The following is a 51,256-nucleotide window of genomic DNA, read 5'->3' as shown; positions in this document are numbered from 1 at the left end:
ACCTGACCCGCCATCCCAGCGGGTCAAAGTCTGTTTCATTTTCGTTGGAAACAAAGACCTGATGAATAAGGGATTGCGACATTTTATGTTAGAAGCGGGGCTATACAACTTAGTCCGTGCGTTGGAAACAAAGACCTGATGAATAAGGGATTGCGACTCAAGCTTCTGTTGGAGGTGGGTAGCAGCTTCCAGGAGTTGGAAACAGAGACCTGATGAATAAGGGATTGCGACCTTGAAACATCCGAGTTGTCGTGTAACCTTGTTGAACCCAGTGTTGGAAACAGAGACCTGATGAATAAGGGATTGCGACAATCAATCCGACAATCTCTTCCTTCTTCATGTTGCTTCTCCTGTTGGAAACAGAGACCTGATGAATAAGGGATTGCGACGTGACTTGGTAAAGCCACCGACAGTAATGCCATCCCTGATGGGTTGGAAACAGAGACCTGATGAATAAGGGATTGCGACACCAACCCTTCATGTTGGGTTACCACTATCTTTTCCATCGGTTGGAAACAGAGACCTGACGAATAAGGGATTGCGACTAAAAGAGCCGTGCTCGTTAGTCGTGCTCGTGATCGTTGAAAAAACAAACCTGGTCAAAACACAGGGGAACACAGGGGTCAAATCTCGACTTGAGTCTTAGTCGCGCCTGACTTGATGGCTCGGATTGCCGACGTCCCTTTGAGAAGAGACCTGTCGATGGGATGGTGGCTCAAAGGAAGGGAGCCTGACAAGGGGAGAGTTCCGGAAAAAGGCGGTTCTCCAGCCAGCCGGGGCCAAGGAGCCTATCAGCCCTTTCCGCCGCTGAAGTCGGCCGCCTGCGCTTTTTCGTTTGCGGATGGCCAGGCTGACTGCCACCTGTCATGGTGGCAGGTTCAGGCCCTCAGGAAAAGACGGGAGATGAGTCAAGAAGGTGTTTGATACCGGGAGGGAGGGAAAGATACACCATGGAGAGCGGATTTAAGTATTAGAAGATACTAGAAATTTCATACAAAGACTCAAATCGAGATTTGACCCCTTGTTTCACCTCCTATTTCCAGGCCTCTGTAATGGGAATCTGTTCAAAGGCCCGAAAACCTAGCGGCAGCTCGCTGGGTAGGATCGGGGCAGCCCTTCGGGTCGTCTCAATCTCTCCCGCACCCGCGGGTCTTCCGTATATGTACTCTCCTCCCATGGGGATGCGATACTGTTTGCCTGTATCCGGATCTCGCACAAGATCTTCTCCGCTTAACGCCAGGCCCCATCCGACTCCCTCTTGCCTGCGGTCTTGCATCACCTGCATGGTCGTCCGGGCTGTCTCCCGCATCATTCTCTGGTTGCTTCGTAGGGTGTTCGTTATTGCGTTTTGCATTGCCTGTTGAGTCTCTTGCCGCATTTGCATCAATATTTGAACAACCGCTGACCCGAAGTAGGGCGAGGGTTCGAACGTATGAAGGATCTGCCAGAGTCGGTTCTTCGCCTCTGGGAATCTCTTTTCGGGAGCCGCCACCCAGTACCGGGTATATACATTGAAATCTCCGCCGTACAGATCAGACAGGGAGTTATTGATTACGATTCCCTCTTGAACAACCGTGCCCCCTCCCTGCGGGTCGGTATAGGTAACGCAATATCGCGCCCTGCTCTGGTCTAGGGGCTTTAGATCTTTGAGCTACATATCCGGGAATTCGGTTTGATGGTACGGTAGTAAAACACGCTCAAAAAGATCTGCCGCCGTTAGATAAGGAATGGACATGAGGGGGACATTGCCGCCGGCCATCCTCATTCTCAATATGTGGGAACGGACCAGACCGCATAAGAAAACAACCCCAACCGCTTCCCCATTGGGGCCCACACACCGTGCCTCTATCGATTCGTCCTCTCCCACATCAATGCTTCTCCATCCCCGCGGTGCCCTCATCTGCCAGTAGCCGCTGGGGGACCCAAGCACCTGGATGAGCTTCGTCGCTCCTCGGGCCGCCCTTCCCTTTGCAGGCTCTGCCTGCTCGAATTTGAGGCTGAGCAGAATTGGAATGAGGACCAGCTTCATCCTGTCATAATCCTGAATCGGAGCCGCATAGCTTCGAACAGAGAAATTCTTACAATTCCCGGTAGTGACAAGAACCAACGAGCCCATGGTGATGCCGTCACCGTCATACGTGAATCTGACGCCATAGGTATCCGGCTTTTCCGAGATACGTTTTTTCTCGAGCACCCGGAGGTCCTGGAGCTTGTTTCGGTAGTCATCCAACAGGGCAGTGATAAACTGTTGAGCAGTACCCTGCCATCGGAGCGTCGCAAATGCGCACCAGATCATCGGATTGTCCGGGTGGGATACTTCGACCCCGGCTTCCTCCCACACGGTGTCCCATCCTTGAGGATGCTGGATGCTGATTCCCCCGTGGCTCGACTCAACCCAGGAAGCAGAATAACCCGTTTGTGATGACAGGATACAGAGTGTGACAACAGCGATAGCATTAGCAAGACGTTTTCCCATAATATGCCCCCCCTGGCTACACTGATGATTCAAGGCCTTACCATGCACCTCTTCCTCCCTCTTCCTGACAACTCTCTTCTTCCAACAGGCTGTACAACCTGGAAACGTACCGCCCGTATTCACTTGTCGCACGGACATCCAGCGCCCTGGGCCTCGACAGCTTTACGTTGATCGTCTCTCTTACCCTGCAGGGTCTCTCCTTCAAAGCAATGATCTTGTCCGCCAGAAAAGCAGCTTCGTAAATGCTATGGGTTACGAACAGGATCGTCTTTTTTTGTTCACTCCATATCCGCAAGACTTCGAGATTCATCTTATCTCGCGTCATGGCGTCAAGAGCCCCAAACGGCTCATCCATCAGTATCACCTTGGGATCATAGATCAGTGCGCGGCAAATCGCCACTCGCTGCTGCATCCCTCCTGAAAGCTCCATAGGATATTTATTCTCGAAACCGGAGAGTTTGGCCAGCTCTATTAATTCATGGGCTCTGCGAACATAGTCCTTCCTTTCAAATCCCATGAGTTCGATAGGGGCGAGCACGTTGCCTATTACGGTCTTCCACCGGAACAGAACCGGGTTCTGAAATACCAAACCCACGTTCCTGGAGGGACCTCTGACATCATTTCCCCCGATCTTCACCTGCCCCTTGTCAAAGGGAAGCAGTCCGGCGATGATTTTGAGTAGAGTCGACTTCCCGCATCCGCTAGGGCCCACAATTACTACAAACTCACCCTCTGAAACCGAAAACGTCACATCCTCGACCGCCAGCACACTTCCCCGAGTACTCCTGTACTCCTTACGTAGGTCGTTTATTTCTATGAAATCGCTTCCCATCGTCGAAGGGGCGGGGCCTGTGAAGACCCAATCGCTTGGGTTGACTTCATGCGCCCCGCCTTTTCTCCCCTTTGCGCATTACTCACGACCCGAACCGGTACGGCCAAGGCCATGTCGAAGGATCTGTGAATTCTTCTGGATACGGCCATGTATGATGAGGCACGAAGTCATTCGTATAGAGCTCTTCGGCATTGAGAGGACGGGGTAGGCCGAAATAGGTGTTCATGATGTTTACACTCTGGTCCATCCGCTGCCGGTCTATCCATCCCAGCCCGTGCCTAAGAATAGTCGATCCGAAGAACATATACTTGATCGATACTTCCAACATGCCCAATACCGGCTCCACAACTACTTCAGGCACGTACTTCTTCTGGATCTGAATTGCCTTTCTCGGATTAAGAATCGTCCAGCGTTGAGCTCTCAACGTGGCATCGACAAACCGCTTCACTACATCAGGCTTTTCTTTCAACATCCTCTCGCTCGTGAAGATGGCCATGCCATAGGGGTTCACCCCGTAGTCAGCCCACCGAAAATAGACCAGGTTCTCCTTTCCGATGATCTTCCTGTAGGTGTGTAATTGGTCGAACCAGTGAACGGTCACGTCGATCGTCTTGCTGGCAAGCGATTGAATCTTGGCAGCAGGATGGATGTTCACCCATTTGACACTATCGGGGTCCAGACCGACCTTCTTGGCAAAAGCCGGGAAGGCAATCCTTTGAGCATCGCCGGCCGGCGATCCGATCGTATGTCCTGCCAAATCCTTGGGTGTCGTGATTCCCGTATCCTTTCGGGTCCAGGTAGTATTTGGGCTGTTCACGTGATAGGCAGCCACAATTCTGACATCCGCCCCTCGCGCACGAGCGACTGCGATGGCGGGAAAATCCGCTATGGCCAAGTCCACTTTACCTACTTCCACAAACTTGACAGCATCTCCTGATCCTGATCCCTTTTCGATAGTTACATCGAGACCCAATGCTTCATAATAGCCAAGATCCTTGGCCACATAGAATGGAGCGTGATCCCCCTCCCCGGCCGAAATCCAGTTCAGGCGAAATCTTACACGCTCCACACCCCGTGCCGTCGTGAATGTAGCCGCCATTACCAACAACGCACATACCAATGTCCCCGTTGCCTTTACATAGCTTTTCATTGTTCAATCCCTCCTCCCTAATCCTTCCAATTAAGGCCCCGAGTCTTTCAACCAGCCCTCACCTCCTCTCCTTGATTCTTGCCCCCTCCAGCATCTCGATCGATGAGAAGTTTCAGGGACGTACGCCCGGTCCCTCCAAAACCTCGCTTCCTGGCAGGATAGGAACCTTTACCTTCTTACTGTTTGATGTCAGCCCAAGGCATAACCAGCCTCTGGACGAGCGCCACAAGTCCGTATAAGCCCAATCCCAGGATCGATATCCAGACCAACGAGGCGAAGATAGCCTCGGTAACCAGAACCGCCTGGGCATTCATAATGACTGCAGCCAATCCTTCGGTCGAGGCGACAAATTCCCCCACAATCGCACCTATGACCGCCATGGTGGCGGCGATCTTGATCCCGCTGAAGATATATGGCAACGCATTGGGTATTTCAATCTTAAGAAAGACCTTCCAACGAGGTACCTCCCAGACCTTCGCCAAATTGATCATGTCAGGTTCTGTTTCTCCAATTCCTGTGGCGGTGTTGATTGCCACAGGGAAAAAAGCGCTGATGAATGCGATAAAAATATTGGGGAGCACTCCGTATCCCAGCCAGATAATAAACAGTGGAGCCAGGGCGATCTTGGGCAGCGAGTTCAGGAACACCAGAAACGGCACAACAGACCTGTGCATCAGGGGAGACCACATGATCAACACCCCCACAAGAATCCCCACAAAATCGGCGAGAAGGAATCCGCCCAGAACTTCGACGAGAGTTGTCAAGATCTGTCTGCCCCACTGCCATTTCATGTCGGCCAGGGTGGTGGCGACCAAAGACGGACTGGGAAGCAGAAACGATTTGATGCCCGTAACCGTGACGATCAATTGCCAGACCCCGATCAATAGAACAAGGAGCAAGAAAGACGGCAGTATGTTGTAGATCCATCGCGCCCGCTTGTCCCCTAAACCCGGCTCCATCCCTGCTCTCCTTTCCCCATATAGATTCCTCAGAATTCGATCTCTTGAAGCCTACGGCCCCTCGAGCCCTTGAGAATTCTGCATGCACCCTCCCTCTCAAAACAGGCATATTGCTCCGGCGGGTGCAGACCTCCGGTCGAAAATCCACCAAAATGCTTCACTTGAAAGGAAACCCTGAGGATCACCAGATTCATAAAAGCCCTGGCCGAGAGACTCGCTTCCACGAGTGCCAGGTCACCACGTGCGCTGCTGCCAACCGAAAGGACCGCCATCGGTTCCGTAAGGTCCGGTTCCGAGCCGCACATGCCAAGCTCGCAGCGGGTTCACTTGGCCGAGAACCTCGTGAGTAGGAAAGAAAAACCTCTTGCAGCAGGAAATGATGAGAACCCGTATTTTCACTGGGGGAGTATAGAAGAAGTGGGGTTGTGTGTCAAGGAACAATGCATCACGGCGTGGTCGAGTCTTCCGGGGAACCCCTGCTCCTTGGAGCCTTTGACAAGCTCACGCATGGCTTTCCAGTTGACACAGAGGCGCCCTCATTATTATACTTTTGTTGGGAAAAAGGGAATTCTTATCCCTATTTCCAAGGGAATTTGTAACATTCATACAATGCAGGAGACGACAAGATGACTATCAATTATCGATACGCCAATATGTTGCGAGCCGGCAGCTTCGGGTTGAACGTGTTCAGCGACGATGACCTGGAGCAGATCCACTTGGCCACACTCGACGTACTCTGGAATATCGGACTCCAGGTGGGGAGCCCAAAGGCGAGAGAAATCTTCGGTGATAACGGGTGTGTGGTCGATGAGAAGACCCAGATCGTCAAGATTCCAGCCAATCTGGTGGAAGACGCGATCCAATCTGCTCCGGCGACCTATCGCGCCCACGCCATCGATCCTGCAAACGATTACGTTGCCGGGGGGAAAAAAACAGGCTTTGTCAACTTTGGTGAAGCCCCGGCACTAATGGACCCGGTCACCAGAGAGGTAAGAGCCGCAACGAGAAAGGATGTGGATGACACCGTCCGATTCATAGATACGCTGGACAATATTATCGGCTGGGAAAGGCCGCTGACTCCGCGTGATCTGGACGAGGATATGGCGAGCATCTACAATAGCTACTCCTTTTTCAGCCATTCTTCAAAACACGGCTTCCTGGGCATCTACACCGTGGAGCACCTCCATGCGGCTGTTAAGATGGGAGCTGTCGTCGCCGGCGGCGAAGACAGACTCAGGCACAGCCCCTTGTTCACCTGTTCGGCCGACCCTGTCAGCCCCCTGGTCCTGAGTGAAGAGGCCACAGACGTTTTGATCGAAGCCTGTAGGTTGGGCGTGCCCATAAAGCTCAACGGCCTGGGATTGGCCGGGGGTACGACCTGCGTTGACCTGGCAAGCACACTTGTCACGCATAACGCGGAAGTGTTGGGTTCGGTCACTCTCGGCCAATTGGTCCGGAGAGGCGCCCCGATGGTGTACGCCGGCTCGACCAGCATCATGGACCTGAGCACCACGCTGGCAGCCATGGGTGCTCCCGAGATGGCAATGATCAGCGCGGCCCTTGCAAAACTGGCCCAGTTCTACAAGATGCCTTCCTGGGTAGGCGGTGGGTAGACGGATAGCAAGAAGGTCGATGCCCAGTCGGCCCACGAGTTCACCCTGACCGCCATTATACCGGCGTTGGCAGGTGCCAACATGATTTACGGGGTCGGGATGCTCGACAGCGCGCTGACATGGGACTATGCTTCGGCATTGCTGCAAAACGAGTTTCTCGATATGGTCCTCAAGGTCGTGGAGGGCATCCAGGTTTCAGAAGCAAACATCGCCTATGACGTGATCAAGGATGTCGGACCGGGCGGTGAATTCCTCACCCATGACCATACCTATCAGAATTTCAAGCGGCTCTCCCGGACTAAACTGATGAACCGGAATACCAGGGAGAGTTGGCAAGAGGCCGGATCACCGGATATTGTCGAATTGGCATACGAGAGATCCATCGACATTCTGAACAACTACAAACCGGCACCGCGTCCAGAACACGTACAGAAAGAGCTGGACAGGATCTATGCCGAATTCGAGGAGGCCGTAAGAGAACGCAAAGCCAAGACGGCGGCTTGACAAAAGGCTTGACAAGAACAGCAACACCTTACCCTGTCAGCCCGAAGGGGCCTAGTATCGTTCAGGGCTTACTCAATGTGGTTTTCCAACCACTTTTCAAGGTCGTTGAGCGCTTTCTCTTTTTGATTTTCCGATTCGTTGTATATCTCGTGATACGACCCCTCATAAACGTAGAGGGTTTTGTCGTTAACTTTCAGCTTTTGAAAAAAGAGTTCACTGGCCTGAGCACTTACCAGGTGGTCGTTGCCGGCCACTTGCATCAGGATCGGAACGGATACCTCTGATGCCCGCTGATTGAGTGTCTTCATGGCCGACGAGAATTCGGTAAACCAGCGGACGCTGACCCTGTCGTGTACCAATGGATCGTTTTCATAGGCCCTGACAACCTCTTTATCGTGACTGATTTTGGTGGCGTCTAACGCGCTGCTCATGGTCAAGCCGGGCCAGAGAAAAGACATAGCCTTTCCCAAGAGGATTTTCACTCCCGGCACCTCAATTGCCATCCCCAGGCCCGGTGAAGAGACGATCACGCCGTCGATAAGTTCAGGGCTTTGCAAAGTGAGATAAAGCGCGATAAGACCGCCCATACTGTGTCCCAGGAGAAAAACCTTTCCGCCCTCAGCGAGGCCCTCCCTGGCAGACTCGATCATCAGTCGCAAATCCAGGTGGTATTGCTCGAAGGTCAAAATATGTCCCCGTTTGCCCTCGCTTCTGCCATGTCCGCGATGATCCGGGATCCAGATCGATATGCCTCTAGGAAGCAGCCGATTTACGACATTCCCATAGCGACCGGAGTGCTCTCCCAAACCGTGGGCAATCACCAGGCGCGCCCGCTCACCAACGGCCTGGAATTGGCGATAAAAGATCTTCAGTCCGTCGTGACCAACGAAGTTTCCAGTCCTTTCAGGGGATTCTGCCATGATTTCTCCCTCCGATTATTCTTGTTTCCGCCAAATTAGGACGGCCTCATCCCCCTTGTTCCTCCGCTTGAATGTCAAGTGTGCGGAGTCGACCCGATCAGCTCAAATGTTTTGCCCCTGGTCACCTGTTTCTCTTGAGCCTTTCCTGAACTGCTTCGCTTGTCAGCTCGCGGAGGGTACTGGAGGCGATCCAGCGGGAAGATTTGGAATCAACCCCCTGGATTTCTCCGGCTGTCTTTATCGCGGCTCTGTTGAGACTTGGATTCCTTTTCCCGATACTCCTCAGTGCCCAGTCCACGGCCTTCTTGACGAAGTTCCGGCCATCCGTAGCCCCGCGCTTTATGAGAGGGAGGAGTTCAATGAATACCTCGTCTTTTGCTTCCTTGTCGTGCCAGGCGAGGCAGGCTATCAGTGCATAGGCGGCCCGCTTGACAAACTCCTCCTCCCGCTCGCTCCAATCATGGATTTTCTTCATCACCAGGGGAGATTTCTCAAAAAGATTCATGCAGACCTGATCGCACACATCCCATGAATCAAATCCCTTTACCCAGCTCTCCATCTGCCGCTCGGTAAGCCTCTCCGGGTCGCCGACCATCCCGGCCACTATCTTCGCTTCAGGAATTCCGGTCTTCCACAGCTCAAGGGCCAGCATGTGATCTCTGCCGATCTCCCTGGCAAGTTTGCGCAACTCAGGGACGGATACTCCCAGCCTCTTATCACCGGTCATGCCGAATTTTACCATTCCTTCCACATTTTCGGGCTTGGCCCTGGCCTTCAGTTTCTCAATGACCTCTTGCACATTGGACATGTCCGTACCCCTTTTCTTCGCCCCTTCTCTTTTCCTCTTCCTCCCCTCGGACTCCCCTTTTTGGATCGATAGGCAGGACAAAGGGGGTCAACTTGCTCTAAAGATCGTAACACCTCTTAACTCATCCTAACCTCCGCATGATAGATTAACAATCCCAGGTTGAGAGCCAAGGCCGAAAAGAAAACACCCGGGAAGGGATACCGAGGATCATTATCATAGACCACGCCGGGCTCAGGAGCCAGGCAACAGGAGGTTTCCACTTGAGAATCAAGAAATGAAGAAAGGGCCCATCTGAACCCGTTTTGGTTTTCTTGGCCCGTTCGCCTGGTCGACCATTCGGACCGGCCCTTGTGGCTTGTTGTGGTCAAGGGGGTTGGCCGGGAGCCCATGATGCTTTTGACCACACGGCCCATGCACTGCAGTCGCAGGGTTTTGTAGCAGATTGTGGAGGCCCATATGACCCGGTGGCGTATCGAGGACACGATCCGCTTTATCAAGGGCAGCTGCGCCTCTGAGGACGTTCGGCTCTTGACTCTATGGCCGGCTGCAAAATACTGCCTCACTTCTTGTCCTGGCAGCAGCCTACTTCACCGCCCTGAGGCTGGGCACACAGGCCAAGCTCAAGATCCTGGCTCTTCATGTGCTCGAGGCGGCAAAGCGGGTTTTCGGTATCCCGGACCTTCACTACTATGCTCTTGCCTACGGCATCCAGGCAATACTCAGAAGAATCGGGAAGGGCCCTGTGCGTCAGCACGATGAGACCGGAAGATACCCACCTCAACCCACTCTGTTTGAAGCCTGAATTTCTTGGGTGAACTCCAGATAGCTGTTGCCCTTCGACAGGGTGCCCTTCAATGGGTGACACCTTGTTTGACCCCTTGCTCTCTCTGCGAGCAAAGCTTGGCGGTATATCTGAGAGCATCGCTCAGGCTGCCCGGATCGGCGATCCCTTTTCCTGCAATGTCGAATGCCGTCCCATGGGCGGTCGTCCCCACCGGAACGGGCAGGCCCATGAGCAGCGTGGCGCCTTTTCTTCTGGCGAGAAGTTTCCGTGCTATGTTTGCCTGGTCGTGGTACATGCAGACCACCCCAGCAAACCCCCCATCCATAACCCTGAGGAAAAGGGTATCGCCAGGGAAGGGTCCCTCTACCCGCAAACCCAGCTTCCTTGCCTCCTCGATGGCCGGAATTATCTCGTCCACCTCCTCGCGCCCGCAGAGCCCCCCTTCCCCCCCGTGAACGTTCAGAGCGGCCACCGCGATCATTGGTTCCTGCACTCCGATTTTTCGCAATGTATCGTTCATGAGGCAGAGATACCTGACCACCCTGTCCTTCTTTATCATGGCGGCAATGTCGCGAAAGGGCACGTGAGATGTGACGGCGACTGTCCAGACAGAATCGATGACTCCCATTGTGAAGGGCTCGGCGCTCTCTGTCAACTCTGCCAGGTATTCCAGTTCGTCTAAATAGTTGTATCCTGCCCGATGAAACGCCTCCTTGTTTAGCGGTGCCGATACAACACCGTCAACCTCCTTGTCCAGAGCCATTTTGAAAGCCGCTTCCAAGCACAGTGCTGCAGCTCTGCCCATGGCAGGATCAAGTCTTCCCCATCTTATCTCGTGAACTTGTACACCCTCTGGGCACAGAACATCCATCTCAGAGAACGAAAACCTCGCTTCCGACAGATCCCCGATTTGGCGGACCCGCAACTCTGTCCCAGCCACTCTAGACGCCTGCCTCATGACCTCGGGATCACCCACAACAAAAGGACGACAACAGCCGTAGGCCTTCTCCATCGAAAGTACCTTTGCGATAATCTCCGGCCCGATTCCAGAGGCATCACCCATGGTTATTGCGATGACCGGCTTTTCTATCGGCATTGTCTCCTCCCTTTGCAGGCACGGAAGCTCTCCACTGGCCCTGTGAGAGAAAAAGCAAGACGATTCCCCGCTGACTCTTAGTCGCTGCCTCTTGATGCCAGCAGGTCTTTCATGTATCTGATACCATGGCGTGTCCAGACGTCCTCTTGGGACAATGTGGACGCATCGTTCTCCAACCGGTCCATCCAGGCCTCAACCAAGAAGTTGGGTGAACGACCCGCCCGGTGCAAAGCTGCCACCAACTCAGGCAAATCAACCATTCCCTCGCCCAATGGACAGCCCGTAATGTAGAAGCCGGTATTCCGGCGAACGGCCTTTACATCCTTGGCGTGCACCGAAACCGCCAGAGGCGCAAGCGTGGCTACCGTCTCGCCCGGACCGACCAACCTGCTTACCGAGTTCACCGGATCAAGACACACCCCGACCAGGGGATCGCCCACGGCCGTCACGATGCCGGCAAGCTCCGAGGGAAGCATGCCGAAATGGTTTTCAACGGCCAGGGTGATCTTCCATTCTCGGAGCTCCGGCAACAGGGATCCCAGCATGGCCACAAGCCCGTCGCGGGAAGGCTTGCCCCGGGCTTCGGGCAGGACAACCCTGAGCAGAGAAGCGCCGAGGCGTCTTGTCACCTCGAGGTTCCGGTGAAGGCTTTCGGGCTCACACCCCTTCATGCCGACTTCCAGGACCAGGCGGAGTTCCCCGGCCTTTCCGGCAAGGGCATCTAGCATTTTGCCCGGCAAACCGTCGAGGGGAAGATTGTCGCAGATCTGTACGACCTCGGCCCCTGCCTCTTGCGAGCGCTCGAGCAGCCCAAAAGCATCGAGACCGGCAAGCTCGACCGCCCACCTGTACGCATAGCTCGATATTCCGACGGCCAAGATCTGTCCTCCCTTCCCGGGGGTTGCCCCGCCTGCCCTGCCCCGCCCCTCCCACTCTCCACGGCGGCCCGTCTGCCTTTCCCCCCTCCCCGGCAGGCTCACCGCCGTCTCTCATGATAACATGTCTGGCCCTGGAAAGGAAAAAACGGAAAGGGAATCAAAAAGGTATCGAAAATCAAAAGAGGAAAGAAAGATACGCCGTACAGAACGAACCTAAGTACTTGTAGTTATTAAATAGTTCATACTAAGACTCAAATCGAGACTTGACCCCTTGTTTTTTTATTTGTCGAGGAGTCTTCCTGCTCTTTCGAGCTTTTGGGCCACATCCTCCATGCCGAGTTTTGACAGAGAGGACCGGGTCTGCAAGCCGGTCTCGATATCCCAGCCTTGCAGGCCGTAAAACTCATCCAGCAACCTGTCCCAGTTCTCCTTTTCACACCGAAACCCGGCGTACGGTCCCCTCTTGACCGGCTCTTTCATGAACCTTGCAGGAGGGTAGTCGTCCTTTCGGTCGAAATCCGTGTGAAGGGTATTGAATGCCTTTTCCAGGTTGTATGACCGGCGGGCGACGGCAAAAAACTCTTCCTCTGTCAGATCGATTCCCATGGCCGAGTCGGCCAGAGCCACGTAGTCCGAGGGCTCGAGGGCGTATGCCCCCGACCAGGTGCCCACGTAGACACAGATACCCACCATGTCTTCCATTTCCTTTGTCAGTGACTGCCAAACCACGTACTTGGGCTGATCAGCGTAGGTGTGGGCGGGGAACGACGCGTCCTTGGGGCCGAATCTCTCCCCTCCGATGGAGGTGCCCCGCAGATGTCGCCCGGCAACAGGGGAGGTCGCCACCCCGAGGGCCCAACCCTTGGGGACCCTGAATGGCTCTATCGAATCCTGCCCTTTCATGTGAATCGCAAAGGCCTCGGACCCCCTGCCGAGCTTCCGGGATGCCTCCTTCACCCCATGGGCCAGGAAATCCCCGATCCCCTGCCGGTGGGCCAGCCTTTTCAGGAGCTCGATGAAAGCCTCGACGTTTCCCCATTCGAGCCTTAGGCCGCCGGTGTCTTCCCTGGTGAGGAGCCCCCTTTCATAACACTCAAAAGCCCATGAGGCCACGTTGGTCGCAAAATCGGTATCCAGGCCCAATTCGTTTGCCAGGATCCACGCCTTTGTCATCCCATCCGGATCGGTTATGTCGAGCCTCACCGCGTCCATGACGGTGTTGCTCCAAAACCCCTCCCCTCTGGTTCCCCTGTATCTTCCCTCGTCTATCTCGGAGAAAGGCATGCACCCGACCGGACACATGAAGCAGGCCGTAACCCTCTTTCTGTTCTTGGGAAACCCCGTTTCCCGATCCGCGAACCTGATCCTTTTCTCCCTCTCCCAGAAATCGTCTTGGCCGTTGCGGGCGCTCACGAGAAAATCCCAGTTGCCCGAATCCGGGTCGCTCCACCGGCCCGCAAGTGTCTCGGTCTTCATCATCTGGGACAGGGGGGATCGCTTGACCTTGTCGATGGCCAGATCCACGGCCCTGAAAAACCCCTCCGGATCAGCCAACTTGATTGATCCACCCTGGCCGCACGCGACCACCGCCTTCAACCTCTTGTCTCCCATCACGCAGCCGACACCCGACCCCCCGGCCGCCTTGGCCCGGTCGCAGACAACCCCTGAACCCCTGACCCTGTTCTCGCCGGCCGGTCCGATCGAGGCCACCCTGATGCGGAGAGGCGCGTGTTGCCTTTCCAGGATCTCTTCTGTTTCAAAGGTCGTCTTTCCCCAGATCGATGCGGCATCCCTGAGTTCTGCCTTGCCGTTGTGAATCCACAGGTAGACCGGCCTGTCCGACTTCCCCGTTATCACCACATGATCAAAGCCGGCGTATTTGAGCTCCGCGCCGAAATGCCCCCCCACGTTGGCCGACCCCTTGCCGTTGTTGAAGACGTTCTTGGTCTCGATCGACATACGGCACGCCCCCGGCGCGAGCGTGCCGACCAGGGCCCCCACACCGAAGATCAACAGGTTTTCGGGATCGGACCACTTGGTCGCCCGGTCGAGCTCGTTGAGCAGGATGAGCGAGTTGATCGCCCTGCCCCCCACGAATTTCCGGGCATAGGCCTCCGTTTCCTCGGTCCATACCTTCCCTCGGCCGAGATCCACCCTCAAGATGCTTCCTGCCAAACCCCCTTTAATGTCTCCTATCGGCAATCTGCTCCTCCCCTGTTGGAACCATCCGCAGTGCTTGGTAAGCACAGAAGCGCACACAGAGAGGTTGATCCTCTCCCTCACAGTGATCACAGGTCGAGTCCAAACGCCAGTGGATGAGTCCGACTCGACCGTCTTTGGAAACAGTGATTGAACCTCCTCCCGGAGAAAACACGCCCCGATGATGAAAAGAACATGCGATCTCGCAGGCCCGGCACCCGTAGCACGCTTTGGGATCTCTGACCACCCGCATCATGGACACCTCGAATATCCCTGGAGCAATATGGAGAATCCGCGCCAGTCAATACGCTGCAATGCTATCCCATGGTCTTCGGCATGTCAACACGACACCGGGCAGAGCTACCCGGGTCTTCGGTCAGGGATCCTCATAAGGTCTTGAAATTCCCGTCGTTTGCCCTTCTGACGGTATGACGGTCTTCTCGAAAAGTCGGTATATTCCCGCGGCTTTTTCCTTGACACATAAGCGGCTCCTCTGCTAGACTCCCTCCGTCACAAAGCGAGTTACAGCCCTCTACCAGGATCGGCCGGACCGCCACCAAAGGCTGGGACTCAACGGATAGAGGCCACGCACCAGGGCGTGGCACCGGATTTCATTTACCCCTCATCGTCATCGTATCCCTTTCCGCTACAAATTTTGGAGAGCGAACAGAAAATGTATCGGATGGAACTGGCAAAAGGCGCCAAGAAGATCGTTGAGACCTGTGCAGGTGTCAAACAAGGGGAGAATGTTCTCATCATTACGGACAACGGCAGGCCCTCTTCCGTGGCCGAGGCACTGGCCGCCGCGGCCGGTGCAGTCGACGGTAACGTGACGGTGATGGTGACATCCCCCCTGAAACTGCCCGGACAGGAACCGGGCAGGATCGTGGCCGCTGCCATGAAAGAAGCCGATGTTATCCTGGCCGCGACCACGCGAACACTGGGCCACTCCTCGGCACTGGCAGAGGCTCTGAAAGCCGGGGCAAGATGCCTGGCTTTGACGGAGTGTACGGAGCAGACCCTGACATCCGGAGCAATCGAAGCGGACTTCACGGCACTCAAACCACTCGTCGATCTCGTTGCGCGGAGGTTCGATGCCGCCGGCCGCGCACACGTCAGGGCACCGGCAGGTACCGACGTCCGGTTGGATATTGCCGAACGCAAGGCGGCGACGTGCTCGGGAATATGCCATGAGCCCGGACAGATGATCGGCATTCCAGACCTCGAGGTCTATATTGCACCGATCGAGGAGAAGACAGAGGGAAGGCTGGTGATAGACGCCAGTTTTTCCGGCTTCGGCCTGGTGGAAGACCCCGTATTGATCGAAGTCGAAAACGGTAAGGTCCAATCCATCAAGGGAGGAAAAGAGGCGGTACGGCTGCAATCCCTCCTCGACTCCATGGATGATCCCGCGTGCCGGGTGATCGCGGAGCTGGCCGTCGGGCTCAATCCAAAAGGGGCTGTCAGGGGCAACATCATCGAAGACGAAGGCGTATACGGCACCGGTCATTTCGCACTGGGGAACAACATCGGCTTCGGAGGGACGAACCGGGCTCCCATACACTTTGATATGGTCTACTGGAAGCCCACGATCGAACTGGACGGAGAAATCTTCATGGAAGAGGGCAGGCTGGTCGATCTGGACAGCCGATTCTATCGGCTGTTGGAGAATTGATGAGCAAAATCCCTAAGTAGAGGAGGTGATGCTAGTATCGAGATTTGAATGGAGAACCGGGTCTTTATCTTCCGGCATGGCTTATGATCGAAAGGGGGTATTGCTATGAAGAAAAGGATAGTTGCTTTTGTGCTGATGCTACCGGTGGCCGTATTCATGCTTGCAGCGGCCTCACGGGCCAAACCCATCGTCTTGAAGTTCAGTGACATCAATGCGAAGAAGTCGGCCGCAGGCGTATTCTGCGAAAAATTCGCCGAGCTCACCGAGAAGAAGACAGAGGGGAGGGTCAAGATACAGACCTACTACGGCGGTACCTTGACGGGCAACGATATCGAAGGCACCCAGACCGGCATCGCCGATTTCAGCCAGCACGACGTGAGCGAGGTCACGGATCTCTGCCCCTTCCTGTCGATTTTGGAAGCACCGTTCATGTACAAGAACGACGAGCAGCTCTACAAGATCACCGCCCCTGATTCTCCGATATTCAAAAGGATCAATGAATGTCTGAAAGGCAGTGGTGTCCTCTTGGCCACGACCTATTCTTGGGGACCCCAGAACATTCTGACCACCAAGACGCCCGTCTACAGGCAGGAGGACTTGAAGGGACTCAAGATCAGGGTGCTTCCGAGCAAGATATTCATGGAAACCATGAAGGCGATGGGGGCCACACCGACCCCGATGAGCTGGGGCGAGGTGATCACTTCTCTGGTCACCGGGGTCATAGACGGAACCGGCATGCCCTTTTGCTACGTGGTCCCCGCCGGGCTGCACGAGATTCAGAAGTACTACATCCTCACCAGGCACAACCCCACCCTTTCGGGGGTCTTCATGAACGAGGCGGCATGGCACCGGCTTTCTCCGGAAGATCAGAGACACGTCTTGGAAGCCGGAGCCGAGGCCAGGTATTCCGTGACCCGATACATCAGGGACAACAACGAGGGATTTCGGAAACAGATGCTGGAAAAAGGCATGACCATCATCGGCCCGGATCAGTTGTCCTTTGACGCGGTCAAGATCAGAGAGACCGTGTTTCAGAAATACAAGGACGACTGGGGCGATCTGTACGGCGAAATCCTGAAGATCCTCGAGGAATAGGCATCGAGCCGGAGAGGCGGGCCAAGGGGGCGTGCCTCTCCTCTCCTCATAAGGGGCCGTGACATGGGAAAGCTGATAAACGTTATCGAGAACGTCATCGATCACGTTCAGATCGTCCTTTTGTGCTCCATCGTCGGAGCGATCGGGGCACAGATCTTCTCCCGGACACTCTTCAACAGACCCCTCGAGTTTCCAGAAGAACTCAGCATGTTCACATTGATCGCGATCGTCATACTCGGCATCGTAGTCGTCGAGAAGGAAGATGCTCACATAAAGGTGGAGTTCTTCTATGAAAGGATGCCCCGAACAGCGAAGAAATCGGTCAGGGTACTGGGCAAGATACTCACCTTCATCCTCGTCTTGGCGATACTGGACGGCGAAAAGCAGTTGTTCCCGAGAATCATCCATTTGAAGACAAAGGCCGCGAGAATCCCCTACTTGTGGATTCATGCCATCATCGTCGTCGCGTGCATTTTGTGGCTCGTAATGATCGCATATACGTTGTTCCAAATCCTCAAGGGACAAGAGTCATAGAAATGCTACTGATAGTGATGATCATATTCGTCGGTTTCCTGCTGTTCGGGTTCCCCGTGCTCATGGCCATGGGAATCGGCGCCCTGTTGTACGCAACCGTCGAGGGACTGCCTGCCTCACTGATCTCTTACTCCATCTTTCAAGCCCTCAATTCTTTTCCTCTGATTGCCGGTCCGCTGTTTATTCTTATGGGAACCCTGGTCAATGAATTCGGAGAGACGGAACGCATCTATGACTTCGCACGCCTGCTTCTGCGGCGGGGGAGGGGGTACACGGCAAAGGTCAATGTCATTGTGAGTCTGATTTTTTCAGGTATCTCGGGCTCTGCTGTTGCAGACATCGGAGGGCTCGGACAGGTGGAGATAAGAGCGATGGAGGGCGAGGGCTATACCACGGCTTATGCCGCGGCCCTGACATCGGCGAGCTCGACGATCGGGCCCCATGTTCCCTCCGAGTATTCCCCTGATCATCTATGCGGTAACCGCCCAGATTTCAACCCTCCGCGCGCTCCTGGCCGGGGCGCTCCCCGCGCTGGTCATAACGCTGGTTTTGTATATCTTTGTCGTCCTTCAGACGCCCGGCAAGCTTCCCGGAGTTCCCGCCGCCAGGCTCCAGGGTCGGCCCGATTCCGACAGGGATGGAGAGAATGTGAGTTTTTCCAAAGCCTTTGGCTGATGCTCGTCGGCGTGTTCAGTCCCAGTGAAGCAGGCGCCTTCGCTGTCATCTACATCATAATTCTGCAGGTAGTGCGCCGAACGTTCAGCTTGAAGAGATTGAAGCGTTGCCTGGTGGAGACGTACAAATCAATTGCGTGTATCTTCATGATCATAGCCATAGCCGAATTCCTGACAAAGGTGCTGACACTCGAGCATTTTCCGGAATTGGTGACCCGCTGGTTCACGAGCATCACCGCCAGTCCCATAACGATCCTGTTGCTCATCAACGCAATGGTGCTCATTATCGGGATGTTCATGGAGATGGTTTCAACGCTGATAATCCTGACACCGATCCTCCTCGTCATAACGAATGCTATCGGTGTTGATCCTTTTCATCTGGGAGTGATACTGGTCTTCAATCTGGAGATCGGCATGTTCACACCGCCCCTCGGCGTGGGGGTCTACACGGTGGCGAAGGTCGGGAATGTGCCTCCGGACAAGGTCTTCAGGGAACTACTCACCTTGTACTGGCCGCTGCTCATAGCACTCCTCATCATAACGTTTTTCCCGGCCCTGTCCCTTTGGCTGCCGGGCCTGATGGACTAAGAAGCGGTCTGGCAGGAGTCAAGAACAGACGTGAGTTCGATTCCGATCCCTAGGAGCGCTTGCGGTACTTGTCCACTATTATGGCAACGCAGATGATCGCACCTGTCACCACCATCTTGACAAAGGAGGAAACCCCGACCAGATCGAATCCATTCGACAGGATGGCTATCAAGACGACCCCCAGGATGACCCCGAACAGGTGCCCCTCGCCGCCCGAGAACGTAACTCCCCCGATGACGACGACCGCGATCGAGTCGAGCATCAACCCCGCCTGCCCCAGGTTGGGCGTTCCCGAGTAGACTCTCGACGAGAGCAGGATTCCGCATATGCCCGAGAAAAGACCGCAGTAGACATAGGCATACATCAGGTACTTGCGTACGTCTATCCCGGAAAGCCGTGAGGATTCAGGATCTCCACCGACCGCGTAGAGGTGCCTGCCGAATCGGGTCGTGTAGAGGAGCACCCATGTGACCGCAGTCAGGCAAATCGAGATGATGACCGGGATCGGTATCTTCCAGATATATCCGGCCCCGAGAATCATGTACTCCAGCGGCATCCCGTGGACGGTCTGGCCCGAGGTTATTATCAAGGCGATTCCGTGGACCATGGAAAGCATTCCAAGAGTGACGGCAAAAGGGGCGACCCCTATGTAACCTATGGCTATTCCGTTTGCAAAACCGATTATGAGGCTGGCGACAATTGCAAGTGCGAATCCGGCCACGACCCCGTATTTCAGGCTGAAAATCGCGGAGAGGACACTCACGATTCCGATTATCGACCCCACCGATAGATCGACTCCCGTGGTAAGCACCGGGAGCATCTGGGCACAACCCAGTATCAGCAAGAAGGACATCTGGCGGAGGACTATCAGGAGGTTCGAAATCGTTGCAAACCTCGGCTGACTGATGGAATAGTAAACACTGAGGGCAACCACCAAGACCGGGAGCAATCCGATCCTGGACGCGAGGATTCTCAACCTGCCGGCACGTCCCCTGCTGTATTCCATAGACCCTTCATTCCTCCATCATAATGCTTTACACGAGCCGCGGCCTCACCGCCCGGCAGTTGCGCCCGCGCACTCCTGTGAGGATCCGGCCCCCCGGGGCCCTCACGCCCCGTTGGCCGATCTCTTCCCGATGAACATCAGCCTCACCAGTTCCTCCTGGTCGAGCTCCGCGGTGGGCCTGCAATCCACCGGCATTCCGCCCTTGAGGACGAGCACCCGGTCGGCCACCTCGAAGATGTCCTGGAGGCGGTGCGTGACGAAGATGATCGATATCCCCCTCCCTCTCAGGTCGCGCATGAGCTCGACCACCTTTGAGGCTTCACGCACGGCAAGGTTGGCCGTAGGTTCATCCATCAAGACCAGCTTGGGACCGAACCTGATAGCCTTCCCGATGGCAACGGCCTGCTGCTGTCCTCCGGAGAGGTTGTTGACGATCTCCCTGGGATCCTTGACGTCGATCTTGAGGCTCCGGAGAGTCTCGATGGCCATCTGTTCCATCTTTCTCTTGCAGAGAAAATGGATGAGCCCGAATAGAGACACCGTAAGCTCCCGCGCCAGGAACAGGTTGGATGCAATATCGAGGTGTCTGCAGAGGGCGAGATGCTGGTAGACCATCTCGATTCCCAACTCACGGGAGTGACGTGGGGAACGAATCTTGACTTCCCTGCCTTCGAAGTAGATACGCCCGCTGTCAGGCCTGTAGGCGCCGGTGAGTATCTTCAGCAGAGTCGATTTTCCCGCTCCGTTGTCACCGACCAGGCCGAGGATCTCGCCCTTGAACAGCTCAAGATCCACGTTGGCCAGGGCGCTGACCCCGCCGAAGTGCTTGCTGATATTGGAGATTACGAGCAAGGGTTCCATCGTCGACTCTTAAAGAGGCCTGTCGTCCATCCATGCGAGCCTTGGAGATCTCCGTGCGGGCTCCACGCGAAGAGGATCCCATCCCTCTTGCTTCTCCGGTGCGCACCGGACAGGTTCGCTCCCGCGCGCTTAGAAGCCCGCCCCTTCCTGCACCACACACAGATCGACTCTCTCCCGCCCTTGGCAGGGAGAAAAGCTGCTCCGGAACTCGCGGTCTGATTCGTGAGAACCACGCTGCCAGAGACGGGTCAGCCGGAAAAGGGTCCGATCCGTGGCCCTATTTGCCCGTGGTGATGGGGACACGCCACCCGCTGGGCGCATAGAAATTGGTCTTGTCGAGCTTGTCGATATTTGCCTTCGTGATGCCCACCGAGGCCGGGTGTATGATGTACGGCACATTCTGTTCGCCGTTCAGGTGTTTGACGGCGAGATCCACCACGATCCTGGCAAGGATGACTGTGGGTTCCGAGAATCCGATGTCGACGGAACCGTTCCTGATATAAGGGAGGCTCTCCTCAGAGGCATAGACCATGCCCAACTTGACCGTGTCGGTCTTCCTTGCGGCGATCAGGGCGTTTGCGGCCCCATGCCCGAGAACGTCAACCGCCGTGATGTAGTTGAGATCAGGGTAGGCCTGCAAGAGGTTCTCCGCGGTGTTCTGGCCCACGGCCACGTCTATGTCCGTCCAGCGCTCGTCGAGTATCTTGATCCCGGAATACCCGCGCACCGCCGCGTGAAGTCCCTTCGACAGGAGCGAGGTCCACGTGATCCCGCTGGGCCCTGAGAGGAGGACCAGGTTAGCATTTCCTCCGGAATCCCTGATGACCCACTGCCCCAGGTCGTAGCCGAGTTTGTAGTCGTTGGCAAGGGCGATGCCCGAGACCCTCACACTCTTGGTCGTCTGGGCCAGCATGAACACGGGAATCCCTTTGTCGATCGTCTCTTCCACAACGCGGGCCGTTCCCTCGAAACTGATCGGACCGAGAAGCAGGGCGTCGATCCCCCGCTGCACCAGATTCTCGATCTGGCTGATCTGGGTAGGAAGGTCGTCGTAGCTGGCGGCCGCCAGTATCGTGGTTTCACATCCCAGCGACTTCGCCTCGGACCACACACCGTAGGCGATGTTTACCCAATATGGGTTCTTTATCAGAGGCAGAGAAATGCCGAGCCTGTACGGGCGATTCGCCTTTTCAGGCGGAGAAAAATCCTCTATGACGGTGTCGCCCCACTTGTAGATGGCTTCCACTTCGAAGGGGTACCACTTCGCACCCGCCTGCACCGATGAAGTAAAGCCGACCAGCAGGAAAGCCATTCCAACGACAATAGTCAAAACGATCGGACTTCTTCTCTTCATACCGGACCCTCCTTTTCTCTCCGTGTTGCACCGCATACCTCGATCTCCGCTGCCGTAATGGGTGTCCAAGATTTCAGTCTTTTTAGCAGAAGCCGGCCCCGTTGTCAACAAGAAACGCCTGGATTTTCTTGACCTTTCGATCAGGGAGTCTTGCAACTACTTGGTTTTGCAGTTTTTTCTATTCTGGCAGGAGAACACCCTTTCTCAAGACTCGGGCAACCCCGCAAGGATACCGGCAGGGTATCCACTGCGGCGGTCCAAACCGTGAAAAATCCCGAATCTCACATCCCTTCTCTTATGACCTTCAACACGTCTTCTGTGATGTTCAGGGCTTCATCGATATCCTCGTCGGTGTGGGCAACCGAGATGGAGTATTCCTCAAACCACGCGCTGCCCATGGGAATGACACCCTTGCTGAGCATTCCGTACCAGTACTGCCGCCACATCTCCTTGTTGCACTGGTTCGCCTGGCGGTAGTTGTGGGGCTTGTCCGGAACAAACTGGATCCCCCCCAGGGGACCCTCGTGGGTGACGCAGGCGGGAAGCCCCAACCGGTCGATGATCTCCTCGAGACCGGAGGCGTATCTGTCGCCCAAGCGGTTCAGCCTCTCGTAAACCTCGCGGGTCAGCACCCTGGTCAGGCAGGCAAGCCCCGCGGCGGTGGTCAGGGGGTTGGCATTGTAGGTTCCGGAGTGAAACGTGGTCCCCAGGGGGGTGATCAGGTTCATGAGGTCACGCCTCCCTCCGAAGGCGCCCAGCGGGGTCCCCCCTCCGATGGCCTTGGCAAGGGTGACCAGGTCCGGCTCGATGCCGTATCTCTCGCATGCCCCACCTTCGGCGATCCGGCAACCGACCTTCACTTCGTCAAATATGAGGAGCACGTTGTGCCTGCGGGTCAGTTCCCGAACCCCTTCCAGATAACCCGGATCAGGAGGAATCACCCCTCCGTTCGTCATACACGGCTCGATGATGAAGCACGCTATCTCGCCCTCGTGTTTTTTCAACTGATACTCCAGGCTCTCCAGATGGTTGAACTGCACCACGTGCGTGTGAGCCGTAGCACCGGGCGGAATGCCCGCACTTTCAACAATCGAAGAAGGCATCCAGTCTGGTCCGGCCGGTGTGTTGGATGGAACCGCGCAACTCACCATCAGCGTATCGCTCGCCCCGTGGTAGGCCCCTTCGACCTTGATCACCCCGAGCTTGTTAGTGGCTGCCCTTGCAAGACGGACGGCGTACGTCGTCGCTTCGACTCCCGACTGGGTGAAGCGGATCATCTCCATCACAGGGTAGCGGCGGCGGATCTCCTCGGCCAGTTCCCTGGCAGGGGCTGCTGGAAGACCGTACAGGGTCCCTTTCCTGGTCTGCTGGTTGATGGCCTCGGCGATAATTGGGTTGGCATGCCCTGCGATCATGGCGGCATAACACATTCCGAAGTCGATGTACCTGTTGCCGTCCAGGTCCCAGAGGTAGGCCCCCTTGCTCTCCTTCACAAAGATGGGATACGGGTCCCAGAGCTGGATCGGGCTTCCAACCCCGCCGGGAATAACAGACTGGGCCAACTCCGCCTCCTTTCGGGACGCCGGAGTTCGTTTCACATACTCGTCATAGAAGCTTGCCATGGAGCATCTCCTTTCCGGTGGATTGAGATCTCGTGTGGGCCGAAGGACGGGCTGCCCGGGCAAACACCCCGCAGAAAAACCCGGAAGCGGGAACGCGAGATGTTACGGAAGACGTTTATACTTCATTGGATCCGCCGTTGTCAATTGAAAACCCTCCGAATTCCTCCGGTCGGTCCTGGATCGATCGACGGTTTCAGGGCAGGGAGAAGAAACGCGCCCTATGGAAGCGAAGGCGGCGCCACGCCCTCGATTGACTTCACGGTCTTCCTCCACTATAATCCAGCACGGATCGAGGGCACCGGGGCCTCGGAGGACCGACACCAGGAGAGAGGAGACGCAATGGGAGAAAACAGTTTTCTTGCTTTTGCCGGCGGTACGATCATCGACGGCACGGGAAAGGATCCGGTGGAGGACGCGGTCCTGGTCGTCCACGGGGCGGTCATCGAGGCTGTGGGGAGCAGAGGCGAGGTCGAAGTCCCTGCCGGGTGCGAGGTCGTCGATGTCTCGGGAAAGACGGTCATGCCCGGCATGTTCGACTGCCACTGCCACGTATCCCTGATCACCATGAGTATCGAGAAAAGGCTCTTCACTCCCAAGACCGTGGAAATTTTTCAAACTGCCCAAATGATGAGACGGACACTCCATGCAGGATTCACCACTATCCGGGAGCCGGGAATACTCAATGACATCGGTCTCAGAGAGGCCGTGGAGATGGGTCTGGTCGAAGGCCCGAGGCTTGTGCTTGCAGGCGGAATCGGCCAGACCGGAGGGCACTTCGACGAGTACTATCCCCGCGGCGTCGAGGTCCCGCTGCTTGAGGCCGAGATCTGCGACGGGGTGGCCGAGGTCCAGAAGGCCGCGAGAAGGGTTCTCCGCAGAGGGTTTGATTTCATAAAGGTCTGTGTCACAGGCGGTGTTGCCTCACCCGCCGATTCGCCGGAATACACGGAGTGGACCCTTGAGGAACTGAAGGCGATTGTCCATGAGGCATCGGCCCGGGGCAAGGCCGTCATGGCCCATGCAGAGGGGACAGAAGGGATAAAGAACGCGATCCGTGCCGGCGTCCGGACCGTGGAACACGGCAGCATGCTCGACGACGAGGCGGTCGAGATGTTCCTTGAGACTGGCACCTACCTGGTCCCGACGATCGTCGTTTTCGAGACGCTCGTGGAGCGCGGGGAGGAGATGGGCCTCACCCCGGTTTCACTGGCCAAGGCCAAGCGCCTGAGAGATACTCACCTCAAGAGCTTTTCCAGGGCGGCTGCAGCGGGAATCAGGATCGCCCTCGGGACAGACGCCATCCACGAAGAGATGCACGGCAGGAACGCCCGCGAGCTTGAACTCATGGTCCGCCACGGGTTCACCCCCATGCAGGCCCTTGTAGCGGCCACAAAAACCTCGGCCCAGGCCTGCCGGCTCGACGACAGGCTCGGCACCCTGGAGGCGGGCAAACTGGCCTCCCTCCTGGTCGTGGCCGGCGATCCCCTGAAGGATATCTCGATTCTCCAGGAGCCGTCGCGCCTTCTCGCGGTGATGAAGGAAGGGGCCTTCTCGGTGGACAGGCTGGGCCGCCAGGCTCCCACGGCCTGAGGATCGCCGGGCCGGGTAACCGACACGACAGGAGAAGAACCCGAGCCGAGATGAAGATAGGGGGAAGAGGCTCCTCCCGGTGCCATCGCCCTTTTGGGGAGTTCCCCCATTTCGTGGAAACCTCTTGTTCCAGAGCGACATTGCGGAAGCGGTGGGGTACCCATCGGGAATGTTCGTGATTCGTGTTCGTGGCTCGTGATTCGTGTTCGTGGCTCGTGATTCGTGTTCGTGGCTCGTGATTCGTGTTCGTGGCTCGTGATTCGTGTTCGTGATTCGTGTTCGTGATTCGTGTTCGTGGCTCGTGATTCGTGCGCGTGTTCGTGGTGCGTGTTCGTGGTTCGTGTTCGTGGGGAAAAGGTAGGGATTTCCCACCCGCGAACCTTGATAGGGTCACCGCGTGAGCTCAGGAGCGAGGGGACAAGGGTGTTCTCCTGCCAAAACAGGAAAAAATCGTGAAGTCATATACTTGCAAGAATCCTGGGCCGAAAACTCAGGAAACTCCACTCCATTTTCCCTTGCCAAAAAGACCGGCCGGTGCTAGATTCTGCAGGAAATGGTTTCACCCGATCAACACCTCCTCCAGGTCCAAGAGCTGAGGACGTATTTCTACACCTTCGAGGGCACTGCCAGGGCCGTCGACGATGTGAGCTTCTCCTTGAACAGGGGCGAGACCCTCGGACTGGTGGGGGAGTCGGGCTGCGGCAAGAGCGTAACCGCCCTGTCGATCATGCGGCTCGTGCCCGAGCCTCCCGGCAGAATCGTCCACGGAAGGGTCGAGTTTGACGGGACAGACCTGCTCAAGCTTTCCATGGACGAGATGCGCCACGTACGGGGCAACCGTATCTCGATGATCTTCCAGGAACCCATGACCTCTCTGAATCCGGTCTTCACCATCGGCGACCAGATCTCGGAGATGTTCATCCTCCACCAGAAACTCGGCAAGAAGGAGAGCTGGAACCGAGCGGTAGAGATGTTGAGGCTGGTCCAGATCCCCTCCCCTGAAAAGCGGATCCGCGAGTATCCCCATCAGCTTTCAGGGGGGATGCGGCAGCGGGCGATGATCGCCATGGCCCTTTCCTGTGACCCGGAGATACTGATTGCCGACGAACCCACCACGGCCCTGGATGTTACGATTCAGGCCCAGGTTCTCGATCTCATGCTCAAGCTCAAGGAGGATTTCGATGCCGCCATCATCCTGATCACCCACGACCTCGGGGTGGTCGCGGAGATAGCCCAGCGGATCGAGGTGATGTATGCCGGCAAGGTGGTGGAGGAGGCTGAAACCATCGCCATCTTTGAGGACCCGAAACACCCCTACACCCGGGGCCTTCTCAGGTCGATCCCCAAGCTGGGCCAGAGGGCCCGTTACGGCCGCCAGCGCCTCCAGGAGATCTCCGGGATGGTTCCTAGCCTCTACGAGTTGCCTCCTGGATGCACCTTCTTCCCCCGGTGTCCCGAGGCCAAGCCTGTGTGCCGGAGGGAAGCCCCTCGGCTGATCGACCTCGGTGGCTCCCACAAGGTAAGGTGCTGGCTCTATCAGGACGGATAAGGCGGGCGGATGCGAGATGGACGAGCTTCTCTCGGTCTCAGACCTCAAGGTCCACTTCCCCATAAAGAAGGGGCTCTTTTCCCGAACGATCGGCCATGTCTATGCCGTCGACGGAATCAGCTTCACCCTGAAAAAGGGCGAGACAATCGGTCTGGTGGGTGAAAGCGGGTGCGGCAAGACGACCACCGGTCTGGCCGTCCTGAGGCTTATCGAGCCCACCTCGGGAAGGGTCGTGTTCAACGGGGTCGAGATGTCCGGGGTGGCCAAACCCGCCCTCAGGTCCCTGAGGAGGCAGATGCAGATCATCTTCCAGGACCCTTACTCTTCCCTCAACCCCCGGATGACGGTGAATCAGATCATAGCCGACCCCATGAACGTCCACGGCGTCTACCAGGGCCGCCAGAGGGAGGAGAGGATCGCCTATCTCCTCGAAAAGGTCGGCCTCACCCCGGAGCAGGGAAGGCGCTACCCCCACGAGTTCAGCGGCGGCCAGCGCCAGAGAATAGGGATCGCCCGCGCCCTGGCCCTGAACCCACAGCTCATCATAGGGGACGAGCCTGTCTCGGCACTGGACGTCTCCATCCAGGCCCAGATCATCAACCTGCTCATCGACCTCCAAGAGGAGTTTCGGCTCTCCTACATCATCATAGCCCACGACCTTGCGGTGGTGGAACACATCTGCGACCGCATAGCCGTCATGTACCTGGGGAAGATCGTGGAGACGGCCTCTTTTCGCGACCTCTATACCGACCCCAAACACCCCTACACTCAAGCCCTGCTCTCGGCCGTGCCCGTGGCGGATCCGAGAAGAGGCAGGGAAAGGATCATCCTGAAGGGGGACGTGCCCAGTCCCATCAACCCGCCCCCGGGATGCCGTTTCCATCCACGCTGCCCTTACCGGATCGAGCCCTGCGACAGGATCGAACCCTCGCTCAAGGGCCTGGGAGGCGACCGGCATGTGGCGTGCCATCTCTACTGATCCCACGGGGGAGCCTTTGCTGGGGTTCCGGGACCATCCCACGGAGAAAGGAGGTGAAAACCGTCTGTAATCCGGCCAAGACCAAGGCCGCTGCCTGCAATCCGAAAGGAGGAATGAAGATGAAAAAGACTCTCTGCTTTCTCTCCACTGTCGTTTTCGTCATGGCCTTTGTCGGTTTCGGGGGACAAGCCTGGAGCGCCTCTTCCATCGTGGTGGGTGTGGATTCGGGTCCCATCACCATGGATCCCGGCGGCTCTCTGGCAGATCCCAATTTCTCCGTCATGGCAAATCTCTTTGACGGCCTGCTCCAGCGCAAGGTGGACGGCAAGCTCTACCCGGCCCTGGCCGAGCGCTACGAGCACCCGGACCTGGTGACCTGGAAGTTCTATCTCAGGAAAGGAGTGAAGTTCCAAAACGGCAATCCCTTTACCGCTGACGACGTCAAGTTCACCCTCGAGCGTCTGAAGGATCCTAAGTGCTGCTCGGAGTTCATGGATCTGGGCAAGGAGATCGCCTCGGTGGAGATCATCGACGACTACACGGTCGTCGTCAAGACCGGCACTCCGGACCCCTCCTTTGATCAGAACCTCGACATCGTCTTCATGATGGACAAGGAGTCCACAGAGACGAGGGACCAGGGCGACGTAGGGGTCAAGCCCATCGGCACAGGAGCCTACAGGCTGGTTGAATGGGTCAAGGGGTCCTACGTGAAAATGACGGCCAACAAGGACTACTGGGAAGGTGCCCCGCCGATCGAAAACGTGGAGATCAGACCCGTCACCGAGTCTTCCACACGTTTCGCAGCCCTGGTCTCCGGAGAGGTGGAGATGATCTCGGGAGTACCCGTGGAGCTCTACGACAGGCTGGTCAAGAATCCCAAGATCGAGGTCGTCTCCCGCCCGGGCCGGAGGGTCATTTTCCTCGCCCTGGGAAACAAGCCGGGCGACCCTTGGGCCGACATGCGGGTCCGCAGGGCCATGTACATGGCGATCAACGAAGAAGAGATCATCACCAAGGTCATGAGGAGCCAGGCCTCACCGGCGAGCCAGCTTGCCGACTCGGCCATGGTCGGTTATGCAGAAGACATACAGAGGCTCCCCTATGATCCGGCCCGGGCCAGGAAACTCCTGGAGGAGGCCGGCTATGCCGACGGTTTCGATATCACCCTGGCAGGCCCGAACGATCGCTATGTCCAGGACGAAAAGATCTGCGAAGCCGTGGCCAAGTACCTGGCCAAGGTCGGGATCAGGTGCAAGCTCGACGTAAAACCAAAGGCCGTGTTTTTCCCGGAGATCGTGGCGGGTGACAAGTACGACTTCTATCTGCTCGGCTGGCTGTCCAATACCTACGACTATCGCCAGAACTACACCTTCCTCTTCTACACCCGGGGCCAGGAAAAGGGTTACGGCGCATGGAACGGGACGAGTTGGAGCGACCCCGCCCTCGACAAGCTCTTCGATGCCACCGACGGGATGGTCGACAAGGAGGAGCGCCGCGCAGCCCTGGAGGATCTCAACAGAAAGGTAATGGAGAGGATCGGCGTTATCCCTCTCCATTACGGGTTGAATACCTACGCCTTCCAGAAGGCGAGCGGGATCCGCTTCACCCCGAGACCCGACCGATGGCTGGTCTTCAAGGATATCTCCAAGGAGTAGTTTTTCACCGGAATGGGTGGGGCCCTCTACCTGGGGCCCTGCCTTCCGGAAAGGGGAGATTCGCGTACCCATGGCCACCTATATCACGCGCCGACTCATTCAGGGTGTCATCGTGCTCTTTTGTGTCTCCTTTATCTGTTTCCTGATTTTCCGCTACACGGGCGACCCGGTGGTTACCCTGGCCGGCGTATACGCCACTTCCAAGGACAGGGAGGAGATAAGGAAGGCCTACGGCCTGGACAAGCCCTTCTATGTCCAGTACCTCCGCTTCATAGCCAGTGCGGCCAGGGGCGACTTCGGAAACTCCTATGTGACCCGTGTCCCTGCACTGGGGCTCATCATGGAGAGAGTCCCGGCGACCGTGGAACTCGCAGTAACCGCCGTGGTGCTGGCCCTGGTGCTCGGCACGGGTCTGGGGGTGCTTGTCTCAATAAAACCGCACTCGGCGGCAAGCCGGCTGATCATGGCAGGCTCCCTTGGGGGGATCTCCATCCCGACTTTTCTGATCGGCGTTCTGCTGATCATGGTCTTTTCGGTCTGGCTGGGCATCCTGCCCCCCTTCGGCCGGGGCGAGACGGTTACCATCGGGTTCTGGCGGACCGGCCTTCTCACGTGGAGCGGGATATCTCACCTTGTTCTTCCGGCCCTCACCCTGACGGGTTACCAGCTCGCGGTGCTGCTGCGCCTGACACGGGCCGGGATGCGGGAGGTTCTCACCGAGGAGTACATAAAGACCGCATGGGCCAAGGGACTCTCCCCTTACCGGGTGATCTTCAAGCACGCCTTGAAGAACGTACTCATCCCCGTGGTAACCATGTCCGGCCTGATGCTTGGAGAACTGCTGGCCTTTGCCGTGGTGACCGAGACCATCTTCCAGTGGCCGGGCATGGGCAACCTTCTGCTCAAATCGATCTACGAGTCGGACCAGCCCGTGATCGTCACCTATATCATGCTGGCTTCGGTCATCATCCTCAGCATCAACATAGTTGTCGATATCATTTACGCCTTCCTCAATCCGAGGATTCGTTATGACTAGGGGTTTCCTGAGGTCGAAGTTCGTCTATGACTATCTCCGGGATCCCTCCGCCCTGGTGGGAAGCCTCATCCTGGTGCTCTTTGCTCTGGGCGCTCTGTTTGCACCCTTGATCTCACCCCAGAACCCCTATGACCTGAAGAAGGTCAGTCTCGAACACTTCCTCCAGCCCCCCATCTGGATGGAGGGAGGCCAGGCCCCCTATCTGCTGGGAACCGACGACCAGGGCCGCGACATATTGAGCACGATACTCTACGGGTGCCGGACCTCTCTGACCGTCGCCTTCGGGGTGGTCATAATAGCGGGAACCTTCGGGGTTGCCATGGGGCTTGTGGCCGGGTACTACGGCGGGCGCCTGGACGCGTTGATAATGCGGCTGGCCGATACGTTTTTTTCTTTTTCCACCACACTTATCGCCTTTCTCCTCCTGGGTGTATTCAAGGAGAAGGGCGTCGGAGTCGTAATCATGGCCATCTGTGTGGCCGACTGGGTCAGGTACGCCCGAACGATGCGGGGCAGCGTCCTGGAAGTCAAGGAGGAGGCTTACATCATGGCCGCCAGGAGCACGGGAGCCGGTGACTTGAGGATCCTGCTGAGACACCTCCTTCCCAATGCGATCCCCCCTGTCTTCGTGGTCATGGCAGTGGATCTGGCCGTGGTGATCATGATAGAGGCCACCCTCAGTTTTCTCGGGGTCGGGGTGCCCCTGACCGAGCCCTCCCTCGGCATGATGATCTCGATCGGAAAAGACTACGTCTACGCCGGAATGTGGTGGATGGTCGTCTTTCCGGGAGCGGCCCTGATCTTGCTTGTGGTGGGGATCAATCTCTTTGCAGACTGGCTCAGGGAGGAACTGAACCCCAAGATCGAACGCCAGGGCTGAGAAGCCTAGCAGGTCCTGCAGTCGGTGCGGCCGTCAAGAGGCGGGGCGGCCGTCTTCGACCGGCTACGACTCCAGGACCATGGAAATCGCGCCCTTGGGGCAGACTGCGGCGCAGATGCCGCACCCCTTGCAGCAGTCGTAGTCGATGACGATCCTGCCCGATACTCGACCGCCGGTTATGCAGAGGTCAGGGCAGAGAAGCCCGCAGACCTTGCACTTGCTGCATTTTGTCTCGTCGATGAGCGGTCTCTGTATCCGCCCTTCCACGATTCGAGAAGACTTTCCAACTCGCCCGGGAACCTCTCCCAATTCGAAGCCTCTCCTCAAGGCCTGGAGGTTGATCTGCCTGAAACGTTCCGGAACGTGATTCGAAATCGCCGATTCCATGGCGACTCGAGAGACAACGCCGGTCAGGGCAGTCAGGGCGCCGAGCATCACGACATTGGCGACCTGCTTGTTTCCCAGTTCGCGCACGGCCGCCTCCACGGCGGCAAGGCCCCTATGGACGGGGGCAGAGCGGGCCGGTCTTACCAGGTGGCTTTCAAAAATCACGAGTCCATCCCCCTTCACCTCCCCCGCGAACCGGTCATAGGCCTCCTGAGACATGGCCACCAGCACGTCTGCCTCCAGCACATGGGGGAAGTCGACAGGCCTGTCAGAGAGTACGACTTCGGCTCTGCACGCGGATCCCCTGGCCTGGGCTCCGTAGGAATTGGCCCCTGAGGCCCAACGGCCGTCGATGACAGCGGCACGGCCGAGGAGCAGGCCGGCCAGGACGATGCCCTGGCCGCCGAAACCACCCAACCGGATCTGAGTTATGCCGGGCATGGTACAAACTCCCCGGTCACGATCATCTCCTCACGCTCGGACTCGGACATCCGTTCGGCCTTTTTCAGCGTGACGCAGTGATCCATGAGATAGGTTATCATTTCGGCGGGCTGGTCGTAACGGTTTCTCCTCCCGAACTGGGTCGGACAGGGCGAGAGGACCTCGACGAAGGAAAATCCCCGATTTCCTATGGCCCTCTTTATCGATTCGATCAAGGCGAGTGGTTGGGTCACGGAAAACCGCGCTACATAGGTCGCCCCTGCCGCCTCCACGAGACGGCAGAGGTCGAAGGGTCGATATGGGTTTCCCCGAGGCGTGGTTGAGGTCACGGCCTCCACAGGCGTAGTGGAGGCTACCTGCCCGCCTGTCATGCCGTAGATCATGTTGTTGGCACAGATCACCGTGAGGTCGAGATCCCGCCGTGCAGCGTGGATTAGATGATTGCCTCCGATAGAGGAGAGGTCGCCGTCCCCGCTGATCACTATAACGGTCAGATCGGGGCTGAAGAGCTTGGCCCCTGTGGCAAAGGGGATCGCTCTTCCGTGGAGGGTGTGGAGGGTATCTGCCTGGAAATGGGGGCTGGGTATCCAGGCCGCGCACCCGATCCCGGATACGAAGAGAGTCCGGTCCATGTCCAATCCAAGGCCGTCCACCGCCCGGAGAATCGCCCCCATGAGAATCCCGTGACCGCACCCCGGACAGAAAGGAGTGCCCTTGAGGCCGGGACGGAGGTATTTTTCCATGACCCTCGCCATCAGACAAGCCTCCGGAGTTCCTCCATAATGCGGCCGGGATGGATGATCTCCCCGTCGGTCTGGCAGAGACTGACAACCCTTCTCCCCGTATGCTTGCGGATCTCTCCTGCCACCTGTCCCCGGTTCATCTCGGGGACGAGGATCCTCTCCACCCCTGGTGGGAGCCCTTCGATCTCCCTGTCCGGAAACGGCCAGAGTGTCTTGAGCCTTAGAAGGCCAAAGGGTTTTCCCTCTTTCCGGAGCTCCCGAACCGCATAGCGCGCACTTCGGGCGGTAAAGCCATACGCCACGACCACCGTTGTTGCACCCTCCAAGTCAAAGCACTCGACCTGTGTGATGGACCGCCTGGCCCTCAGGATCTTCTCGTTTATCCTCTCCACAAGGGCCGCGTGGACCTCGGGATCATCGGTCTTGCGGAACCCCCATGGGTCGTGAGTCGACCCGGTGACCAGGAGCCCGGCGCCTTCGCCAAAAGCCGGCATGGGCGGCACCAGATCCCTGCCCCCATCTCCAAAGGGAGGAGCCTCCTTGCCTTTTTTTCGATTGAAAATCTTGACGCTTTCCGGGATCTTCACATTCTCCCTCAGATGGCCTGTAGCTTCATCCGCCAGCACGACTACGGGGACTCTGAACCGTTCGGCCAAGTTGAAGGCCTCGACGGTGAGGTCGAACATCTCCTGGGCGGACCACGGAGAGAGGGCGATCACCTGGTAATCACCGTGGGATCCCCACTTGGCCTGCATCACATCTCCTGATCCCACACGGGTCGCCTGGCCTGTGGCAGGGCCTGCCCTCTGGATATCGACTATTACGCAGGGAGTCTCGGTAAAGGCCCCGTAGCCGATTGCCTCCTGCATGAGGCTGAATCCCGGTCCGGATGTGGCCGTCATGGCCTTGGCCCCTGCCCATGAGGCGCCGAGGACGGCGCAGATCGAGCCGATTTCGTCTTCCATCTGGATGAAGACGCCCCCGACCTCCTCCAGTCTCCGGGCCATCCGCTCCATGATCTCGCTGGAAGGGGTAATCGGGTATCCGCCGAAAAAACGGCATCCGGCTGCCAGGGCCCCTTCGGCAACCGCCTCATTTCCTGAAAGATAGTACTGGTTCGGTTTGAGAGAAACCTCTGTCTCTTGAAATCCCATTTCTCAAGACCATCCGCTCGGCACCGGTCCGCTGTTATCCTATCGAATCTATCCGGGTTGATCCATCCCCTCGGATCAATGCCCCTGCTTTGCAGCCGGACGTTTATTCCCGTGGCCGGAATCAACTCGCGGGTCCCTGTCTTCCCGCTCCCCGCAGGCCGGATACCGCCGCGGGTCTTGTACGCGGCCCACCAGTCACGAAAAGAGTCTTGCCAGCTCTTCGAGGAGCATGGCCACATCCTCGCAGGGGACTATCCCGTAGTCGGCCAGCCGGCCGGCTACGTCTTCCGGCAGATCCCTTCCCTCCACGGTCTGATTCAGCCTCCCCCCCATGAAGACGGGGACCTTCAGGGACCTCTTGCTGAACTCCTCCCTCAGGAGCCCGGCGAACTCATAGGCCATCCCGTTGTGGGTGCTGACGGCCAGGACCTCTGCACCGCACTCCGCAAGCGCTTCGGCGATCTGTCCGGGGCTTTTCTCCGGCCCGATGTTCAGGACTTCCATGCCCGCAGCCTTGAGGCCCCTCTCCAGGATGAACAGGGCATGCTCGTGGATATCTGTCGAGGTTATGACAGCTCTTCGACCTCTCAGCCCTCTGTATCGGAGGGGATCCCTGTTGATCGTTTCTTCCAAGGCCCGTGATTTCTCCTGGACCCCCTTGTAGTAGTCGACCGTCATGATCGGCCTGCGGCGGTGGAGATGGGATTCGTCCTTCACGCCCGCCCCGAACCGGGCCTCGAACTCACCCGGGCCCAGCTTCTTCAACACGTAGAGCATGCGAACAGGATCTTCCACATCGATTCCCGCGGCCTCGAGCCCCTCCAGGGCGCTCCGGAAAACCCTCTTCCCGGCCTCGACGAGGCGGTCTTTGCAAGCAACCTCCTCGGAAAAATCGACTCTGTCAATGAGCGCCCCAGCCGCCTCCTCCATCCTCCTGCCCAGAACCTGGACCTGGAGAATCTCCTGGGCACTGGGAACCCGAACGGCCTCTGTCACGGGAATGGGCGTTACGGCGTGACCTGTCGGGCAGTATAGCTGGGCGAGCACGTCCCAGAGTGTATAACCGGCCACAACCCCCAGGTTGAAATCCATGTCCTCCGTGTACGAGATGGTATCCCCGTAGAACATGCTTCCCACCAGGGAGTCCCCGAATATCTCCTTGAGAATCAGGACCCAGGAAAAGCGCATCCGAGGGTCGGAGGTCATTCCGCCGAAGCACGGGGCCAGGCTGGCGCCGATCAGATCTTCCAGGATATACCGCTCCATCATGACCCATCCCACGGTGGTCGCATAGTCGCCGAAAAGCGCCCCGTAGCCGTCATCGAGATAGGAGTGGACCATGGCCCCTCTCTCCTTGAGAGCGGCCATCATGGCCAGGGCCTTGGCCGTCTCGACGGTGGTAAAGACGTCGTCTGTCCAGCCCGGAATCTCGTGGGCGAAGAACTGCGAGAGGTTTCCGATGGTCGTGATTCCGGCACTCAGGGCCAGAGCGGTACTCTCCACGGAGTTTGGAAAGCCGATCATGAAATCCCCGGCATGAGGCTGTATGGGCGCGACCTGTCCCACCTCGTACCACTGGTCCATGGTCTCCAGCCTGGGCCCGGTCTCCCTGGGCATCTTCCTCCTCAAATCCGGCGGGAGCCCCATGGCCCGGTCAAGACAGAGGCCGAAGCGGTCGATTCTCAGGCCTCGCCTCTCCATCTCCCCATAGAGAAACCTAAGGGCTTCCGCCGTAGCCTCCCAGGAGTTCAGGCCGATGTGTGCGTGGAACATGACCCTCTTTTCGGAGATCATCCTCCTCTTGTATTCGGCCTCTGACCTGACGCCGAAGGTCTTCATGAAGGCGGTCCGGCCGATCTCTATGTCCCCGCCCCTTTCGAGCCCTTCATGAATGACCTCTCTTCCCGGCGGAAGATCGACTCTCCTGAGTGTATCGAGGTCCAGGTATCTGTTCATGGATCTCTGCTTTCGCCGGCTGGCGGCAAATGCAAATGGGACAAAAAGACAACGGATTGGAAGCCGGTATGACCTCCTCGAACGTCTCTCCGGAACTCCGGACAGACCCGTTCACGAGTCCCTGATGTTGCTTTTCGACTCTTTCTCCTTCTTTTCGGGTTCTGGTTTTTCCGGGCTGGATGAATCCCTGGCCGGCTCCGACTTCTTCTTGTAGTCGTTCACGTAGAAGCCGGGCCCTTTCAGGACGAAATTGGCGGGAGAAAGCACCCTGTGGGCTCTCTTGCCACAGTACTTGCACTCACGGACCTCCGCATCGTTGATACCCTGAAGAACCTCGAAGATATGTCCTCCTTCACACTGGTACTCGTAGATCGGCATGGCTCACTCCCGGCAGGACGGGCGGCGCGGGACAAGTCCCGCAGGACCTGTCCCGCAAACCCTCAGTTCATCTCGACTGAAATCTTCTTCGGTTTGGCCTCGGCTCTCTTGGGCAAGGAGATCTCCAGAACCCCGTTCTTGAGCCTGGCCTTGATCTTCTTTGTTTCAACCGTCTCGGGAAGGCGGAACGTCCTGGAAAAGGAGCCGTAAAAGCACTCGGTCCAGAGGTCGTTTCTCCCTTTTCCGCTCTTCTCGGACTTCTTCTCCCCCTTCAGTGTCATGTGATGGTCTTCGATGGAGAGTTGGATGTCCTTCGGATCGATTCCCGGGAGTTCGGCCCTCACCGTGAACCTCTTGTCATCTTCAGAGACGCGGACCGGCGGGCTCCAGACACACGCCGACGGAATGGGGCTGAGTTCATCGAAAAGGTCATCCACTTCGTCCTCGACAAGAGAGATCGTTGTAAATGGATCCCAGAGTATTGGCAACATGGTCATCTCCCCTTTCTTTATGGTTTTTCCTGATCTTCTTTGTCCGTCCTTCCACTCTGGAGGTAAGCACGATTTCCACCATTTCAAGGGGAGAACCCGGTTTTTCAACGCCCGGGCCTTCAAATTCACGGAAGACTCAGGTTCAGAGAGTCCCGGTCTTCCGCTAGATCCGGGATCTCCTTGGCAACAAAGGCCTTGAACCGCTTGATAATGTTCTTTTCGATCTGCCGGACCCGTTCGTGTGAGATTCCGTACTTGTTGCCCATCTCGTGGAGGGTGGCCGGGATGGATGCCAGGATGCGGTTTTCGAAGATATCGAGATCCCTCCCCTTCAGGGTCTTGCGGAAAGCCTCTATCTTCTCGTTGAAGAGAGTCCTCAGTTCCTCGTTGGCCATCCTCTCGTCCAGGTAGACCTCCTCGGCGGGGAGAAGATCGCCGAAACTGGTCCCGGAATCCTGCTCAACAGGCGCATCCAGGGATATCTCCCGGCTGCCCAGTCTCTGGTCCATGTCTATGACCTCGGACTCCTTCACATCCAGATTCCTGGCCAGCAGCTTAGGACCCGGAGTGTATCCCAGGGCCTCGAGCCTCTCCTTTTCTTTGCGCAGGTTGAAGAAGAGCTTTCTCTGGGCCTGGGTCGTTCCGACCTTCACGAGCCGCCAATTCTCCATGATGAAGCGAAGGATATACGCCCTTATCCAGAAGGAGGCGTAGTGGGGCAGGCGCACGCCCCGGTAAGGGTCGAACTTCTTGACCGCCAGCATGAGGCCGATGTTGCCCTCCTGGATCAGATCGAGAAGACTCGCCATCCAGCTGTTGTAGTACTCCAGGGCGATTTTCACCACGAGTCTCAGGTTGGAAACGACCAGTTTGTAAGCGGCCTCGATATCCCCCTTTTCCCGGTACCGGATGGCCAGAGCCTTCTCCTCCTCTGCATCGAGGATAGGATAACTCCTCACCTCTGCAAGGTACCGCTGGAGTGGGTCGAAACGAGCCGGAGGGTGGATCTCGCGGAGGCTTTCCCTGTCGGTCTCATCGAAGGATTCTGGTTTCTCGATAGTCGTCAACCCCTCGGCTTTCATGGAATCTTACCCAAAGGTAATCAGTGACCGCCCTTTTGTCAACAAGGCCGGGCCTTGACTCCCCGGTTTCGGTTCTGCTATTTTTCGAGTCGTGCCGGGAAGGGTGGGGTTGAAAAAGCTGCAGGGTTCAAAGGGACGGGCGCAGGGAAGACCGATTCGACCCCCAGGAGGAAGACAGGGGACCGTGTTCGAGGGCAGAGGAGACCAGAAGGAGAATATCCAGGCCTTCCTGAGGATTCTGGATCCCGGAGACGATGCCACGGGCGGCGGGACTGCCTCTGCGGTGGCAGGCGCCATGGCGGCGGGACTGGCCGGCATGGTGGCCCGTCTCTCCATGGGGGGCAGGGGAACCGAAGAGGAGGCCTACTACAGGGCCATAGACAGGGAGGCGAGGACGCTAGCCGCAGACCTCTTTGCCGGAGGCCGGCGGGACTCGGAGGCCTTCGAGGCGGTGCAGGCGAGCCGCAGACTTCCCGCAGGGACGGAACAAGAGAGGGGTTCCCGCAAGGCCGCGATCAGGCGTGCCCTGATCCATGCAACCCGGATACCCCTCGAAAACGGAGAGGCCTGCAGACGGGTCCTCGAGCTTTGCCGACGTCTCGAAGGGCGTTGCAACCCAAATGCTGCCTCGGACCTCGAGTGCGCCGGGCACCTTGCCCGGGCAGGCCTGCTTGGATGCCTGGCCAACGTGGAGATCAATCTCTCATCTATCAAAGACGAGCGGACTGCCGCGGCTCTGGGGGAAGCCGCCAGGGAGTTGCGGAGATACGCAACTACAACCCATTGGACCCAAGAAGGGAAAGGATGACGGCTCCGGAGTGGAGGGATGGAATGAGAGTCCTCATGTGCGTGCCCAATGTGAGCGAGGGGAGGAAGACAGAAGTCGTCGAACAGATCGTCGAGCAGGTCAGACGGTTCAAAGGGGTCAAGATCCTCGACCTCTCCTCGGATCCGGACCATAACCGATCGGTGTTGACCTACATAGGCGAACCCGGAACGGTACTCGAGGCGACCAAATCCATGGCCCAGACCGCCCTGGAATTGATCGACATGCGGCTGCACCACGGGTCTCATCCGAGGATGGGAGCCGTAGACGTGGTCCCCTTCGTCCCTGTCCGGGGAATCGAGAGGGAAGAGTCGGTTGAGATTGCGCGGCAGTTCGGGCGATTCCTCGCAGGACTCGGCGTGCCGGTTTACTATTACGAGGATGCCGCCACCCGCCCCGAGAGAAAGAGCCTGGTGGAGATCCGCAGGGGACAGTACGAGGGGCTTGCCGAGAAACTCAAAGACCCCGACTGGAAGCCGGACGAGGGGGCTGCGGTCTTCAACCCGAAATCAGGGGCCACCGTAACCGGCTCACGCTTCCCCCTGATCGCCTTCAACGTGAACCTTCACACCACGGACGTCTCTGTGGCAAAACGGATCGCCGATGCAGTGCGTTTTGCCAAGGGGGGATACCGCTTTGTCCGTGCCATGGGTCTCGTCCTCGAAGACCGGGGAATGGTCCAGGTGTCTATGAACCTGACCGACTACTCAAAGACGCCCATCCCCCGGGTTCTGGAGACCATCCGGTCAGAGGCTGCCCGTTACGGCGTGGCTGTAGCCGGGTGCGAGCTGGTCGGCCCTGTTCCTCTGGGCGCCCTGGAGGAGGTTCTCAGGCACTACCTCCAGCTCCACGATTTCTCCATGGAACAGATAATAGAGAACTCCCTCATCGAGTGACCCTCGGCCTCTTGTCCCGGGCCGATCCTCAAAAGGGCAGTTCCTCCAGGAGGGACTCGTAGTCTTCCCTGGGGATCTCACTTCTCAGATCGACCCTGCCGGTCTCCATGTTATACATGACAAAGAGATAGGCCGGTCCTCCCAGATCCAGGGTCAGGGCTATGTGGGAGAGGATCCGGGCGACCCCGCATTCGCTGAAGCCGCTGAACTCCTCGGGGTGCCTGGTGAAATAGTCGTACTCTTTCTGGTTGTACTCCCAGAGGTCGAGAGGCCAGAGGTCGACGATCTCGGAATCTTTTACCTCCCGGTCGATTCCGAGGGCCCGGTAGATCTTCGCCAGTAGGGAGTAGAACCCTGGATCGCCCGGTTCGATCTTATCGGCCGGTTCAAGACGATAGATCAGATGCGGGCTCTCCTGCCTGACAAAGAGGCAGAGAGACCGGATCCTGTCTATGGTCTTGCCAAGAGCCTCTTTCATCGATTCAAAGCCCTGCGGAAGAAAAAACCGAAAAGACCAGACCCTTCCCTCCTCCCCTCCTCACCCGGAGGTCGGGAATCCTCTGATCGACCAGAGGCGCAGGGTATATACCCCAAGTCTACTCGCTCTCAGGGCTTCCTGCAACCGCCCGGAGGAGCGTGAGACCTCTCCGCCGACCTCGAAGCCTTCACCGGGAGGGAGGGAAGGGGCAGGGGTCTTTTCCAAAGCGGGGGACTCCCCTGGGTTTGACCCATGCCTGTTGGATGTGCTACATAAGGAGAGGATCCGCAGCAACCTCCCCTTGTTCCACATGAGAGGGCCTGGTGTGGGCGATACCATACTCTCCATCAAGGACCTGAAAACCTTTTTTTACACTTACGAAGGCGTGGCCAGGGCTGTGGACGGCATCAGCTACCGGCTGAGTCCGGGAGAACCCCTGGGCATCGTGGGGGAATCGGGCTGCGGCAAGAGCGTTTCCGCCCTCTCCATACTCCGCCTCGTTCCCGATCCTCCCGGCAGGATAGTGGAGGGGGAGATCTACTTCAGAGAGGCCAATCTGCTCGAACTCCCTTACGAACACATGAGGGACATCCGGGGCAACCGGATTTCCATGATCTTTCAGGAGCCTATGACCTCTCTCAACCCGGTCTTCACCGTGGGGGACCAGATCGCCGAGGCATTCCGTCTCCACCAGAGGATCAACCGGCACGAGGCTCTCGAGAAGAGCATCGAGATGCTGAAGAAATGCGTGAGCCAGTACCCCCATGAGTTGAGCGGAGGGATGCGGCAGCGGGTGATGATCGCCATGGCCCTTGCCTGCAACCCCGAGATCCTGATTGCAGACGAACCCACAACAGCCCTGGACGTCACGATTCAGGCCCAGATCATCGATCTCATGCTCCACCTCAAGGAAGAGATGGGGATGGCGATCATCCTGATCACCCACGACCTGGGAATCATCGCCGAGACGGTCAAACGGGTGATCGTCATGTATGCCGGCAAGATCGTCGAGGAAGCCCCGACCCGGACCATCTTCAAGACCCCTCTCCATCCCTATACGCAGGGGCTGCTCCGATCGATTCCCCGGTTGGGAGACAAACTCCGGCGCGGGAGAATCCGCCTGGAGGAGATCCCAGGGGTCGTCCCTTCCCTGTACGACCTTCCTCCAGGATGCAGGTTCTCCACACGGTGCCGCCACGTCATGGAGATCTGTACAAAAGAGGAGCCTGACCTGGAAGAGACCGAGGAAGGCCATCTCTGCCGGTGCTGGCTCACTCACGAAGGAACGTAGAGACGAGGAGATGACCGAACGGCTCCTGGAGGTTGAGAACCTGAAGCAGTACTTCCCAATAAGGGGAGGGATCTTTCAGAAGACCCGTGCATACGTGCGGGCCGTGGACGGGGTGAGCTTCTTTCTGAACAGGGGCGAGAGCCTGGGCCTCGTGGGGGAGAGCGGCTGCGGCAAGTCGACCACGGCACGGGCGATCCTCAGGCTCATCGAACCCACCGAGGGAAGGATCCTCTTCGAGGGCAGGGATGTGAGAAGCCTGTCGAGGGAGGAACTCCGACACCTGCGGCGGGACATGCAGATCGTCTTCCAGGATCCCTATGCCTCCCTCGATCCCAGGAGGAGTGTGGGACAGACGATCGGGGAACCCCTCGACGTCTTCGACATCACCTCGACCAAGGCCGAAAAGACCGAGAGGATCGCCTTTCTCCTGGAAAAGGTCGGACTCCAGCCGGAGCATGCCTGGCGGTATCCCCATGAATTCAGCGGGGGCCAGCGGCAGAGAATCGGGATCGCCCGGGCCCTCGCCCTGAACCCGAAGCTCATCATCGGGGACGAACCCGTCTCGGCCCTCGATGTCTCGATCCAGGCCCAGATCATCAATCTCCTGGAAGACATCCAGGAAGAATTCGGCCTCTCCTACATCATCATAGCCCACGATCTGGCGGTCGTCGAACATATCTGCAACAGGATCGCGGTGATGTATCTGGGAACGATCGTGGAGTCTGCACAGGACACGGAGCTCTACGGAAATCCCAAACACCCCTATACCCAGGCTCTGCTTTCGGCCGTGCCCGAACCTGACCCGGACAAAAAGAAGAAAAGGATCATACTGACAGGAGACGTCCCCTCGCCGGTCTCGCCCCCGCCGGGCTGCCGCTTCCACACCCGATGTCCTGTGAGGGAAGACGTCTGCTCTGCCGAGGTGCCTGAACTGGTCGACGTGGGCGGCGAGCACTATGTGGCCTGCCACCTCATATCTCCTCCTTCCTGACCTTGCCCCCTGCACACTGAGACCCAGTGCAGAGCACCTTTGATCGGCGCTGATTGCTCACCCGCGGAGTTTGGGATCGGCGATGTCCCTGAGACCGTCGGCGATCAGGTTGAAGGAGAAAACGGTCAGGAAGATGGCGAGACCCGGAAACATGGAGAGCCAGGGCGCATTGGTGAGTTGATCGAGACCGGCGCGAATCATGGAACCCCAACTCGGTGTGGGGGGGCGGACTCCGAGGCCGATAAAACTCAAGCTTGCCTCCACTATGATCGCCGTGGCGATCCAGAGTGTGCCCATGACCAGGATGTCACCGGAGATGTTGGGAAGCACGTGGAGAAGGATTATCTTGCCGTCACTCTGCCCGACCGCCCTTGCCGCTTCAATATAGGGCATCTCCCTGAGGGAGAGGGTCGAACCCCTGGCCAGCCGGGCGATCCGAGGGGTGAGGGCCACCCCGATGGCTATGATGATCTTCAGGAGCCCCGGCCCCATGATGGCGAGGATGAGAAGCCCGAATATGACAATGGGAAAGGACATGAATATGTCGTTGAATCGGGAGACCAAAGTGTCCGCCCTCCCCCCCTTGTAGCCGGCCACGACACCGAGAGGGATGCCGAAGACCATGCTGAAGAGGACCGAAGCTATGCCGACCACCAGGGAGACCCTCGACCCCCAGAGGATCCGCGAGAACTCGTCTCTCCCGTATCCATCGGTACCGCAAAGATGGGAGCGGGAGGGAGGCGAATACTGGACCTTGACGTTTTGATCGATCGGGTCGTAGGGAGAGACCCATGGGGCCAGGAGAGCCAGACAGACTATGGTGACCGCCATGACGGCGCCCACGATGGAGGTCTTGTTTCGCTTGAAGGTATAGAGGATAAGCCCTTTCCGGGTCATTCGGGCCATGGTTGAGACTCACCCCTAGCGGTACTCGATCCGAGGATCGATCAGGCTGTAAAGGATATCGGTCAGCAGGTTGAGCAGAAAGACGGCCCCGGAGAATATGACGATCACCATCTGGAGTGTCATGTAGTCTCGGTCCTTGACGGCAAAGACCATCATCTTGCCCAGCCCGGGACGACTGTAAACGATCTCGGTGAGCACCGAGCCGCCCATGAGAATTCCCGCGTAGAGCCCGATCACGGTGGTCGTGGGGATGAGGGCGTTTCTCAGGGCGTGCTTGTAGACAACCATCTTTTCCGTCACCCCTTTCGCCCTCGCCGTCCTCACATAGTCCTCCCCGATGACGTTGAGCATGGAGGAGCGGGTCATTCTACTGATGAAAGCCGTCATGATGATCCCGAGGGTGAAGGCCGGAAGGACGAGATGATAGAGCCGGCTCCCCAAATCCCTGAGGTCGCCCCCTCCTATCACGGGAAAGATATTCAGCTTTACCGCGAAGACATACATGAGGAGGATTCCCAGATAGAACTCCGGCATGGAGATGCCGACAAGGGAGCCCACACGGCCCAGGTAGTCGGGCATCCTGTTTCTTCTCAGGGCCGTGAAGATGCCCAGGGGAACCCCCATGAGGATGCCCAGGATCATTCCTGCTGCCGTGAGATCGATGGTATAGGGCAGGGCCTGGGCTATCTCTTTTATGACCGGCCGCTGGGTTATCAGGGATTTGCCCAGGTTCCCCCTGCATAGATCGGCGAGAAACGTCACGTACTGGACCATGATCGGCTTGTCCAGACCCATCTGGTGCTCCAGGGCCCGGATCTGCTCCTCGCTGGCATAGGTTCCCAGGGCCGCCACGGCAGGTCCTCCGGGGACCGTGCGGATCAGGAAGAAGACCACCGTGACCACCGCCCACAGGGTGGGAACGATCAATAGGAATCTGCGAATCACGTACTGAAACATGCTTCTCTTCGAAAGCCCCGGGAAGGGGGGGATCCCAACCCTGGGATCTCCCCCCTCCTGGTGAGCGATTCTACTTCTCCAGGATCCGGGTGTTGAACTTGATGGTATCCACCAGGGTAAGGGTGGACTTCATCTGGTAGCCGAGGTCCACGTAATCCTTCCTGGCAAAGACGAACTTGGTTATGCAGAGGGGATAGGCCACCGCATCTTCGAGGATCTTCCTCTGGGCCTTGGCCCACAGGGCCTTCTGCTTCTCCACGTTGGTCTCCCGCCTCGCCTCTTCGATAAGATCATCGATCTTGTCGTAGTGGGAGAAGTTGGTGATTCCCCTCGGCGTCCCCACGATCGATTTTGAATGGTAAAACTGTGTGAGAATGGGATCGGCCGTGGGAAAGCGGGCACAAACGTACAGAACTATCGGATTGACGTCCTTCCGGATCTGCTGGTGATAGGCACTGTGGGTGATGACGTCCATCTGCAGATTGACACCCACCCTTCTCAGTTGGGCCTGGATCTGCTCCATGGGGCGGCGGTAATCGGACATCTCGGTGATAACCTCTTTGAGGGTGAAGCCCTTCCCGAGCCCCGCAGCCTTGAGCAGCGCCTTTGCCTTCTCAGGATTGTACCTGTAAAGGGGCACGTCCGTCGTCCCTCCCAGATAGCTGGTAGGGATGGGTGAAACCAGGGGCTCGGTCACGTCTTTTCCAAGAAATTCCATCAGTTCGTCCCGGCTTATGGCATAGGCCAGGGCCCTTCTGACCCGGATGTCGTCGAGGGGCTTCTTGGTCGTGTTGAAGTGGAGTGTCAGGGTCTCGCCCGGGCCGAACACGTCAACGATCGTCCCGGGTACCTTCTTCATCTTGTCGATCCAGGCCTGCTCCCTTTCACCTTCGCAGAGATCGATCTCACCCTTGCGGAAGGCCATCTCCCTGCTGCTGGCATCAGGCATGAACCAGAACTCGATCCTGTCGAGAAGGGGCCTGCCCCTGAAGTAGTCATCGTTCCTGACCTCGATGAGTTTCTGCTTGGGGAAATACTCCTCGAGCATGAACGGTCCCGTACCGATGGGATTGGTCTTGAACTTCTCGAGGCCCATCTCCTCGACCGCCTTCTTGGAGACGATGTACCCGCCGTGGTAGTCCGTGAGAAGCCCGAGGACCGAGGGGATCTTCTCCTTGAAGGTGAGCCGCACCGTGTACCGGTCGAGGACCTCCACCTTTTGGAGGGCGTCGAAATCCTTGGCAAAACCCGAGGAGTCCTTGTTTGCGGCCTTCTCCAGGGAGAATTTCACGTCCTCCGCAGTCATCTCGCCGTAACCCTTGTGGAATTTTACGCCCCTTCGCAGGTAGAATGTCCAGACCAGTCCATCAGGGGAGACGTTCCACCCCTCTGCCAGATCCGGCTCGATCTTCTCAGGATCGATGTCGCCCGGTTTGAATCGGACAAGGGCGTTGAACATGGGGTCGATACAGGCATAGTCAAGGGTGGTTGTTCCGTAGTGAGGATCGATCGACCTGATGTCCGAGGCCTTCAGGGCCACCCGCACCACCTGTTCCCTCGCATTTGAAGGCACCGGGCACAAAGCTCCCGCGAGAAGAAACACCAAGAAAAAAACAAGAAAGTAACGCAGTCTCATCTTCCCTTCCTCCTTTCTCCAGAGTTTATGCACCTTCCCTTCATAGCCTCTCTGAGCCCTCACCTCCTTTCACACCGACCGGGAATATAACCCCCCTCCAATGAGGATTATTATAGAACTCCTCTGTCTTGTCAAGAAAAAGGAGGACCCTGAGGGCAGTCCCCTTATGCTGCCGGGGCTTTCTTGAGTCGACTCCGGGAGCTCTCCAGCACCGAGTAGAGGGCGGGTACCACACCGAGGGTCAGAACCGTGGCCACGGCCAACCCGAAGATCACCGCCACGGCCATGGGCCCCCACCACTGGCTGCTCTCGCCGCCGACGTCCCACCGCAGCCGGGTGAAGTCGAAACTCACCCCTGTGGCCATGGGGATCAGCCCCAGGATAGTGGTTATGGCCGTCAGCATGACCGGCCTGAACCGGACCGTGCAGGCCTGAACCAGGGCCTGGGCGACACCGAGCCCCCGGTCCCGGAGCTGGCCGATGTAGTCGATAAGGACGATGGCGTTGTTCACCACCACCCCGGCCAGACTTATCACACCGATACCGGTCATGAGCACCCCGAAGGGAAGGCCCGTGACGAGGAGGCCCCAAAAGACACCGATCAGGGAGAGGAGCACGGAGGTCATGATGATCAGGGGGAGACTGATGGAGTCGAACTGGGTGATCAGGACGAGGGAGATGAGAAAGATTGCGGCCAGAAAGGCCTTACTCAGAAAAGCCTGTGCCTTCTTCTCCTCCTTCCGCTGGCCCGTGTAGGAGATCGAATAGCCCCTGGGGAGTTTCAGATCGGAGAGCCGCTGTTTGACATCGCGGAGGACCGCATCTGTAAGGCGGCCCGCCACATCGGACTGGACGGTCACGACCCTTTTCTGGTCGATCCGGTTGATGGACCCAAGGCCGCTCGATACGACGACCCTGGCAACACTGGTGAGCGGGATGGGACGGCCCCTGTCGTCGGAGATGGTGAGCCGTTCGATATCCGAGATACTGTGCCTGTCCTTGTCAGGAAGTCTCGCAATGATATCGATCTCCTCGTCCAGGACCCGGTAGACTCCTGCCTTGACACCGTTGATCGCCGCCTTCACCGTGTTGGCTATGGTTAGGGTGTCCAGGCCCAGGAGAGAGGCCTTCTCCTTGTCTATCTCGACCCGGATCTCAGGCTTTCCCAGCACATAGTCGTCCTTGAGGTCTACGATGCCGGGAACATCCTTGATCCTCTCCCGTACCTGCCTGGCAATGGCGCCCAGGGTTTTGAAATCGTCACCCGATATCTCCAGGTTGACCGGCATGCCTGTGGGCGGTCCGTGCTCTTCCTTCTTGACCGTTATCTCGGCGCCCACCATGGTGCGGAAGATCCTTCTCGCCTCCTTGATGATCTCCGAGGACTTCCTCTTTCTTTCTCCGGCATCGACAAAATCCATTGAGACCCTGCTCACATGGGTACCACCTCCAGGTTCTCCCAGCGCTCCTCCTGCCCCCACATTGGCAATCACGAACTGAATATCCCGATACGACATGAGCTGCTTTTCGATGGGTCTGACCAGCTCGTCGGAGGCCTCGAGGTTGGTCCCCTCAGGGGCCTTGACCGTCACAAAGGCCCGATTCGGTTCCACCTGGGGAAAAAACTCGACTCCCTTTCCCCACAGGGCGAAGGCGACAAAGGAAACCACGAGCATGACAAAGGCGGAAACCAGGAACAACCCCCTGTGGCCAAGAACCCATCGGAGAAACCTCTCGTAAAACCCTATGATCCACGGCCTGCCTCCGCCCAGGGTACCGCCTTCTTTTGCCTTGAGAAAGACCGCGCAGAAGGTCGGATTGACCACCAGGGCCACAAAAAGGGAGGCGGAAAGGGCTATCATGAGAGTCTTGGGCAGAAAGCTCATGAATCTCCCCATGATTCCGGGCCAGAACAGCATGGGGAAAAAGGCACACAGGGTGGTCAGGGTGGATGTGATGACCGGCCAACCCACCTCGGTGGTTCCGTTGAGGGCTGCCCGGAGGCGGCCCTCTCCCTCCTGCATGTGGCGATATATGTTCTCCACGATCACGATGCCGTTGTCAACGAGCATGCCGAGGGCGAGAATCAGGCTGAACAGAACCACCATATTGAGTGTCATACCGAGGCTCTGCAGAATACCGAAGGAGATCAGCATGGACAGGGGGATCGCCATGGCCACGAAGATGGCGCTCAGACCCCCGATGAAGACAAAAATCACCACAAGCACCAGGACAAGGCCTGAGAGTATGTTGTTCTGCAGGTCCCTCATCATGGTGCGGATATCCTTGGATTGGTCCGAGGTTACGGCCAGCTCGATCCCCCCGGGAAGCCTCCTCTGAAACTCCCTGACTATCCTCTTCACCTGGTTGGTGATACGGATGACGTTCTCGCCCGAGCGCTTCTGAACGGAGACCGTCACGCTCTCCTTCCCATTGACCCTCGAGTAGCTCGTCCTGTCCTTGAATCCGTCGATGATTCTGGCAACGTCCCGAAGGTAGATGGGTTTTCCGTTTCTGACAAGAACCACGAGGTTCTGGATCTCCGCGGGAGACTTGAAATCTCCAGGGACCCTCAGGAGATACTTGCCTTTGCCGATATCGAGGCTCCCCCCAGGCAGGTTGACGTTTCCCCTTTCCACGGTTTGAATGATTCGGCTGAAGGGGATCTTGTAGGCAGCCACCCGATCGATGTCGAATTCGACCCGGATCTCCCGCTCAAGACCGCCTATGACGGTGGCGTCGAGAACCCCCGGAATGGCCTCGATACGGTCCTCGAGATCCTCGGCGATGTTCTTGAGTCCGAGGAGGCTGGTGTTCCCGGAAACATTGAGCACAATGATGGGCCACTCGGAGAAGTTGATCTCCTTGACCTCCGGCTCGTCCGCATCGACGGGCAGCTCGGGTTTGACCTGGTCCACCTTGTCCCTGACCTTCTGGAGTGCATCGTCGATCACGACCTTGGGAAAGAACTTGATGGTGATGGTGGAGACACCCTCGGCCGAGACGGACTTGATCTCTTCCACGTCCCCGATCCCCTTGAGTTTCTTCTCCAGGGGAACGGTGACGAGGGTCTCCATGTCCGAAGGGGCGACTCCTTCATAGGAAGTCGTAATGATGATGTAAGGGATGGTGATATCCGGGGCGGCCTCCCTGGGGAGAGTCAGGTAGCTGTGGAGGCCTGCGATGGTGATGAAGAGGACGAGGACAAAGACAGTGGTCCTGTGTTTGATGGAAAGATCGGTAAGGATCATCGGACGATTCCCCGAACAGCCACCTTGTCACCGTCGCTCAGGCCCCTGTGGCCTTTGACAATCAGCCGGTCCCCGGGTGAAAGACCTTGGAGGATCTGGATCCGGCTGTTCTCGATGACGCCGAACCGGACCGTCCGTTCCCTTGCGATACCGTGGTCCTCGACAAAAACCACCTTCCTGTCTCCCCGATCGAGAACGGCAAAGAGCGGAATGGCGATGGCATTGGGAAAGGTCCGCTTCACCACGGTCACCCGGCCGATCATCCCCGGTTTGATGCGGAAGGAGGGATTGTCAAGGGCCACTTTCATGGTAAAGGTCCGTGTGACGGTATCGCCCTTGGGGGAGAGATAGATTATGTCTCCCTCAAATGCCTCTCCCCCCAGGGCGTCGAGTGTCACCCGCACCTTCTGGGAAAGTCTCACAAAGGGAACATCCATCTCAGGAACGGCTGCAACGAGCTTGACCCTGTCGACCCGGACAAGATTCATGAGGGGGTCGCCGATCTTCACGTATTCTCCTGGATCCACAGGTATGCTGTTGACCAACCCATTGATGGGGGAGCGGATGGTCCCCTTGGAAAGCCGGATTCTGGTGACCTCGAGGTTTCTCAGTGCAGAATCCCGCTCTGTCACGGCCAGGTCGAGTTGCTCCTTGGAGATGAAGCCCTTCTCGTACAACTCCCGCCGCCTTTCGACCTGATGCTTTTTCAGGAGATAGAGGGCCTCGGCTTTCCCAACCTCGGCCTTGAGGGTCTCGGTATCGATTCGGATCAGGATCTGCCCCTTCCGAACCCTGTCACCCTCTTTGGGGCCGATCCACTCGATATTGCCGGAAACCTCGGCACTGATCCTGATGTCCTCCCAGGGTTCGACGTTGCCGGGCAAGGTGATCTGGTCTCTCACCAAGGTGGGTACCACGGGAAGCACGACGACGTTGGTCACCCTTTCCGGTGGAGGCTTCTCTGCCGCTCCCCTCTCACCGCATCCAGAGAGGATTAGGAACAGAGAGAGTATGAGGGCTACGACTGCAACGAGCAAGATGCTGCGACCTTTCATCGATCCCTTCCGCGGGTTCTCCTGATCCCCTGATAGACGATCTCAACACCCTTCTGGACCACCTCTTCCGGGATCTTTGTCCCCTGGCTGAAAATCTGGTTCATAGCGTGGATGTTCACCAGACCTAGAAGAAGAAATGCCACCTCCTCTATGCTCCGCTTCTCCAACTCCCCCTTCTCAACCCCTCTGTTCACGATCTCTTTGAGGGCCGTGAGGTTGGCCTGGTAGAACCGGTCAAAATCATAGGGCGGCGCAGAGACCGGGGGATTGAACAGGACCGAGTAGATGAATCGAACCAGCCTCTGGTTCTTCTGGCAGAAATCGAGCTGGAGGCTCACCATCTCGACCAGCTGCTCCAGGACTGTCCTCTTTTTCGACATCGCTATCTCGAGGACCCCCCGGTAGGTCTCGAGGGCCTCTTCCACCAGGGTCTGGTACAGGCCCTCCTTGTTCCCGAAATAGTAGTAGAGGACGGGCTTGGTCACCTTGGCCCCCTGGACGATCTCTCTGACGGAAACCCCCTCGTACCCCTTCTCGGCAAACAGCTCCATGGCGCTCTCAAGAAGCCTCTCCCTGGCGTTCTGCTCGTCCCGAAGGACCTCTCCCGTCATCGGCACGACGACTACCTCGCCCTCTAGGTTGCTTACCTACCGGTAAGTATATAGCCTCCCCGCGCCCAAATCAAGAAAACCGGTGGGATATTTTTGCAACCCCCCGGCCGTATTTTGCCGACCGGACCACTACCGTTACCCTTCCCTCCCGCCAAGCATCAACGGTAAGGCAAGGGCCCCGAAACGATCATCCGCCCGGGGCTCCTCGATTTTCGACCGAGGATTCCTGCAAAGGGTACCCCGCCGCTTCCGCAATGTCGCTCGGGAAAAGGAGGTCCTCCAGGAGGCAGGAAGACCCGAGCAAAGGGGGCCGTTGAAATTGTAATTGGATGAAGCTATAATAACAGCGGGCAAGTGAGGGTAACGTAGAAAGAGAGAGCAGCCGCAGTTCCCAGCAGTTCCCAGTGGT

The 51,256-nt window shown here is 57.6% G+C and carries 44 protein-coding genes and 1 CRISPR repeat array; of the genes, 16 read left to right on the top strand and 28 right to left on the bottom strand.

The annotated features are described in order from the left end of the window. Nucleotides 1–43 precede the first annotated feature (43 nt). Nucleotides 44–545: a CRISPR direct-repeat array (repeat unit 26 nt; unit sequence AGACCTGATGAATAAGGGATTGCGAC). Between the two features lie 488 nt (nucleotides 546–1,033). The 5 genes from JRJ26_17180 to JRJ26_17160 form a co-directional block, all read right to left on the bottom strand. After that, nucleotides 1,034–1,354 (bottom strand): hypothetical protein, encoded by a 321-nt coding sequence (locus JRJ26_17180; protein MBW2059223.1) that lies wholly within the window; start codon nucleotides 1,352–1,354, stop codon nucleotides 1,034–1,036. 297 nt (nucleotides 1,355–1,651) lie between these two features. Next, entirely contained in the window at nucleotides 1,652–2,476 is an 825-nt protein-coding gene (locus JRJ26_17175) for a hypothetical protein (protein ID MBW2059222.1), read from the bottom strand. A gap of 37 nt (nucleotides 2,477–2,513) precedes the next feature. Continuing rightward, complete coding sequence (locus tag JRJ26_17170) at nucleotides 2,514–3,308, bottom strand: ABC transporter ATP-binding protein (GenBank protein MBW2059221.1); 795 nt, start codon at nucleotides 3,306–3,308, stop codon at nucleotides 2,514–2,516. An 82-nt stretch (nucleotides 3,309–3,390) separates the two neighbouring features. Further along, entirely contained in the window at nucleotides 3,391–4,458 is a 1,068-nt protein-coding gene (locus tag JRJ26_17165) for an ABC transporter substrate-binding protein (protein MBW2059220.1), read from the bottom strand. Between the two features lie 176 nt (nucleotides 4,459–4,634). Continuing rightward, on the bottom strand, nucleotides 4,635–5,417 hold the full coding sequence (locus JRJ26_17160) for an ABC transporter permease (GenBank protein ID MBW2059219.1): 783 nt from the start codon (nucleotides 5,415–5,417) through the stop codon (nucleotides 4,635–4,637). Nucleotides 5,418–6,043: 626 nt separating this feature from the next. Here JRJ26_17160 and JRJ26_17155 point away from each other — a divergent pair. Both JRJ26_17155 and JRJ26_17150 read left to right on the top strand, forming a co-directional pair. Continuing rightward, nucleotides 6,044–7,030 carry a trimethylamine methyltransferase family protein gene (locus tag JRJ26_17155; protein MBW2059218.1) on the top strand — a complete coding sequence of 329 codons (987 nt, stop codon included), beginning with the start codon at nucleotides 6,044–6,046 and terminating at the stop codon, nucleotides 7,028–7,030. A gap of 45 nt (nucleotides 7,031–7,075) precedes the next feature. Continuing rightward, entirely contained in the window at nucleotides 7,076–7,534 is a 459-nt protein-coding gene (locus JRJ26_17150) for a trimethylamine methyltransferase family protein (protein ID MBW2059217.1), read from the top strand. A gap of 68 nt (nucleotides 7,535–7,602) precedes the next feature. Here the strand turns inward: JRJ26_17150 and JRJ26_17145 are convergent, their stop codons facing one another. The 5 genes from JRJ26_17145 to JRJ26_17125 form a co-directional block, all read right to left on the bottom strand. Beyond that, entirely contained in the window at nucleotides 7,603–8,454 is an 852-nt protein-coding gene (locus tag JRJ26_17145; GenBank protein ID MBW2059216.1) for a lysophospholipase, read from the bottom strand. A gap of 121 nt (nucleotides 8,455–8,575) precedes the next feature. Continuing rightward, nucleotides 8,576–9,262 (bottom strand): DNA alkylation repair protein, encoded by a 687-nt coding sequence (locus tag JRJ26_17140; protein ID MBW2059215.1) that lies wholly within the window; start codon nucleotides 9,260–9,262, stop codon nucleotides 8,576–8,578. Between the two features lie 851 nt (nucleotides 9,263–10,113). Then, nucleotides 10,114–11,142 (bottom strand): 4-hydroxythreonine-4-phosphate dehydrogenase PdxA, encoded by a 1,029-nt coding sequence (locus tag JRJ26_17135; protein MBW2059214.1) that lies wholly within the window; start codon nucleotides 11,140–11,142, stop codon nucleotides 10,114–10,116. A 77-nt stretch (nucleotides 11,143–11,219) separates the two neighbouring features. Beyond that, nucleotides 11,220–12,020 (bottom strand): TIM barrel protein, encoded by an 801-nt coding sequence (locus tag JRJ26_17130; GenBank protein MBW2059213.1) that lies wholly within the window; start codon nucleotides 12,018–12,020, stop codon nucleotides 11,220–11,222. Between the two features lie 279 nt (nucleotides 12,021–12,299). Then, a complete protein-coding gene (locus JRJ26_17125) occupies nucleotides 12,300–14,222 on the bottom strand; it encodes a hypothetical protein (protein ID MBW2059212.1) in 1,923 nt (640 codons plus the stop codon). Nucleotides 14,223–14,892: 670 nt separating this feature from the next. On the opposite strand from JRJ26_17125, the gene JRJ26_17120 reads away from it, so the two are divergent. From JRJ26_17120 to JRJ26_17105, 4 genes are all read left to right on the top strand, one after another. Continuing rightward, nucleotides 14,893–15,894 carry an aminopeptidase gene (locus tag JRJ26_17120; GenBank protein MBW2059211.1) on the top strand — a complete coding sequence of 334 codons (1,002 nt, stop codon included), beginning with the start codon at nucleotides 14,893–14,895 and terminating at the stop codon, nucleotides 15,892–15,894. A gap of 105 nt (nucleotides 15,895–15,999) precedes the next feature. Next, nucleotides 16,000–16,989: a TRAP transporter substrate-binding protein gene (locus JRJ26_17115; GenBank protein ID MBW2059210.1), complete on the top strand. Its 990-nt coding sequence runs from the start codon at nucleotides 16,000–16,002 to the stop codon at nucleotides 16,987–16,989. 63 nt (nucleotides 16,990–17,052) lie between these two features. Further along, a complete protein-coding gene (locus JRJ26_17110; GenBank protein MBW2059209.1) occupies nucleotides 17,053–17,523 on the top strand; it encodes a TRAP transporter small permease subunit in 471 nt (156 codons plus the stop codon). Between the two features lie 2 nt (nucleotides 17,524–17,525). Further along, complete coding sequence (locus tag JRJ26_17105; GenBank protein MBW2059208.1) at nucleotides 17,526–18,785, top strand: TRAP transporter large permease; 1,260 nt, start codon at nucleotides 17,526–17,528, stop codon at nucleotides 18,783–18,785. 49 nt (nucleotides 18,786–18,834) lie between these two features. On the opposite strand, the gene JRJ26_17100 is transcribed toward JRJ26_17105, so the two are convergent. The 4 genes from JRJ26_17100 to JRJ26_17085 form a co-directional block, all read right to left on the bottom strand. Then, on the bottom strand, nucleotides 18,835–19,791 hold the full coding sequence (locus JRJ26_17100) for an ABC transporter permease (protein MBW2059207.1): 957 nt from the start codon (nucleotides 19,789–19,791) through the stop codon (nucleotides 18,835–18,837). Nucleotides 19,792–19,893: 102 nt separating this feature from the next. Beyond that, nucleotides 19,894–20,652, bottom strand: coding sequence for a sugar ABC transporter ATP-binding protein (locus JRJ26_17095; protein ID MBW2059206.1), 759 nt, complete (start codon nucleotides 20,650–20,652; stop codon nucleotides 19,894–19,896). Between the two features lie 277 nt (nucleotides 20,653–20,929). Continuing rightward, on the bottom strand, nucleotides 20,930–22,006 hold the full coding sequence (locus tag JRJ26_17090; protein ID MBW2059205.1) for a substrate-binding domain-containing protein: 1,077 nt from the start codon (nucleotides 22,004–22,006) through the stop codon (nucleotides 20,930–20,932). 281 nt (nucleotides 22,007–22,287) lie between these two features. Then, nucleotides 22,288–23,628: an aspartate aminotransferase family protein gene (locus tag JRJ26_17085; GenBank protein MBW2059204.1), complete on the bottom strand. Its 1,341-nt coding sequence runs from the start codon at nucleotides 23,626–23,628 to the stop codon at nucleotides 22,288–22,290. Nucleotides 23,629–23,967: 339 nt separating this feature from the next. Between JRJ26_17085 and JRJ26_17080 the strand changes: the two genes are divergently transcribed. The 6 genes from JRJ26_17080 (at nucleotide 23,968) to JRJ26_17055 (ending at nucleotide 31,317) form a co-directional block, all read left to right on the top strand. Beyond that, entirely contained in the window at nucleotides 23,968–25,218 is a 1,251-nt protein-coding gene (locus tag JRJ26_17080; GenBank protein ID MBW2059203.1) for an amidohydrolase family protein, read from the top strand. A 553-nt stretch (nucleotides 25,219–25,771) separates the two neighbouring features. Further along, nucleotides 25,772–26,767, top strand: a complete 996-nt coding sequence (locus JRJ26_17075) for an ABC transporter ATP-binding protein (GenBank protein ID MBW2059202.1) — start codon at nucleotides 25,772–25,774, stop codon at nucleotides 26,765–26,767. 16 nt (nucleotides 26,768–26,783) lie between these two features. Then, nucleotides 26,784–27,746, top strand: a complete 963-nt coding sequence (locus JRJ26_17070) for a dipeptide ABC transporter ATP-binding protein (GenBank protein ID MBW2059201.1) — start codon at nucleotides 26,784–26,786, stop codon at nucleotides 27,744–27,746. Nucleotides 27,747–27,865: 119 nt separating this feature from the next. Then, nucleotides 27,866–29,401, top strand: coding sequence for an ABC transporter substrate-binding protein (locus JRJ26_17065; protein MBW2059200.1), 1,536 nt, complete (start codon nucleotides 27,866–27,868; stop codon nucleotides 29,399–29,401). Between the two features lie 70 nt (nucleotides 29,402–29,471). Next, nucleotides 29,472–30,437 (top strand): ABC transporter permease, encoded by a 966-nt coding sequence (locus tag JRJ26_17060; GenBank protein ID MBW2059199.1) that lies wholly within the window; start codon nucleotides 29,472–29,474, stop codon nucleotides 30,435–30,437. Continuing rightward, a complete protein-coding gene (locus JRJ26_17055; protein ID MBW2059198.1) occupies nucleotides 30,430–31,317 on the top strand; it encodes an ABC transporter permease in 888 nt (295 codons plus the stop codon). Before JRJ26_17060 ends, JRJ26_17055 begins: the two co-directional genes overlap by 8 nt. 63 nt (nucleotides 31,318–31,380) lie before the next feature. Here JRJ26_17055 and JRJ26_17050 read toward each other — a convergent pair whose 3' ends face one another. The 7 genes from JRJ26_17050 to JRJ26_17020 form a co-directional block, all read right to left on the bottom strand. Beyond that, a complete protein-coding gene (locus JRJ26_17050; protein MBW2059197.1) occupies nucleotides 31,381–32,145 on the bottom strand; it encodes a 2-oxoacid:acceptor oxidoreductase family protein in 765 nt (254 codons plus the stop codon). Then, a complete protein-coding gene (locus JRJ26_17045) occupies nucleotides 32,133–32,900 on the bottom strand; it encodes a 2-oxoacid:ferredoxin oxidoreductase subunit beta (protein MBW2059196.1) in 768 nt (255 codons plus the stop codon). Before JRJ26_17045 ends, JRJ26_17050 begins: the two co-directional genes overlap by 13 nt. After that, nucleotides 32,900–34,042, bottom strand: a complete 1,143-nt coding sequence (locus JRJ26_17040; GenBank protein MBW2059195.1) for a 2-oxoacid:acceptor oxidoreductase subunit alpha — start codon at nucleotides 34,040–34,042, stop codon at nucleotides 32,900–32,902. Before JRJ26_17040 ends, JRJ26_17045 begins: the two co-directional genes overlap by 1 nt. A gap of 195 nt (nucleotides 34,043–34,237) precedes the next feature. Continuing rightward, on the bottom strand, nucleotides 34,238–35,998 hold the full coding sequence (locus JRJ26_17035; protein MBW2059194.1) for a cobalamin-dependent protein: 1,761 nt from the start codon (nucleotides 35,996–35,998) through the stop codon (nucleotides 34,238–34,240). A 111-nt stretch (nucleotides 35,999–36,109) separates the two neighbouring features. Beyond that, a complete protein-coding gene (locus JRJ26_17030; GenBank protein ID MBW2059193.1) occupies nucleotides 36,110–36,376 on the bottom strand; it encodes a zinc ribbon domain-containing protein in 267 nt (88 codons plus the stop codon). A gap of 62 nt (nucleotides 36,377–36,438) precedes the next feature. After that, complete coding sequence (locus JRJ26_17025; protein MBW2059192.1) at nucleotides 36,439–36,867, bottom strand: Hsp20/alpha crystallin family protein; 429 nt, start codon at nucleotides 36,865–36,867, stop codon at nucleotides 36,439–36,441. A gap of 125 nt (nucleotides 36,868–36,992) precedes the next feature. Then, a complete protein-coding gene (locus JRJ26_17020; GenBank protein ID MBW2059191.1) occupies nucleotides 36,993–37,949 on the bottom strand; it encodes an RNA polymerase factor sigma-32 in 957 nt (318 codons plus the stop codon). 184 nt (nucleotides 37,950–38,133) lie between these two features. Here JRJ26_17020 and JRJ26_17015 point away from each other — a divergent pair, with 184 nt between their 5' ends. Both JRJ26_17015 and ftcD read left to right on the top strand, forming a co-directional pair. Further along, on the top strand, nucleotides 38,134–38,757 hold the full coding sequence (locus JRJ26_17015) for a cyclodeaminase/cyclohydrolase family protein (protein ID MBW2059190.1): 624 nt from the start codon (nucleotides 38,134–38,136) through the stop codon (nucleotides 38,755–38,757). A 23-nt stretch (nucleotides 38,758–38,780) separates the two neighbouring features. Then, on the top strand, nucleotides 38,781–39,671 hold the full coding sequence (gene ftcD, locus JRJ26_17010) for a glutamate formimidoyltransferase (protein MBW2059189.1): 891 nt from the start codon (nucleotides 38,781–38,783) through the stop codon (nucleotides 39,669–39,671). 28 nt (nucleotides 39,672–39,699) lie between these two features. Here the strand turns inward: ftcD and JRJ26_17005 are convergent, their stop codons facing one another. Then, entirely contained in the window at nucleotides 39,700–40,149 is a 450-nt protein-coding gene (locus JRJ26_17005; protein ID MBW2059188.1) for a hypothetical protein, read from the bottom strand. 310 nt (nucleotides 40,150–40,459) lie between these two features. Here JRJ26_17005 and JRJ26_17000 point away from each other — a divergent pair, with 310 nt between their 5' ends. Together JRJ26_17000 and JRJ26_16995 are read left to right on the top strand one after the other, a co-directional pair. Then, entirely contained in the window at nucleotides 40,460–41,440 is a 981-nt protein-coding gene (locus JRJ26_17000) for an ABC transporter ATP-binding protein (protein ID MBW2059187.1), read from the top strand. Nucleotides 41,441–41,450: 10 nt separating this feature from the next. Beyond that, on the top strand, nucleotides 41,451–42,431 hold the full coding sequence (locus JRJ26_16995; protein MBW2059186.1) for a dipeptide ABC transporter ATP-binding protein: 981 nt from the start codon (nucleotides 41,451–41,453) through the stop codon (nucleotides 42,429–42,431). A 57-nt stretch (nucleotides 42,432–42,488) separates the two neighbouring features. Here JRJ26_16995 and JRJ26_16990 read toward each other — a convergent pair whose 3' ends face one another. The 6 genes from JRJ26_16990 to JRJ26_16965 form a co-directional block, all read right to left on the bottom strand. Continuing rightward, a complete protein-coding gene (locus JRJ26_16990) occupies nucleotides 42,489–43,337 on the bottom strand; it encodes an ABC transporter permease (GenBank protein ID MBW2059185.1) in 849 nt (282 codons plus the stop codon). A 15-nt stretch (nucleotides 43,338–43,352) separates the two neighbouring features. Further along, nucleotides 43,353–44,294 carry an ABC transporter permease gene (locus JRJ26_16985; protein MBW2059184.1) on the bottom strand — a complete coding sequence of 314 codons (942 nt, stop codon included), beginning with the start codon at nucleotides 44,292–44,294 and terminating at the stop codon, nucleotides 43,353–43,355. 70 nt (nucleotides 44,295–44,364) lie between these two features. After that, entirely contained in the window at nucleotides 44,365–45,930 is a 1,566-nt protein-coding gene (locus tag JRJ26_16980; protein ID MBW2059183.1) for a polyamine ABC transporter substrate-binding protein, read from the bottom strand. Between the two features lie 164 nt (nucleotides 45,931–46,094). Then, nucleotides 46,095–49,181, bottom strand: coding sequence for an efflux RND transporter permease subunit (locus tag JRJ26_16975; protein MBW2059182.1), 3,087 nt, complete (start codon nucleotides 49,179–49,181; stop codon nucleotides 46,095–46,097). Beyond that, the gene (locus JRJ26_16970; GenBank protein MBW2059181.1) at nucleotides 49,178–50,236 is read right to left on the bottom strand and encodes an efflux RND transporter periplasmic adaptor subunit; all 1,059 of its coding nucleotides are present in this window, start codon (nucleotides 50,234–50,236) and stop codon (nucleotides 49,178–49,180) included. Before JRJ26_16970 ends, JRJ26_16975 begins: the two co-directional genes overlap by 4 nt. Beyond that, on the bottom strand, nucleotides 50,233–50,847 hold the full coding sequence (locus tag JRJ26_16965) for a TetR/AcrR family transcriptional regulator (GenBank protein MBW2059180.1): 615 nt from the start codon (nucleotides 50,845–50,847) through the stop codon (nucleotides 50,233–50,235). Before JRJ26_16965 ends, JRJ26_16970 begins: the two co-directional genes overlap by 4 nt. Nucleotides 50,848–51,256 lie beyond the last annotated feature (409 nt).

It is taken from the genome of Deltaproteobacteria bacterium, assembly GCA_019308905.1.
Lineage (GTDB): Bacteria > Desulfobacterota > BSN033 > WVXP01 > WVXP01 > JAFDHF01.
This window is presented reverse-complemented; position numbering and strand designations above follow the sequence as displayed.

Excerpts from the sequence above, each read along its gene's own strand:
- JRJ26_17180 (MBW2059223.1), bottom strand. The coding sequence starts at position 1,354 with ATGCAAAACGCAATAACGAACACCCTACGAAGCAACCAGAGAATGATG.
- JRJ26_17175 (MBW2059222.1), bottom strand. The coding sequence starts at position 2,476 with ATGGGAAAACGTCTTGCTAATGCTATCGCTGTTGTCACACTCTGTATC.
- JRJ26_17170 (MBW2059221.1), bottom strand. The coding sequence starts at position 3,308 with ATGGGAAGCGATTTCATAGAAATAAACGACCTACGTAAGGAGTACAGG.
- JRJ26_17165 (MBW2059220.1), bottom strand. The coding sequence starts at position 4,458 with ATGAAAAGCTATGTAAAGGCAACGGGGACATTGGTATGTGCGTTGTTG.
- JRJ26_17160 (MBW2059219.1), bottom strand. The coding sequence starts at position 5,417 with ATGGAGCCGGGTTTAGGGGACAAGCGGGCGCGATGGATCTACAACATA.
- JRJ26_17155 (MBW2059218.1), top strand. The coding sequence starts at position 6,044 with ATGACTATCAATTATCGATACGCCAATATGTTGCGAGCCGGCAGCTTC.
- JRJ26_17145 (MBW2059216.1), bottom strand. The coding sequence starts at position 8,454 with ATGGCAGAATCCCCTGAAAGGACTGGAAACTTCGTTGGTCACGACGGA.
- JRJ26_17140 (MBW2059215.1), bottom strand. The coding sequence starts at position 9,262 with ATGTCCAATGTGCAAGAGGTCATTGAGAAACTGAAGGCCAGGGCCAAG.
- JRJ26_17135 (MBW2059214.1), bottom strand. The coding sequence starts at position 11,142 with ATGCCGATAGAAAAGCCGGTCATCGCAATAACCATGGGTGATGCCTCT.
- JRJ26_17120 (MBW2059211.1), top strand. The coding sequence starts at position 14,893 with ATGTATCGGATGGAACTGGCAAAAGGCGCCAAGAAGATCGTTGAGACC.
- JRJ26_17115 (MBW2059210.1), top strand. The coding sequence starts at position 16,000 with ATGAAGAAAAGGATAGTTGCTTTTGTGCTGATGCTACCGGTGGCCGTA.
- JRJ26_17110 (MBW2059209.1), top strand. The coding sequence starts at position 17,053 with ATGGGAAAGCTGATAAACGTTATCGAGAACGTCATCGATCACGTTCAG.
- JRJ26_17105 (MBW2059208.1), top strand. The coding sequence starts at position 17,526 with ATGCTACTGATAGTGATGATCATATTCGTCGGTTTCCTGCTGTTCGGG.
- JRJ26_17100 (MBW2059207.1), bottom strand. The coding sequence starts at position 19,791 with ATGGAATACAGCAGGGGACGTGCCGGCAGGTTGAGAATCCTCGCGTCC.
- JRJ26_17095 (MBW2059206.1), bottom strand. The coding sequence starts at position 20,652 with ATGGAACCCTTGCTCGTAATCTCCAATATCAGCAAGCACTTCGGCGGG.
- JRJ26_17090 (MBW2059205.1), bottom strand. The coding sequence starts at position 22,006 with ATGAAGAGAAGAAGTCCGATCGTTTTGACTATTGTCGTTGGAATGGCT.
- JRJ26_17085 (MBW2059204.1), bottom strand. The coding sequence starts at position 23,628 with ATGGCAAGCTTCTATGACGAGTATGTGAAACGAACTCCGGCGTCCCGA.
- JRJ26_17080 (MBW2059203.1), top strand. The coding sequence starts at position 23,968 with ATGGGAGAAAACAGTTTTCTTGCTTTTGCCGGCGGTACGATCATCGAC.
- JRJ26_17075 (MBW2059202.1), top strand. The coding sequence starts at position 25,772 with ATGGTTTCACCCGATCAACACCTCCTCCAGGTCCAAGAGCTGAGGACG.
- JRJ26_17070 (MBW2059201.1), top strand. The coding sequence starts at position 26,784 with ATGGACGAGCTTCTCTCGGTCTCAGACCTCAAGGTCCACTTCCCCATA.
- JRJ26_17065 (MBW2059200.1), top strand. The coding sequence starts at position 27,866 with ATGAAAAAGACTCTCTGCTTTCTCTCCACTGTCGTTTTCGTCATGGCC.
- JRJ26_17060 (MBW2059199.1), top strand. The coding sequence starts at position 29,472 with ATGGCCACCTATATCACGCGCCGACTCATTCAGGGTGTCATCGTGCTC.
- JRJ26_17055 (MBW2059198.1), top strand. The coding sequence starts at position 30,430 with ATGACTAGGGGTTTCCTGAGGTCGAAGTTCGTCTATGACTATCTCCGG.
- JRJ26_17050 (MBW2059197.1), bottom strand. The coding sequence starts at position 32,145 with ATGCCCGGCATAACTCAGATCCGGTTGGGTGGTTTCGGCGGCCAGGGC.
- JRJ26_17045 (MBW2059196.1), bottom strand. The coding sequence starts at position 32,900 with ATGGCGAGGGTCATGGAAAAATACCTCCGTCCCGGCCTCAAGGGCACT.
- JRJ26_17040 (MBW2059195.1), bottom strand. The coding sequence starts at position 34,042 with ATGGGATTTCAAGAGACAGAGGTTTCTCTCAAACCGAACCAGTACTAT.
- JRJ26_17035 (MBW2059194.1), bottom strand. The coding sequence starts at position 35,998 with ATGAACAGATACCTGGACCTCGATACACTCAGGAGAGTCGATCTTCCG.
- JRJ26_17030 (MBW2059193.1), bottom strand. The coding sequence starts at position 36,376 with ATGCCGATCTACGAGTACCAGTGTGAAGGAGGACATATCTTCGAGGTT.
- JRJ26_17025 (MBW2059192.1), bottom strand. The coding sequence starts at position 36,867 with ATGTTGCCAATACTCTGGGATCCATTTACAACGATCTCTCTTGTCGAG.
- JRJ26_17020 (MBW2059191.1), bottom strand. The coding sequence starts at position 37,949 with ATGAAAGCCGAGGGGTTGACGACTATCGAGAAACCAGAATCCTTCGAT.
- ftcD (MBW2059189.1), top strand. The coding sequence starts at position 38,781 with ATGAGAGTCCTCATGTGCGTGCCCAATGTGAGCGAGGGGAGGAAGACA.
- JRJ26_17005 (MBW2059188.1), bottom strand. The coding sequence starts at position 40,149 with ATGAAAGAGGCTCTTGGCAAGACCATAGACAGGATCCGGTCTCTCTGC.
- JRJ26_17000 (MBW2059187.1), top strand. The coding sequence starts at position 40,460 with ATGAGAGGGCCTGGTGTGGGCGATACCATACTCTCCATCAAGGACCTG.
- JRJ26_16995 (MBW2059186.1), top strand. The coding sequence starts at position 41,451 with ATGACCGAACGGCTCCTGGAGGTTGAGAACCTGAAGCAGTACTTCCCA.
- JRJ26_16990 (MBW2059185.1), bottom strand. The coding sequence starts at position 43,337 with ATGGCCCGAATGACCCGGAAAGGGCTTATCCTCTATACCTTCAAGCGA.
- JRJ26_16985 (MBW2059184.1), bottom strand. The coding sequence starts at position 44,294 with ATGTTTCAGTACGTGATTCGCAGATTCCTATTGATCGTTCCCACCCTG.
- JRJ26_16980 (MBW2059183.1), bottom strand. The coding sequence starts at position 45,930 with ATGAGACTGCGTTACTTTCTTGTTTTTTTCTTGGTGTTTCTTCTCGCG.
- JRJ26_16975 (MBW2059182.1), bottom strand. The coding sequence starts at position 49,181 with ATGATCCTTACCGATCTTTCCATCAAACACAGGACCACTGTCTTTGTC.
- JRJ26_16970 (MBW2059181.1), bottom strand. The coding sequence starts at position 50,236 with ATGAAAGGTCGCAGCATCTTGCTCGTTGCAGTCGTAGCCCTCATACTC.
- JRJ26_16965 (MBW2059180.1), bottom strand. The coding sequence starts at position 50,847 with ATGACGGGAGAGGTCCTTCGGGACGAGCAGAACGCCAGGGAGAGGCTT.